The sequence below is a fragment of the Streptomyces malaysiensis subsp. malaysiensis genome (genome assembly GCF_040653035.1).
Classification (GTDB): domain Bacteria; phylum Actinomycetota; class Actinomycetes; order Streptomycetales; family Streptomycetaceae; genus Streptomyces; species Streptomyces malaysiensis.
This window is the reverse complement of the sequence record NZ_JBEZNG010000030.1, coordinates 57672-112806: the sequence shown is the minus strand read 5'-3', so window position 1 is coordinate 112806 and position 55135 is coordinate 57672. Positions and strand designations below refer to the sequence as shown.

Here is a 55135-nt window from a genome sequence, read left to right as displayed (position 1 = left end):
CCGCCCCGATCGGGCGCGCTGGCGGCGCCCCCGCTTCCGGCACACCGACGGGGCCGCGCGCCGTAAGGGCACCGCCACGCCGTAAGGGCACCGCCACGCCGTAAGGGCACCGCCACGCCGTAAGGGCACCGCCACGCCGTAAGGGCACCGCCACGCCCGTGGGCGCCGCCACGCCGTAAGGCCGCCGCGTTCCGGTGCCGGGCGCCGTAAGGGCGTCGTGTTACGGCGCCGCTCACCGTAAGGCCGACGCGTACCGTACGGGCATGGGATCCACCGACACCCCAGGTCCGGCCTCCCGGCTCACCTATCCGGAGGTGGGCGCCACCCGGCGGTGGCCGCTGCCCTCCGGCTATCGCCATCTGCGGGTACGGACCCATGTGGGCCATGGGCGGGCCACGTTCGAGGCGGCCGGGCGGGCGGTCCTGGACTGGCGGATGCACCGGGCGGTGGGGGTGTCGATCCGTGCCGCGGATCCGGTGGCCACTCCGGGCCGGCCCGTCGTGGTGGGCCTGGGGGTGGGGCGGCTGCGGCTGCGCGCGCCGTGCGAGGTGGTGTGGACGGTCGCGGAGGAGACGCGGACCGGCTTCGCGTACGGCACGCTGCCCGGCCATCCGGAGCGGGGCGAGGAGTCGTTCGTGGTGACCCTGGAGCCGGATGGCTCGGTGGTGCTCACGGTGACGGCGTTCAGCCGCCCGGCCTCCTGGTTCAGCCGGGCCGGAGGGCCGATGGTGCCGCTCTTCCAGCGGGCGTACGCACGACGGTGCGGGAGGGTACTACGCACATGGGCGGTAGGGTGAATGAAACCTCCGACTTCAACCTTTTGATTTCGGACAAAATGAGCTTCTGTTATCAGATGCGCTCTTAACTCATAGGTCACAGTCCGTTCGTGATCACGCAACACCTTTGCGCAAGGGTGTTTGCATGACATTTCGAGCGACCCCCGAGCCCCCTTCCCGGCACCGCCCCCGCCGGCGGCACGATCTGGTCGCATGGTGGTCACGGCGCCAGGGCCACGCACCGCCGGACACCTCACCCCCGCCCGCGGCCGACGCGCACACCGGCCCCGCCGCGGGCGCCCCGGAGACCACGGCCCCCGAGGCCACCACGCTGTGGCGGATGCGCACGACCGTACGGGACGAGCCGGGCGCCCTGGCCGCGCTGTGCGCGGCGCTGGCCGGGCACCGGGTCGACATCCTGGCCCTCCAGACCCATCCGCTGACGGACGGCACGGTGGACGAGTTCCTGCTGCGCGCGCCCGAGACCCTGCCGTCCGGCGGGCTGGCCGACGCCGTCGCCGCCGCGGGCGGCCGCGACACCTGGACCGAGCGGGCCGACACCCACGATCTGGTGGACGCGCCGACCCGGGCGCTGACCCTGGCCACCCGCACCGCCCTGGACACCGCGGAACTCCCGCTCGCCCTGCGCCAGCTGTTCGGCCGCTGCACCATCCACTCGGTTCCCGCCAAGTCCCTCAGCGGCCGCTCCCTGGACTCCACACCGCCCGCCGAGGGCATCCTGGAGGAGACGGTGATGCGGCTGCGCGACCCGTCCGGCGGCGCGATCGTCATCGAGCGGCCGTATCTGCCGTTCACCCCGACCGAGTTCGCCCGGGCCCGCGCGCTGGTGGAGCTGGACGCCCGGCTCGGCCCGCGGATCCCGCACGACGGCGATGTGCTGACGCTGCCCGAGGGCAACGCCATCACCGTGCGCCGCGCCGACACCGGCGATCTGGACGCGGCCCGCGAGATGCACGCCCGCTGCTCCGCCGCGACGCTCGGGCTGCGCTACCACGGGCCGGTCGGCGACGCCGACCGCTACCTCGCCCATCTGCTGAGCCCGCGCTTCGGCCGCACCCTGGCCGCGTACACCGCCTCCGGGCGGCTGGTCGCCCTCGGCCACCTGCTGTGGGACGGGGACGAGACCGAGGTCGCGCTGATCGTCGAGGACGAGTGGCAGCGGCGCGGCGTCGGCGGGGAGCTGCTGCGGCGGCTGGTCGCGATGGCCGCCGAGACCGGCTGCGAGAGCGTCTACGCCGTCACCCAGTCGGCCAACACCGGCATGGTCGCCGCGATGCGCGCCCTCGAACTGCCGCTTGACTACCAGATCGAGCAGGGCACGCTGGTGCTCAGCGCCCGCCTCGACCCGGCACCGGCGCCCGAGCCGGTCCTGCCGCTGCCGCTGCCGGCCCCGCCGCATTCGCGCTGAGGCCGGCCGGGACCTCCTGCCCCGTCCGGCGGACCTCCCACCCCGTCCGGCGGTCCTCCTGCCCCGCCGGACGGCCGTCGAGTGCCCGGTCCAGATCGCGCCACAGATCCTCGACGTCCTCCAGCCCGACCGACATCCGCAGCAGCCGGTCGTCGATCCCGGCGGAGCGGCGGTCCCCCTCGGCCACGATGCGGTGGCTGATGGAGGCCGGGTGCTGGATCAGGGTGTCCACGCTGCCCAGGCTCACCGCCGGGGTGATCAGCCGCACTCCGCCGATCACCGCATGCGGATCGCCGCGGGTCTCGAAGGCCACCATCGCCCCGCCGATCCGCGGATAGTGGACGCGGGCCACCCGGGGATCGGCGGCCAGCCGCCGGGCCAGCTCGCCCGCGGTGGCCGAGGCGGCCCGCATCCGCACCGGCAGCGTGGACAGTCCGCGCAGCAGCAGATATCCGGCGAGCGGGTGCAGCACTCCGCCGGTGGCGAACCGCACCCGGCGCAGCATCCGGGCGAACTCCTCGTCACAGGCCACCACCCCGCCCATCACATCGCCGTGTCCGCCGAGGTACTTGGTGGCGCTGTGCAGGACGAGGCCCGCGCCCCGCTCGGCCGGGCGCTGGAGCACCGGTGTGGCGAAGGTGTTGTCCACGAGCAGCGGGACCGTGCCACAGGAGTGGGCGACGGCCCGCAGATCGAGTTCGGCGAGGGTCGGATTGGCCGGGGTCTCCACCATGACGAGGCCGGTGTCGGGGCGGATCGCGTCCGCGATCCCGGCGGGGTCCACCCAGGTGACCTCGGTGCCCAGCAGCCCGGTGTCCAGCAGATGGTCGCTGCACCCGTACAGCGGGCGGACCGCCACCACATGGCGCAGCCCTTGGCCCCCTCGCGCCAGCAGACACGCGCTGAGCGCCGCCATGCCGCTGGCGAACGCGACCGCGCTCTCGGTGCCCTCCAGCCGGGCCAGGGCGGTCTCGAACCGGGCCACGGTGGGGTTGTCCAGGCGGGCGTAGACCGGCGGGCCGTCCGGCCGGGCGCCGGTGGCGGCGAACGCGTCGATCCTGGCGGCCTCCTGGCGGCTGTCGTACGAGGGATAGGTCGTCGACAGATCCAGGGGTACGGCGTGCAGGCCCATGGCCGGAAGGTCCTCCCGCCCGGCGTGGACGGCCTCGGTGGCGAACGCCTGCCGTCCGGCTTCACCGCGAGGATTGGGCGTACTCGGTGTGGTCCGCGTGCTCGGTGTGGTCCGCGTACACCCTGTGCTTCCCGTGCTCTCCCTGATGTTCATGAGGTGAAGGGTGAACAACGACCGGGCTCACCGGGCCGATGTCCGTGCTACGTTCGGCCGATGCCCGAAACCGTCGCTCTCGATCCGGTGGACCTCCAGATACTGCGGCTGCTCCAGAACGACGCCCGGACCACCTACCGCGATCTGGCCGCCCAGGTCGGCGTGGCGCCCTCGACCTGTCTGGACCGGGTGGCCCGGCTGCGCCGCTCCGGGGTGATCCTCGGCCATGAACTCCGCCTGGACCCCACCAAGCTGGGGCGCGGTCTCGAGGCCCTGCTCTCGGTGCAGCTGCGGCCCCACCGGCGGGAGCTGGTCGGCCCGTTCGTGGAGCGGATCCGGGCGCTGCCCGAGTCCCGGGCGCTGTTCCACCTGGCCGGTCCTGACGACTATCTGGTGCATGTCGCGGTGGCCGACACCGCCGATCTCCAGCGGCTGGTGCTGGACGAGTTCACCTCGCGCCGCGAGGTGGCCCGGGTCGAGACCCGGCTGATCTTCCAGCAGTGGAGCTGCGGCCCGCTGCTGCCGCCCGCGCGAGACGGCTCAGCAGCCCCGTAGCACACTCCTGTTCCCATGCGTCACATCCCCTTGGTGCTGACGCCGCACCCCGGAACGTACGAGGATGGGCCGCATGTCCGATACCAAGAACGCTCCGCTGCCCCGTCAGGTCGCCGACAGCTATGTCGACGCCCTCATCGAACTCGACCCGATCACCGGCACCTACCTGGGCGTTCCCGAGAGCTCCCGGCGCCTTCCGGACTACTCCCCCGAGGGGGCCAAGGCCGGCGCCGACCTGGCCCGCGCCACCCTGGACCGGCTGGCCGAGGCCGAGGCGCGCCCGGGCGCGGACAGCGACGCAGAGCGCCGCTGCGCACGGCTGCTGCGGGAGCGGCTGACCGCCGAACTCGCCGTACACGACGCCGACGAAGGGCTGCGCGCGGTCAGCAACCTGAGCTCCCCGCTGCACTCGGTGCGCGGCATCTTCACCGTGATGCCCGCCGAGACCGAGGAGGACTGGTCGGCGGTCGCGGCCCGGCTGCGCGCCGTACCGGCCGCGCTCGACGGATATCGCGCCTCGCTCGCCGAGGGGCTGCGGCGGGGGCTGCCGGGCGGCCCCCGGCAGGTGGCCACGGTCCTGGAGCAGCTGTCGGAGTGGATCGGCACGGACGGCGGCTGGTTCGCCGACTTCACCGCCGAGGGCCCGGACGCGCTGCGCGGTGAGCTGGACGAGGCGGCCGCGGCGGCGACGGGCGCGCTGGTCGCGCTCCGCGACTGGCTGCGCGACACCTACGCCCCGGGGATCGAGGGCGCCCCCGATGTGGTGGGGCGTGAGCGCTACCGCCGCTGGGCCCGGATGTGGAACGGCACCGATCTCGACCTGGACGAGGCGTATGCGTACGGCTGGTCGGAATTCCACCGCATCCACGCCGAGATGCGCACCGAGGCAGAGAAGATCCTGCCCGGCGCCGACCCGTGGGAGGCGCTGCGCCACCTCGACGCGCACGGTGCGCATATCGAGGGCGTCGAGGAGACCCGGGTGTGGCTCCAGGAGCTGATGGACGAGGCCATCGAGAAGCTGAACGGCACCCACTTCGATCTGGCCGACCGGGTCAAGCGGGTGGAGTCGATGATCGCCCCGCCGGGCAGCGCGGCGGCGCCGTACTACACCCAGCCGTCGGTGGACTTCTCCCGCCCCGGCCGGACCTGGCTGCCCACGATGGGCGAGACCCGCTTCCCCGTCTACGACCTGGTCTCCACCTGGTACCACGAGGGCGTCCCCGGTCACCATCTCCAGCTCGCCCAGTGGGCGCACGTCTCCGACCAGCTCTCCCGCTACCAGGCCACGGTCGGCATGGTCAGCGCCAACGCCGAGGGCTGGGCACTGTACGCGGAGCGGCTCATGGACGAGCTGGGCTATCTGTCGGACCCGGAGCGGCGACTGGGCTATCTGGACGCGCAGATGATGCGGGCGCTGCGGGTGATCGTCGACATCGGGATGCACCTGGAGCTGGAGATCCCCGCGGATTCGCCCTTCCACCCCGGTGAGCGGTGGACCCCGGAGCTGGCGCGCGAGTTCTTCGGGCTGCACTGCGGGCGTCCGGCGGACTTCCTCGACAGCGAGCTGGTGCGCTATCTCGGCATGCCGGGCCAGGCCATCGGCTACAAGCTCGGCGAGCGGGCCTGGCTGACCGGGCGCGAGGCCGCCCGTAAGGCGCACGGCGACGCCTTCGACGCCAAGAAGTGGCATATGACGGCGCTGTCGCAGGGTTCGCTGGGGCTTGACGACCTGGTGGAGGAGCTGTCGGCGCTCTGAGCTCGGTGAGCTCCTGGTGAGGGCGTGGGCGGGCGGCATCCGTGCGGCCCGCCCACGCCAAGCGGATCGGCGGAATGCGGCTGCGGTTCGGTGGCGCCCCGCAGGGGCGCGGGGCCGTGTCGATGTGCGGCTCCGCCGCCGCGCATAGTGCAAGGACCCCTTAGAGGTCATCTCATTTGGTAAGTCTGCGGTAGCAGATGAGGGTGCAGGCGATGCTGGTGAAGGCCAGGAAGTGGACAGCTTTCCGTTCGTAACGGCGGTGGAGTCGTCGGCATCCGGCGAGCCAGGACATCGTGCGTTCGATGGTCCAGCGGTGCCGTCCCAGCCGCTTGGAGGACTCGATGCCTTTGCGGGCGATGCGGTGTCGGATACCGCGCTGCCGTAGCCATCGGCGCAGGTGGCCGTAGTCGTAACCCTTGTCGCCGTGGAGCTTGGCCGGCCTTCGGCGGCGAGGCCCGCGGCGGGAACGGATGGGCGGGATGCCGCGCACGAGCGGTTCGAGCGCCTGGCTGTCGTGAAGGTTGGCGCCCGAGATCCCGATGGAGACGGGCAATCCGGTCCGCTCGGTGATCAAGTGGATCTTCGAGCCCTTCTTGCCCCGATCCACGGGATTCGGACCCGTCAGGTCCCCCCTTTGAGGGCCCTCATGTTCACCGAGTCGATCGCGCACCGCGACCAGTCCAGCTCGCCGCGCGACCCGAGCTCATCCAGGACCAGGCGGTGCAGCTTCGCCCACACCCGCGCCTGGGACCATTCCGTGAAACGGCGGTGAGCGGTGGCACCGGACGGGCCGAACACGGACGGGACCTGCGCCCACGTGCAGCCAGTGGTCGCCACGAAGATGATCGCGGCCAGCACCTCACGATCTCCGTACCGGCGTCGGCCACCGCCCTGCGGACGGGTCGGCACCTCCGGAACCACCCGCTGAAACAACTCCCACAACCCGTCCGGCACCAGACGTTCAACCATCAACACACAACCAGGCTACCGGCGAGCCCAAATGAGATGACGTCTTAGTGCGCGGCGGCCGTCCGGTGCCGTACGGCCGAGCCCTCGCGGCCCTTGACGACCTCCAGCTGGGCGGGGATCCGCCGGCGCAGATCGGCGACATGGCTGACGATGCCGACCGTACGGTCCCGTTCGCGCAGCGCGTCCAGCACGTCCATGACCTCGTCCAGGGTCTGCTCGTCGAGGCTGCCGAACCCCTCGTCGATGAAGAGGGTGTCCAGGCGGACCCCGCCCGCCTCGTCGGTGACCACATCGGCCAGGCCCAGCGCGAGGGCGAGCGAGGCGGAGAAGGTCTCGCCGCCGGAGAGGGTGGCGGTGTCGCGCTCGCTGCCGGTCCAGGCGTCGATGACATGCAGTCCGAGACCGGAGCGGCCGCGCCCGCCGGAGCGGGCGTCGGAGTGCACCAGGGTGTAGCGCCCGGAGGACATGTGGCGCAGCCGTGCGCTCGCCGCCGCCGCGACCTGCTCCAGCCGGGCCGCCAGGACGTACGCCTCCAGCCGCATCCTGCGCTCGTTGTCCGCGGAGGTGCCCGCCGCGAGCGCGGCGAGGCGGGCGATCCGGTCGTGGTCCGCGCGCAGCGGGGCCAGCCGGCGGGCGTCGGCGACCGCCCGCGCGGAGAGCGCGTCGAGCTCCTCGCAGCGGGTGCGGGCCGCGGCGTCCGCGGCCGAGACCTCGCGCAGCGCGCGGGTGGCCGCGTCGGCGGCCGTCCGCGCCGCCGTGGGGTCGGCGGGCGGCGCCTGCGCGGCGGCGAGCACCCTGGGGTCGGACAGCTCGGCCGCGACCGCCGCCGACTCCGTCTGCCATGCGTCGAGACGGCGGCGCGCCTCGCGTTGCCGGTCCGGGGGCAGGACGGCCCCGGCGGCCTGCTCCGGGGTCTCGAACCCGGCCCGGTAGGCGGCGTCGGCGAGCCGGGCGTCCGCCTCCTTCAGGCGGCTCGCGGCCGCCTCGGCGCCCCGCGCCGCCTCGGCGGCGTGGGCCAGCAGCCCCGCCTGCCGCTCCAGCCGCGCCGCCCGCTGCCCGACGGTGGCGTCCGCGCCGCGCGCCCGCTCCAGCTCCGCCAGCAGGTCGGCCCGCTCCCGGGCCAGGGTTTCGCGGCGCGAGGTGCGGGCGGCCGCCCGGCGCTCGGCCTCCTGCCGCTGGGCCGTACGGCGTGTGTGCTCGCCCTCGGCCCGGTCCAGGGCCGCGCGGGCGGCGTGCCCGTCGGCCGCCGCGTCACGGGCCTCGGCGTACGCGGCCCGCAACTCGGCCAGGGCCCGGTCGAGTTCGGCCGCGTCCTCGCCCTCCGCAGTGGCCTCCGCGGCCGCGCGGGCCTCCCGCAGCGCGTTCCGCGTACGCTCGGCCTCCTCGCGGACCTCCTCGGCGCGCTGGTGGTCCGCCAGCGCGGCCTCCTCCGCCGCACGGTCCACATGCCCGGCCCCGGGCCGGGCCGGGCTCGGATGCCCGGTCGCGCCGCACACCGCGCAGGGCTCGCCCGCGCGCAGCCCGGCCGCCAGCTCGGCGGCGATGCCGCGCAGCCGGGCCTCCTTGAGGTCGAGCCAGCTCTGCCGCGCGGCGGCGGCACCCTCCCGCGCCCGCAACAGCTCCTCGCGCGCCCGCCCCTCCTGCCCGGCGAGCCGGTCCCGCCGCCGGGCGGCCTCGAGACGCCGCTCGGCGGGCTCGATCCGCCCGCCGAACTGCTCGGCCCGGGTGGCGGCCTCCTGCGCGGCCTCGACCCGCCGCTGATGCGCCCGGTGGGTCTCCTCCCATCCGGCGAGCCACTCGGCGGCTTCCTCGATCGCCTCGTCGTCGGCGCGGGCCTCCCGGTCGAGCGCGGCGATCTCGGCCACGACGGCCGCCGCCCGCGCCTCCCCCCGCCGAGCGGCCCCCAACGCCCCGAGCTCCTCCCGCACCCGCCGCTCGACCCGCCCCAGCCACTCGGCATCGGCCTCGGCGAGCACCACGGCCACACCCGCACCTTGCGGACCGGCACCCCGCCCGCCATCACCGGCCACACTCGCCGCCGCCTGGGGCGTCGCGGGGTACGACGCACCCGCATTCCGCACCCGCGTGGCGGCGGCTCCGCCGCCGGAAGGTCCGGCCTGTGACACACCAGGCCCGCCCGAAACGACGGCATCACCGCCCGAAGATCGTGCCCGTGACACGCCGGGCGCGCCCGAGGCGGCGGCATCACCGCCCAAAGGTCCGGCCTGCGACACACCAGACCCGCCCGAAACAACGCCATCACCACCCGAAGAACCCGCCTGGGACACACCAAGCCCACCCGACACGACGGCATCGCCGCCCGGTTCCCGGGCCGACACGCCCGCCCCGGAACCAGCCCGCCCACCTGCCGCCTCGTTGTCGGCGGGAGTGACCCGGTCGGTGGCACGCACACCCGACCCGTCCGCACCCGCGGACGAGACGGCCCCCTGCGCTGCTTGGTCCGGCGCCCGGCCGGGCGCGCCCTGGCCCGGCGGGCCCGTTCCGGTACGGCCGTCCCTGACCGTCTGTCCCATGAGGCGCCCTTGCGGGCCGGGTTCCTCGGAGGCCGACGGCCCCGTTCCGGGAGCCGCCCCGGCCCAGGAGCCGTCCGCGTCCGCGTGCGGGGCGGTGTCCTCCGGGGGTGCGGTGGCCTGTGCGGGCAGGGGCGCTTCGGGCGAAGCGGCCGGGGCGGCGGGGGTGCGTTGGTCGGGGATGTCCGGGGCCGGGGCGAGGGGCATGGCCGCCAGGCCGGGTTCGGCGGACAGGCGGGCGCGGGCCTGGCGTTCGGTGGTTTCGGCGGTGTGGTGGTCACGGGCCGCGGCGGTGCGGAGCTCGAGGGCGGGGACCACCGCGTCGGCCGCGTGGGCGCGTTCCAGCAGCTCACGCAGCCGGTCATGGTCGGGCCGCTGCCGTTCGAGGTCATCCGCCCGGCGCCGCGCCTCGGCGTGGCGGCGCTGAAGTTCGGCCCGTTCATGTGTCGCGTCGGCGGCCCGCTGGGCGGCGTGGTGGGCCTCCTCGGCGGCCCGTACGGCGGAGAGCGCGATGTCCCGCCGTTCACGCGCGCCCGTGCGGGCGACCGCGGCCCACTCCAGGACGGCGTCGGCCAGCCCCGGCTCACCGGGGGTCAGCTCGGGCAGCGGATGCCCGTCGAGCTCCGCCGTGCGGCCCGCCGCCTGCGCCATCCGGTGGGCGAGCGCGAGGAGCCGCTCGTCCCCGGCCGCGACCCGCTTCTCCGCCACGCGCCGCAGCTCCGCCAGCCGTTCCTCGACGGCGGCGAAGCGACCGGTGTCGAACAGCTTGCCCAGCAGCTTGCCGCGCGCCAGCTCGTCCGCGCGCAGAAAGCGGGCGAAGTCTCCCTGCGGCAACAGCACCACCTGGCAGAACTGCTCCCGGCTCATGCCGACCAGCTGCGCGATCTCCTCGCCGATCTCCTGATGCGAGCGGCTGAGGGCCTTCCACTCCCCCGCCCCCGCGCTGGTCGAGGATGTCGCCGGGGCGTACTCGCGCAGCAGGGTCTGCGCCTTCTCCCGTGTCATCCCCGTGCCCCGCTTCTTGGGGCGCGGCTGCTCGGGGCGCCGGGTGATCTCCAGGCGCCGCTCCCCAACGGTGAATTCGAGTACGACCTCGGTCGGGGTCAGCGGTTCGGCATGGTCGCTGCGCAGCGAGAGTCCACTGCCCTGGCGGGCGCCGGGCACCTGCCCGTACAGCGCGTAGCAGACCGCGTCCAGGACGGACGTCTTACCGGCGCCGGTCGGCCCGTGCAGCAGGAACAGCCCGGCGGCGGACAGCTCATCGAAGTCGATCTCCTGTGTGGCGCCGAACGGGCCGAAGGCCGTGACAACGAGCCGGTGCAGCCTCATCGCGCCGCCTCCCCCGCCGTCGCCGCCGCCACGCCGTCCTCCTCGCTCGGCACGACGCCCTCGTGCGCCGCGCTCCGTACCGTCTCCAGCGCGTCGCCGAGCAGCACCCGCTCCGCCTCGTCCGGGCCGCGGCCGCCGCGCACATGCGCCACGAAGTCCTCGGCGATCTGCCGGTCCGAGCGGCCGCGCAGCCGCTGTGCGTACGAGGCGAGCGGGTCCTCGGGGGGCCGCTCGGGGTCGAAGACCAGGGTGAGCACATGAGGGAAGCGCCGCGCCATCCGGGCCATCGGCTCATGCGGCCGCACCGCGTCGGTCAGCGTGGCCTCGACCCACGCCTCCTCGTGGCGGTCGAGGTCCGGGTCGGCCAGCAGCTCCTCGATCCGGCCGCGGATCCGGGCCAGCGGCCGCGGCACCGGGCACTCCACCCGTTCGTACGACGGCGCCTCGCCCGCCGCCCCCAGCTCCACCACCCACATGGACTTGCGGTGTGCCGTCTCGGAGAAGGAGTACGCGAGTGGGGAGCCCGAGTAGCGGATGCGCTCGGTGATGGCCTGGCAGCCGTGCAGATGGCCGAGCGCCGCGTAGTCGACGCCGTCGAAGACCTCGGCGGGTACGGAGGCGACTCCGCCGACGGTGATGTCCCGCTCGCTGTCGCTGACCGCGCCACCGGTGACGAACGCGTGCGCGAGGACGACGGACCGGGTGCCGGACGGGCGGGTGGCGAGGTCGGCGCGCACCCGGTCCATGGCGGCGCCCAGCACCGCCGTATGACCGGCCGCCGAGGCCCCCAACTCCTCCCGCACCAGGCCGGGTTCGAGATACGGCAGCCCGTAGAAGGCCACCTCGCCATGGTCGTCGGAGAGGACGACGGGGGTGGCGCATCCGGCGGGGTCGGTACGCAGATGGATCCCGGCCCGGTCGATCAGCCCGGCGCCGACGCCGAGACGGCGGGCCGAGTCGTGGTTGCCGGAAATCATGACCGTCGGCACACCGAGGTCCGCGAGCCGGTGCAGGGCGTCGTCGAAGAGTTCGACGGCGGCGAGCGGCGGCACGGCACGGTCGTAGATGTCGCCCGCGACGACCACCGCGTCGATGTGTCGTTCGCGCACGGTGGTGACGAGGTGGTCGATGAACTCCCGTTGCGCGGCAAGGAGGCTGACCCGGTGAAAGGACCGGCCGAGATGCCAGTCGGAGGTGTGCAGAATTCTCACAAGCGGTCTCCGACCTGCACTTCTGTCCTTCCTCCACCCCACTGGCCAGCATCACGCCCGCGGCGTCGGGACGACGCGGGCACCGACCACGTTAGCCGCGGTCGGTGCCTCGTCTCTCACGGACCTCGTATTTCCCGCCCGTGTCGGGGTCCCGGACGTCGTGGCCCCGGATGCCGGGGTCTTGGATGCCGGGGTCCCGGACGTCGTGGTCCTGAATGTCGGAGTCCTGGACGTCGTGGTCCCTGACATCGGGGTCCCGGAGGCCGCCCGGCCTCATGCGTCCTGGTACGCCTCGCCGCCGAGCTCCAGCGTGGCGGTACCGGCGGTGGTGTCCGCCAGCCAGTCGCGGAAGGCGTCCACATCCGCGTCGGGCAGCCCCAGTTCGATCGTCACGGCCTCGGCGTAGCGCACCTCCCGGACCGCCCGGCCCGTCGCCCGCAGATCGTTCTCCAGCTTTCCGGCGCGCTGGTGGTCGACGGTGACGGTCACCAGCCGGAACCGCTGCCGGGTGACGGTGCCCAGCGCGTCGAGCGCCTCGCCGACCGCGCCGCCGTAGGCCCGGATCAGACCGCCCGCGCCGAGCTTCACGCCCCCGAAGTAGCGGGTGACGACGGCCACGGTGTACCGCACCTCGCGCCGCAGCAGCATTTGCAGCATCGGCACCCCGGCGGTGCCGCCCGGCTCCCCGTCGTCGCTCGCCTTCTGCACACCGCCGTCCGCGCCGATGACATAGGCGAAGCAGTTGTGGGTCGCGGTGGGGTGCTCCTTCCTGACGCGCTGGATGACGTCCTGGGCCTCCTGCTCGCTCGCGGCGGGCGCGAGCGTGCAGAGGAAGCGCGATCTGTTGATCTCGATCTCGTGCACGCCCTCGCGCGCGACCGTCCGATACCGCTCCTGCATCAGGCCACCCTATGTCCCGGCTCCCGTGCCGTGGTCACCGCTATCAGCGGGTACGGCACGGGAGCCGGGCGGCGGCTACGAGCGGGCACGACCGCGAGCGGGCGGCGTCCCGTGGGAGGGCGGCGGCGTCCGGGTCAGCGGCCCAGGGCCTTGGCCAGTTGGTCCTTGGTCATGTTCGAGCGGCCCTCGATGCCGCGCTGCTTGGCCTCGTTGTAGAGCTGGTCGCGTGTCGGGCCCTTGGGGCCCGTCCGGCTGCCCGAGCGCTGGCCGCCACGCTGCGGTGCGGACTTCGGGTCCTGGGTCGAGGTCCTGCTGGCGGACCTGGACTCCCCGGTCCGGGCACGCTCCTTGTTGACCGTACGGGCGGCCATCTCCTTCGCCCGGCCGGCGGAGGCACCGCGCTGCTCCGCGCTTTCCTTGATGTGCTCGTACTGCCGCTCGCGCTTACGGCTGGATCCTGCGGGCATGGTCTCTTCCTCTCCTTCCGCCCCCTCGTTCGGTCACGGCCGACGGATCAGGATCGCCGACCGCAGAAGTCGGGTTCCCCCCGCTTCCTCCCCTATAACCAGCATGCGTCTCCTGGGCGTCGGCCGGATGCCGCGGGGCGCGCATCGCGCGGGATTGGTCTTTCGGCAGTGTCCGCCGGTCCCCCGCTTTCATAGGGTCACCTCCACGAGTCGCGCTGATCACGCAGGTGGGGGACATGACGACAACACACGGAACCGGGTCCGCCAGCCGCCCATGAACCGGCCGGGCCGCCACGTGGGCCGCCGCGGCCTGGGCCGCCCCTGGGCCGGATACCTCCCGCTGGCGGCCACCATCGCCGCCGCCGGGTTGAGCGTGGTCCGCCCGCATCCCGCACCCCGCACCAAGATAGGCAGGCTCCCTGCTATATTTTGTCAGGCAGCCTGCACAAAATGCCGACCGCCGCACCTCCCGCGGCGGCCCCCACGACAGCGGAAGCGGGAAGGCAGGAGCAGCGTCTTGGGAAGCACCGCAAACGCCACCTCCGCACAGCGGGACCGGGCTCCGGCCGGAAAGCCCTTCGGGCCGACGTTCGTGACCCCGCTGTACATGGGCGCCATACTCAACCCGGTCAACAGCTCCGTGATCGCGCCCGCCCTGGTGGCGATCGCCGCCGCGATGCACACATCCGTCGGCAGCACCGCGATCCTGATCTCGAGCCTGTATCTGACCAGCGCGATAGCGCAGCCCGCGGCCGGACGGCTCGCGGAGGAGTTCGGGCCCCGACGGGTGTTCTTCACCGGGATCCTCCTCGTCCTGGCAGGAGGCGTCCTCGGCGCGTTCGCCCGTGATATGCCGACCCTGGTCACGGCCCGCGTTCTCATCGGGGCCGGCACCTCCACCGGATACCCGTCCGCGATGCTGCTGATCCGCCGCCGGGCCCAGGCCACCGGCCTCCAGGAGCCGCCCGGAAGCGTTCTGGGCGGCCTGGCGATCGCGGGAGCCGCCACCGTCGCCATCGGCCCCGCCATCGGCGGATTGCTCATCGGATGGCTCGGCTGGCAGACGGCCTTCTGGATCAACGTCCCCGTCGCGGTCACCGCCTTCGCCATGGCGGCGGCCTGGATCCCCAAGGACACCGACCGGGTGCGCGACCGCTCCCCGCGCGCCCTGGTCTCCCGTGTCGACCTGCTCGGCATCGTGGCATTCGGCGGGGCGCTCACCGCGCTGCTGGTCTTCCTGTCCTCACTGCCGAACCCCGACTGGACGGCGCTGGTCATATCCGCCGTGATCGCCACCGGCCTCGTGGCGTGGGAGCTGCGCGCCGCCAACCCCTTTCTGAACGTCCGGCTGCTCGCCTCGAACCTGGCCCTCACCAGCACCTATCTACGCAACGGCCTCACCCTGCTCGGCACGTATGTGATCCTCTACGGGCTCACCCAGTGGCTGGAAGCCTCCCGCGGCCTGTCCACCTATCAGGCGGGCCTGACCCTGATCCCCATGGGCGTCCTGTCGGCGGTCTCCGCCCGTGTCGTATCGCGGCGCACCCGCGTCCGGGCGCCGCTGATCGTCTCGGCGCTGCTTCTGCTCGTGGGGGCGGCCGCCACCCTGTTCCTGGACAGCGGCACACCCCTGATCGTGGTGGTCGCGATCACGGCGGTCTTCGGCCTCACCTCCGGGGCCGGCAACGTGGCGAACCAGACGGTCCTCTACAGGGAAGCGCCCCCCGAAAGTGTCGGCACCGCCTCGGGATTGCTGCGCACCTTCGGCTATATCGGCTCCATCGCCTCGGCGGCCATCACCGGCACCGCCTTCCACAGCCATGTCGATGACACCGGTCTCCGGCACATCTCCTGGGCCCTGGTCGGTATCGCCGCCCTCGTACTCGTCATGACGGTCTGCGACCGGAGCCTGGCGAAGGCCGACCGACGACCGGCTCACTGACACCCCGACCAGTCCCGACCCCCGCCCCGAGGTCCATCGCGTCCTGGCCGAGAAGGTCTTCCCGCACCAGGCGTACGTCATCGACACCGACGAACCGTGGGTGCCGGGCACGACGGCCTGCGACCGTCCCGTCAGATGTCGATGTCCGCGATGCGGTTCATGATGGCCGCGGCCTTCAGCAGGGTCTCGCGCTCGTCCGCCCGCAGCTGAGCTTCGATCGCCCCGCCGAGCCAGGCCACCCGCGCGGCCGGGATGGTTTCGATCAGTGCCCGCCCCTCCGAAGTGGCGTGGATGAGCGTCTTACGGCCGTCGCTGGGGTCCTTGGTGGTGCTGACCAGACCCGCGGTGCGAAGGGCCACGAGCGTCTCGGCCATCGACTGGCGGCGCACATGCTCGGCCTGCGCCAACTCGCTTGCCGTGGCGGGGCCCTCCTTGACGATCCGGCTCAGCGTGGTCAGCTGCGACCAGGCCCACTGCCTGTCGTCCGGCGCCGACTCGGTGCGCAGCCGCGCCCGCAGCCGGGTCATCGCCGTCATCAACTGGGCGGCGGCCTCGGCTGCGGGCCGCGGGTCACTCGTCATCCGTCCACCCTACCCGGTACGCAGGCTGCCTGCCGTTACGCGCCCGGGAGGGGTGGCACCCGGCCCCTGCCTCAGTCCTGGCGGTGGACCTCGATGAGGAGCGCCTGGCCGGGGTTGAGGGTGGGCATGGGCAGACCGGCGGTGGCCAGGACGGCGCCGGGCAGGGTGAGCCAGCCCTCCACCGCGGCCGTCAGCCACGGCGGCGGTGCGGCCTGCTGGAAGGAGGGCAGGCCGAGGTCGGTGCGGACGCGGAGCCGGTAGCGGGCGTCCGGGCGCAGCCCGGGCAGAGGAGTGCGGCCGGATTGGCCTTCGGCGGAGGTGGACACCCGCGCCCAGCAGTACAGCGCCCGTGAGCCATCGTGGGCCACGACCCCGTGCAGCAGCCGGGCCTCGTCCTCGAGGTCGGCCCGGACGGTACGGCCGGTGTGGAGCAGCGGGCGCAGTTCGCGGTAGAGGGCGCTCCAGGCGGTCAGCCTGGCCAGTTCCGCCTCCGAGCACTCGGTGAGGTCCTGCTCGATGCCCGCGTGTCCGAACAGGGCGGTGATCGTGCGGAAGGTGTCGGAGGTGACGCGTCCGGTGGTGTGGTTGCGCTCGGCGCCCACATGGCTGCCGACGAGTTCGGGCGGGAGGAGCTGAACGGTCCAGCTCTGGATCGCCTGCCGTTCCACGGGGTCGTTGCAGTCCGAGGCCCACACCCGGTCGGTGCGCAGCAGTACGCCCAGGTCGACGCGGCCGCCGCCACTCGCACAGCTCTCGATCTCCAGCCCGGGGTGGCGCTGTTTGACCGCGTCCAGCAGCCGGTACAGCGCCTCGACCTGAGCGTGGGCCGCGGGCCGGTCACCCGGAGCGTGCACGGCTTCGTGGAGTTCGCGGTTGTGGTCCCACTTGAGGTAGGCGAGGTCGTAGCTTCCGACGAGCGCGTCCAGGGATTTGAGCAGATAGGCGAAGACGTCGGGGCGGGAGAGGTCCAGGACGTACTGATGGCGTGCGGTCGGGCCGAGGCCGGCGGCGGGGCCCAGAATCCAGTCGGGGTGGGTACGGGCCAGTCGGGAGTCGGGGTTGACCATCTCCGGCTCGACCCAGAGCCCGAAGTCCATGCCCAGCGCCCGGACGTGGTCGGCGAGCGGGCCGAGGCCGTCGGGCCAGACGGCCGGGTCCACGAGCCAGTCGCCGAGCCCGGCGGTGTCGGCGCGGCGGCCGCTGAACCAGCCGTCGTCGAGTACGAAACGCTCGACCCCCACCGCGGCGGCCCGGTCGGCCAGGGCCAGCAACCGGCCGAGGTCATGGTCGAAGTACACCGCCTCCCAGCTGTTGAGGACGAGGGGGCGGGGGCCGCGCGGGTGCTGGGGCCGCGCGCGAAGGTGGCCGTGGAAGCGGTCGGCGATGCCGTCCAGGCCATCGGCCGACCATGCGAAGTGGCAGCGCGGGGTGCGGTACGTGTCACCGGGCGCCAGGCGGATCTCGCCCGCCCGCAGCAGCTCACCGCCGCCGAGGGCGGAGGCGTGCACCCCCGCCCCCTCCGGGAGTTGCTCGACGAGATAGCGCTGATCGCCGCTCCACGCCACATGCGTGGCCCACACCTCACCGGTGCGGTATCCGAATCCCGGTACGCCCACCGCCAGCAGATAGGGGGAGTCGGCCCCGGGTTTACCGCGGCGCACATCGCGGGAGTGGACGCCGTGGCTCAGCGGGCGACGCTGGGGCGAGCGCTCCCGGCTCCACTTTCCGGTGAAGTCCAGGACCTCGGTGGCCCGCCGTGGCAGGGGCAGCAGCGTCAGGGCCCCGGCCAGGTCGTACGGCGTCGGATCGGCGCTCTCCCCGCGGGAGATGACGGCGTCGGCGGTGAGTATCCCCTGGGCGTCCAGGGCGTAGGTGAGCGTGATGTCCAGCCCGGACGCCGGTTCGGCCAGCCGCACCCGCAGTTCGCCACCGCCGGCGGGGTCCGCCCGGTGGGTGGCCTCCGTCATGGCCGGACGCGGCGCGGTGGCGGTGCCGCCCAGGTGGCCGTGGTGGGCCGGGGTGCCGGACCAGCCGTCCGCCTCGGTGGGCCAGAGGGTGAAACGGCGCGGGACGTCAAGGGAGTTGTTGAGTGTCGCGGCTTCGGCGGTCAGGCTCAGTGCCGTCAGGTCCACGGGGCTCAGTTCGCCCAGGTCGGCTCCCCAGTGCAGGACCCTGGGGACGGGTTCGGTGAGTTCCACGGCGAAGCAGGTGCCGGCCGCGCGCAGGCTGACGATCCGCGCGGGGGTTGCGGGCATACGGCCTCATTTCGGGGAGGGCGGCTGGACGCGCCGGTACGGACCGCGCCCATGGGCCTGGCGTAAACGGTCCTCCCCCATGGCGGCCGCGAGGAATCCCCGCGAGCCGGGACATGAAGGCCCCGGGCCCGCGGCCGCCTCCGCGGGGCCCTTGCTCAGCGGTGGCTCCGAGCGGGGGACGTGGGCCGGTCCAGGACCGCTTTCGACTCGTCGACCAGTTCCGTCAGGCGCGCCACCTCGGTGCCGGTCAGTCGTCCGGCGACCTCGGAGGCTGCGACGTTGGACCGGAGGTGATCGGTGCTGCTCGTGCCCGGGATGACGACTATGGCGGGCGAGCGGCACAGCAGCCAGGCCAGTGCGATCTGGGCCGGTGTGGCACCCAGGCGCTCTGCGGGGCCGGTCAGCTCGTGGTAGTCGCTCAGCCGCCCGGCGGCCAGCGGGAAGTAGGGGATGAAGAGGATGCCCTGGGCCTCGCAGTCGGCGAGGAGCTGGACACCACTGCGGTCAAGCAGGTTGAAACGGTTCTGTACCGCCGCGATGGGAGTCATCCGCCGGGCGCGGGCCAGTATCCGCGGGGACGCGCCCGACAGGCCGATGCGGCGGATCAGCCCCTGGTCGCGCAGCTCGATGAGGGCGCCGAGCGACTCCTCCAGCGGGACGTCCTGGTACGCGCCGGGGGTGTCGCCGACGAGCCGGAGGTAGGTCAGCTCGCTCGTTTCCGTCCCCATGTCGGCCAGGGCCTCGTGGACCTGCCGCCGGACCGTCTCGGGGCGGCCGTCGACGATCCAGGACATGCGCCGCGGATGGGACATGCACGTCGACTTCGGCCTGAAGCACCCCGCGTTCTATCTGCTGATGTACGGCACCGACCGCCCCGGCCGCCGCCCGCCCGCCGCGCGGGCGGCCCGGGAACTCCTCATGACGTTCCTGGACCGCGCCGCCGCCGACGGCCGCCTACGGGTGCCGCCCGCCCTCGCCGCCCACCTCACCCTGGCGGCGGTCACCGGGGTCACGCTCCCCCTGATCGGCGCCCCAGAGAGCGACCGCGACCCGGAGGTCTCAACACGTATGCGGGAAGCGCTCATCGACACTCTGACCACCGATGCCGGCCCGGCCCCGGACGCCACCCTCGCCACTCGCGCCCTCGCGCTCGATGCCACCCTCGGCGACGCGGATCCGGCCACGGTCCCGCTCCGCCCCGTTGAAACGGCACTCCTGCGCGACTGGCTCCGGCAGCTCGCCCACTAGGGCCTGTCCGACGATCGCTCTCGCGGCGAGCCGGGATGAGCGTTTCAGTCTCCCTGTGACCACGCGGCTGACGGGAGTGACAGGTAAATCCCGAAGTCGCGGAGTCCGGTTACGGTCCTGATGTCCTCGTGAAGCCTGTCCACGCGTTGCTGGCGGTTGGCGGCCCTGCTCTCGAACCACTTGGACTTCACCTCGATCACCACGTCCAAGCCGCCGCGGTCCAAGGGACCCAGCCTCCGGAAGCGGATCTCCACATCCCCCGGCCGCAAGGCCCCGTCATACGGTTCCTCGGGGCACTCCACCGCCTTGGACACCAAGTGCGGCAGCACCGAACCCAGTTCGCGGAGCTGCGATTCGGCGACACCCGGAGCGTAGGTCACTTCCACAAGCGGCATCGGGCCACTGTAGGACGTCCAGGTTCCATCCGGCGGATCACGAGGCCCTCAGCAGAGACGGTCGGGGCGAGCACGGCGCCTGTTTGGCTCGTCCGGGCCTCCCGACGCCCTGGTCGCCCGGCGGTTGCCGGGCCGGGAGGGCATGGGCAGCCTGCTCGTGGGGTTCCTCCTTCACCTCACCCGCAGCAGCGACTCCTTCCGGAGCTCGGACGCCTCGCGCCTGGAGACGGTCCTGCTCGATCTGGTCGCGGCATTGTTCGCCCACGAGATCGACGCCGAGGACGCACTGCCGTCCGAAACCGGTCGACAGGTACTCGCGTTGCGGGTCCGGGCCTTCATCGACTCGCACTTACACGATCCGGAGCTGACCCCGACCGCCATCGCCGCCGCCCATCACATCTCCGTGAGCTATCTGCACCGGATCTTCCAGGAAGAGGCCCCGACGTACGGAGGGCCGACGACGGTCATGGGCCACGTCCGCGAACGGCGCCTGGAGCGCGCCCGCCGTGATCTCGCCGATCCGGCGCTGCGGACCCGGCCGATCCACGAGATCGCACACCGCTGGGGCTTCACCCACCAGACCAGCTTCACCCGTGCCTTCCGCGCCAGGTATCACATGCCACCGGCCGAATACCGGCGTACCCGTGATGCCGCAAGGTCCGCCCCCAGGCTCATGCACTCGCCACCGACGGCGGCATGATCGGCCACGACGCGCGGCGGCCCGCTGCCGCGCCTCCGCTGGTGCACCGCGACCCGGGCCGGGCGGAGCAGGAGCTGCGCGAGATCTACTCGCTTGTCAGCGACACCATCACCCAGACCAAGGAGCTCGTCTACGCACAGCGCCGACTCAACCTCCCCGCTGAGCTGGAGAATGCGAAGAACCTGTTCGAGGCCGCCGGCATCAAGGTACATATCCGCCGCGTCGCGTGCACGGACAGTCGCGCGGGCGAGCTGCTCGGCCAGGTCCTGCGCGAGACAACGACCAACATCCTGCGGCACGCCCAGGCCCGGGAAGTCCGGATCACGTTGTCCGAGTCAGGCATCAGCATCGTCAACGACGGCGTACCGGACAAGCCGCTCTCAGAACTCAGCGGTCTCGCCGTTCTCGAACAACGCGATCGCGGGTCAGCCCCAACTCGCCGAGGACACCGTCCGCAACTACCTGTCCAATGCGATGCGGAAGACCCAGACCCAGACCCGGCACGAAGCGGCGCGGTACGCCCGCGAACACGACTGGCTGTGACCGCACTCGGCTGAGCCAGGCGCATGGCCGGACGCACTGCGCCACTCAGATGACTTTCGCAGCGATCATGGCCAATCCCGCCCAACAAGTTGATTCATCAACTGGAATGCGCTTCAGTTGATGCGTCAATAATCTCTCCTTGGGCAGGAGTAATGGCATGAGTGAGAAGAAGGTCATCGCGGTCGCCGGAGCCACCTGTGCGCGGGGACGCGCGACGAGCGTGGTGACCCTCAAACGGGTCCGGGCGGGGAGAGGGCGCGCATGCGATGTGCGCCCCACACATATGTGGTGAACCCTCAACTAGGTTGCAATTGCCTCATGGAGCCGACGGTGTGGTGGTTGACGACAGAGGAACAGCATGCGTGGCAGAGCTTCGTCCGCATGCATGACAGGCTCATGGACCGATTGTCTCGCTTGTTGCAGACGGACTGCAATGTGTCGCCTGCGGACTTCGCCGTACTGGTCGAGCTGACGGACGCACCGGACGGGCGGCGGCGGTTTCTGGACATTGCCAGGGCGTTGAGGTGGGAAAAGAGCCGGTTGTCCCATCACATCGCCCGGATGGTGAAGCGTGGGCAGGTGGTGCGGGACGAGTGTCCCGAGGACGGCCGTGGCGCGTTCGTGGTGATCACAGACAAGGGGCGAGCGATGATCGAAGCCGCCACTCCGCGCCATGTGGAGGCGGTGCGTGAGCTCTTCCTTGACAACGTCACGCCGTCGGAGCTGCGGTTGCTGGCTCGGATCTCCGAGCGCGTGGAGGAGAAGCTGGACGAGGAACCATCCTGACCGCAGTGGCCGCAGAGGGTACTCGACTCGTCAACCGAGTCTCCGCTGCGGCTACGCCGAAGGCCGGCGGTGTGGCGGGCCGACCGCCTCTACTTGTCGTGAAGCGGCGGTACCGGATGCTTGCTCATGACCGACACGCGATTGAACGCGTTGATGGTGACCGCCACCCAGATCGCGGCCGAGATCTGGTCCTCGGAGAGAACCTGCCGGGCGGCCTCGTAGGCGGATGTCTGGAGCGCGGCGTTCACCGGATCGGTTGTGGCCTCGGCCAGCGCCAAGGCGGCGCGCTCCGAGGGAGTGAACAGGCCGGTGTCCCGCCATGCGCTCAGGGTTCCGAGTCTCTGCGGTGATTCACCGGCACGCAGGGCCGCTCTGGTATGCACGTCGAGGCAGTAGGCGCAGCCGTTGAGTTGCGATACGCGGAGGTTGATCAGTTCCACGGTGGTGCGGTCGAGCCCGGCCTCGGAGGCTGTTGCTCGGACCGTCTCCGAGACCTGCACCAGGGCATGGAACGCCTTGGGGCTCTGTTTGTCGATGAAGATCCTGCGGGACGGGGAGCTGTGGGTGCGGTCGCTCACGTCGGGGGCTCCTTCGGGCCACGCTCACGGTGGCCTGTGTTCGTACGGGTGCTGTGGCCATCGGCCTGTCTCCGTGACATCGTAGTTGATGCGACAACCAGATTGTGCGGGAGGTGCCCCCGGTGAGCGACGAGTCCCCTACCCACCGGTGACGATCCGGACGGCCTCACACCGTCGCGCGCATAGACGGCGCGGTCGGCTTCGACCCCGTCATGGCCGGCCCCCCGGCGGAGGGGATACGCCCGCACCGAGTGCCTGTGCGGTACGTCCGGCTCGCCTCAGGGGCGGGGAACGTTACGCAGGTTGGCACGGGCAAGGTCGAGCATCTTGCCGACGCCCCCGTCGAGCACTGTCCGGCCCGCGGCGAAGGCGAATCCCTTGATCTGGGCGGCCGAGATGTGCGGCGGGATCGACAGCGCGTTGGGGTCGGTCACCAGGTCGACCAGGAACGGTCCGTCGTGGGCGAGCGCCCGCTTGAGTCCCTCGACGACATCCCCGGGGCGCTCGATGCGGATCGCCTCGATGCCCGCGCCGCGGGCGATCGCCGCGTAGTCCACCGGCTCGTGGTCGGTCTCGTGCTCGGGCAGCCCCTCGACCAGCATCTCCAACTTCACCATGCCCAGGGAGGAGTTGTTGAAGACGATCGTCTTCACCGGCAGATCGTGCAGCTTCACCGTGAGCAACTCGCCCATCAGCATGCCCAGTCCACCGTCACCCGACATCGATATCACCTGGCGGCCGGCGTAAGCGAACTGCGCGCCGATGGCGTGCGGCAGCGCGTTGGCCATCGTGCCGTGCAGGAACGAACCGATCACCCGGCGCCGCCCATTGGGGGTCAGATAACGCGCCGCCCACACGTTGGACATACCGGTGTCCACGGTGAACACAGCGTCGTCGGCCGCGAGTTCGTCCAGAACCGAGGCCGCGTACTCAGGGTGGATCGGGATGTGCCGCTCGACGTCGTGGGTGTAGGCGGAGACCACCGTCTCCAGCGACTTGGCATGCTTGTGCAGCATCCGGTCCAGATAGGTACGGCCCCGCTTCGCCTCGACCAACGGCAGCACGGCCCGCAGCGTCTCCCGGACGTCGCCGTGCACCCCGAGTTCCAGCACAGTACGACGGCCGAGGCGGCCCGCGTCGTGGTCGATCTGCACGGTCCGTGCCTGCGGCAGGAAGTCGTTGTACGGGAAGTCGGTGCCGAGCAGGACGACCAGGTCGGCCTCGTGCATTGCGTCGAAGCAGGCGCCGTAGCCCAGTAGACCGCTCATGCCCACGTCGTACGGGTTGTCGAACTGGATCCACTCCTTGCCCCGCAGGGTGTGCCCGATGGGAGCGGCAGCCTTCTCGGCGAGCGCCATGACCTCGGCGTGCGCGTCCCGCACTCCCGCACCGCAGAACAGCATCACCTTCCGTGCCGCGTTCACCTTCTCGGCCAGCGCGCGAACCTGCGTGTCCGGCGCGACGACCCGGCCGCGCTCAGTGACCAGGTCGCTGCTTCCCGTCGGGTGAGTCGCCTCGTCGTGCGCGACATCGCCCGGTATCACCAGGACTGACACCGCGCCGTTGCCAAGAGCCCGCTGCATGGCGATCCGCAGAACCCGGGGCATCTGCCCGGGGGTGCTGATCATCTCGCAGTAGTCGCTGCACTCCGTGAACAGCCTCTCCGGGTGGGTCTCCTGGAAGAAGCCGGTGCCGATCTGGTGGGACGGGATGTGCGAGGCGAGTGCCAGCACGGGCGCACCGGAGCGGTGCGCGTCGTACAACCCCTGGATCAGATGCGTGTTTCCGGGGCCACAGCTTCCGGCGCACACCGCGAGCTTGCCGGTCAGCTGTGCCTCCGCTGCCGCGGCGAAGGCGGCGGCCTCCTCGTTCCGTACATGCACCCACTCGATGCCGTCGGTACGGCGCACCGCGTCGACCACCGAGTTCAGGCTGTCACCCACCACGCCATAGATCCGCTCCACGCCCGCCTGGCGCAGGATGTCCACCATCTGCTGGGCCACGGTCAGATTCCGCATCGCCGGACTTCTCCCCTCGGGCCGCACACCCGCCCCATGTCTCAGGCGATTCTCGACAGCCTCGATATAGTTGATACGTCTACCATAAGGGCATGGGCGCCAGGGCTCGCCACCCACACACGGGGCGGTAGGCACTCCATCGGCTGCCGTCCCTACGCGCGGGTTACGGGACCGGTGAACGGTCAGAGCCCGGTCCGCGCGGCCGCGGACGTCAGCGAGTACGGCCGCGAGGCTTGAGCGGGGTCACCGGCAAGGCGGGCGCGGGCAGCGGCGCGCCGTCGTAGCCGTTCACCGTTCCGAAGCGGTCACCGGACGTCCACGCCTCGCGTCCCTGGGCGATCTCCTCCTGCGTTCGTCCGATGAGGTTCCACCACATGATGATCTTCTCCTCGAACGGCTCTCCGCCAAGCAGCAGCAGCCCCGAGTCGCTCAGGGCGCGCAGCGGCAGCTCGGAACGTCCGGAGCCCAGATAGAGCATGGAGCCGGGGTCGAGAGGCACCCCGTCGACCTCGGTGGCCCCGGACATCGTCAGCACGGCGTACTCGAAGTCCGGCTCCAGGGGCAGCCGTACGTTTGCGCCTTCGGCGAGTGCGAGGTCGGCGCCGACGAGAGGTGTGTACGTCGTGCCCGGCGAGACCGCGCCGTCCAGTCCGCCCAGGACGACGGTGGCCTTCAGGCCCGGGGCCGTGACGACGGGCAGGTCGGTGTGGTGCTCGAAGGCGGGCGCGGTGTGCCGGTGAGCCTCGGGCAACGCGACCCACAGCTGGGCGCCGTGGAGCAGGCGGGGGTGCGACACGGTGCTCTGCTCGGCGTGCGCGATGCCCCGTCCCGACGTCATCAGGCCGAGCTGGCGAGGGCGCAGGGTCTGCACGCATCCAACGCTGTCCCGGTGCAGAACCTCGCCCTCGTGCAGCCAGCTCACCGTTTGCAGGCCCATGTGCGGGTGCGGTGGCACCTGCATGCCCGGCTCGTCGGCGATGTCATCGGGGCCGTAGTGGTCGACGAAGCACCAGGCGCCCACCATCCGCCGCCCCAGATTCGGCAGCAGTCTACGGACGACCGTGGCGCCCAGGCTCGCCTCGCGCGGGTTCAGCAGTTCCCTGACGGGCCGCCCGGACACGTCGGCCCGGCCCCCGCACTCACGGAGACCGGGCTGGAGGTCGAGGTCACTCATGACGACTGCATCCTTTCTGTGGCGGCGGGCCGCGGTAAGGGTTGTGCCGCGCCGAGCGTTCGGGCGCGGGCGGGATGGGCGTTTCACCGTGTGCCACCCGCGTTACAGGGGTCCGGTCGGCGATCTCCAACAGGGCCATTGCTTGCGCTGGGCATCGGACATCTCGATCCGCTCCGTCTCCGGCACGGCCCGCCTCACAGCCCGAACCGCGCCCGCTGCCCCTGCGGCACCAGGTCGGTGTACTCCGGGTGCTTGCCGATCCAGCCACGGATGAAGGGGCAGAAGGGAAGCACTCCGAGCCCTTGTTCCCTGGCCGCATCGAGGGCCGCACGGGCGAGTACGCCACCGAGACCTCGGCCCTCGAACCGCGGGTCGATCTCCGTATGAATGAAGGCGATCTCGTCCCGGTACCGGTGATATTCGGCAAAGCCGGCGAGCTCGTCGTCGTCGAAGACCTCGAAACGCGATCGTCCGGGGTAGTCCGCCACACGAGGTTCCATCGCTCCTCCTCGGGATGGTCGCTGCGTCGTAGTTCCTCCGCACGAGGAGGAGACTTCCACGGCAAGCCAACCACCGACTTGGTTGACCAGTCAACTGACGCCGACCGCGTCGGAGCTCTTCAGTCACTGACCTTGCTGCGGGACTGGTACAGCAGGTCCTGGTACTCGGGGTGCCGGCTGATCCAGCCCGCGAAGAAGGGACAGGTGGCCAGCACTCGCAGATTCGCGGCGCGTGCCTCGTCAAGGGCGGTGCGGGCCAGCGCGGACCCGACTCCCGCGCCCTCGTACTCCGCCTCGACCTCGGTGTGCACGAACGCGACGAGTTCCGTCGTGCGGATGTATTCCGCGACGCCCGCCACCTTGGACTCTCCATCGACGCGGGCCTCGTAGCGCTTCGCCTCGGGCACGTCGATCACTTCGACCGTCATATGTCCTCCTCCTGGGCCTGATCCCGCTCAACTCGGCAGAATCCCGTCAGCCAGGGCATCAGCCTAACCCCATCAGGTTGACGCATCAACTTAACCTTCGGCAAGCAGGCGACTCGTACCACTCGCCCTTGATTCCGAACCGGACGGCTTCGGCACGTTCTTCACCCGTCCGACGGACACCGATCCCGGCGTCTTCCGGCTCGCACACCAGGGCGGCGGGCCCTGAACCGAGGCGCCCCGGGCACGATGGACGCGGCCTCGCCGAGGGTGCATCGCCGCCACCGCGAGTAGATGAGCTGTCAACGATTTCGTTAGACTGACCCCATGGACGCACCGCCACGCTGGCTCAACCGGGAAGAGAAGGCCGCCTGGGACAGCTTCATCCGTATGCAGGAGACGCTCATCGGACGGCTGTCCCGCCGCATACAGGCCGACTCCGGAATGTCCGCCTCCGACTACATCGTACTCGTCAGCCTCACCGAAAGAGGCGGCGGGCGGATGCGCTTCTTGGATCTGGCCAAACTCGTGGAGTGGGAGAAGAGCCGAATGTCCCACCAGGTCACGCGGATGGCGAAACGCGGGCTCGTGGCCAGGGAGGAATGCCCCGACGACGGACGCGGAGCATTCATCGTCGCCACCCCGGCCGGCTACAAGGCGATCGAAGAGGCCGCACCCCCGCACGTCGAGCACGTCCGCCGCCTCTTCATCGATGCCCTGACCCCGAACCAGCTCAGCACACTCGGCCGGCTCTCCAAGCGTGTCCTGGACCACATGGAGAAGCAGCCGGACTGACCGGGCGAAGAACGCGACTGCCTGGATCACGAGAGGTCAGCCCTGCGCCGGCCCGAAGGGACGCCCTGGCGCGCGGGGCCGCCAACAACGAGGGCTTCCCTCCCCTCCCACGCCAGGGCTGAAAGGGCGCAGGGCTGGCTGAGCTTTCATCCTTCAGAGCCACCGTTTCGGCGTGACCGTCAGGGGCGAGCCCCGCACCATGCACAATGTTTGCGCAAGTCTTCTGAGACGTGGAACACACTCAAGTGCTCCGCGAATCAGAGGCCAGAACGCCCGAGGCCGGGTCGGGCCGCTGAGGCCGCTCGCCGAGGACCCGCGCGAAGAGCGCCTCCCGCAGGGCCACTTCACGAGGATCGTCCCAAAGCCGGAAGCCAGTGCGGTTCATCGCGTACGCGAAGCCCGTACCGGTATCCGGGTCTGCGAAGGCGAATGACCCGCCCAGGCCCATCGTCCCGAAGGCCCGGTCCGACTCGGAGCCGAACCTGAACGCCGGGAACGGCTTGACGTACCCCAGGGAGAACCTCGTCTCGACGCGCAGCACCTCGTCGAACAGCCCGTTCGTCGGAGGCGGGGCAGCGACGCGCAACGCGTCCATCGTGGCATCGGTGAGACCCAGGGCGGCGCCGCCGGTCGCCACCTCGCCGTAGAGCTTGGCGATCGACCGCACCTGGCCGACGCCGTTGGCCGCCGGAACCTCCGCGGCCTGCACATCCGGCCGGTTGAAGTTCTCCACGGTGCCCAGCACCCGCGGATTGCCGAACGCTCTGGCGGTCAGGCTCCGCGGATTCACGTATGCCCGGACGAATGATGCCGGCATCGCGCTCAGGTGCAGCATCATCTCCCAGGAGCGAAATCCGTGGATACGGGCGACCCGATCGCGGTCAGTGTCCTGCGGCAGGCCGAAGTGGAAGTCGAGGCCGAGCGGCGCCGCGACCTCGTCGGCGAAAAACCGGCCGATACGACGTTTCCCAGGGTCGATCCGGCTGATGAGCTCGCTCTCGTACCAGCCCAACGACTGGCCGTGGTAGCCGTGCCGGGTGCCCGGCTCCCATGCCGGACGCTGCTCGGCAAGAGCCGTGGCGAGGGTGCGGGAGCCAGTCAGGTCGCCGAGCCGGAGTGGCCGGTCGATCACCGCCAGCCCTGCCTGATGGGCGAGCAGCTGACGGACGGTCACATCACCCTTACCGACGGCGGCGAACTCGGGCCAATAGGCCGCCACACGTTCATCGTGGTCGAGCAGACCACGTGCGTGCAGCACCGCGAGCGCCACTGCTGCCACACCCTTGGACGTCGAGAACACCGGCACCATCGTTTCCGCCTCCCAGGGGAGACGGTTTCGGCCGTCCCGGTAGCCGCCCCAGAGGTCCACGACCTTCCGCCCGCCGCGGTAGACGACGCAGGCAGCGCCGATCTCGTTACGTACGGCGAAGTTCTCGCGAAAGGCGTCGGCCACTGCGCCATAGCCTTCATCCACGTCACCGCGAACCATGCGGCCTGGTACATCGAGCTTGAAGACCACCGCTTTCCCTTCATTTCGCGGCTCCCACCCTGGTGCCTGGGGTGACCTACTGGTGTGGATTGCAGGCGTCGCAGCCGCATGCCCAGGACTGAGCTTGGAGTTGGCCACGCAGGCGTTGTTGGTGACCCGGCCGGCCGTCTCGGAAATCGCCGCGCACCGAGTAGGCCCGGTAGAGCACCTGATCAGAGGCGGACTGCCGTCAAACGTGCAGCTGGACCCGCCACGCCACCATCTAGTTGACATGTAAACCATAGGACTGTCATGGTTTACATGTCAACTAGATCGGCGGAGGTGGTGTGGCGCGGGACCTGACCGGCGGGGAACTCGCGCAGGTCGCCCGGGACGGACGTCCCGCCCGGTCGTCACGAACCATGCACCGCCACACCCCGACGCAACGAAAGCGTTGAGCAAAGTGAACACGATGGATGTTTCGCAAATCGAGTTCGGTATCGACAGCTTCGGAGACCGGCCCCGAAACGACCAGGGCGTGATCGTCTCGCATGCGCAGGCGATCCGCGCCGCGGTGACCGAAGCGGTCCTTGCCGACCAGGTCGGTATCGACGTTGTTGCGTTGGGCGAGCACCACCGGCCCGAGTACGCGATCTCCAGCCCTGAGACAGTACTGGCGGGCATCGCGACAGCCACGAAGCGCATCCGGCTCGCCTCGGGCGTGACAGTGCTGTCCTCGGACGACCCGGTGCGAGTGTTCCAGCGGTTCGCCACGGTCGATGCGCTCTCCAACGGCCGCGCCGAGGTGATCCTCGGACGCGGTTCCTTCACCGAGTCGTTCCCCCTGTTCGGGTACGACCTCAAGGACTACGAGGTGCTGTTCGAGGAGAAGATCGACCTTTTCCATCGGCTCCTGGACGAGAGGCCGGTCACCTGGGAAGGCACCACTCGCGCCGCCCTGCACCATGCGGACGTGTACCCGAAGACGGATTCGGGACGTCTCAACACCTGGGTAGGGGTTGGCGGAACACCGCAGTCCGTGCTCCGCACCGCTCAATATGGCTTCCGGCTCATGCTGGCAATCATCGGCGGCGCCCCCGACCGGTTCGCTCCCTACGTGGATCTGTACCGGCGCGCCAGCCAGGAGTTCGGCACGACCGCACAGCCGGTCGGGACGCATTCGCCCGGCTTCGTCGCCTCCACTGACGAAGAGGCCAAGGAGCTCTTCTACCCCGGGTACAAGGAGATCCGCGACCGGATCGGGGGGCAGCGCGGCTGGCCGCCGCTCCGCCGGGAGGAGTTCAACGCCGAAGTGGATCGCGGGTCCCTGTATGTCGGCTCGGTGGAGACGGTCGCGACCAAGATCGCCCACGCCATCCGGGTGCTGAACGCGGGCCGGTTCGACTTGATCTACTCCGCCGCCGGCACCGTTTCCGCCTCCGCACGTCTACGCTCGGTCGAGCTGTACGGCACCCAAGTCATCCCTCGGGTCCGCGAGCTTCTGGCCGAGCAGCCCGCGGCCACGGCGGGAGCGACGCGATGACCAACCCTGTCACCACTATCGGGATCCTGGGAGCCGGGAAAGTCGGCACCGTCCTGGCGCGCCTGGCGGTCGCCGCCGGCTATCGAGTCCTGATCTCCGGGTCCGGTGACCCATCCAAGATCGCGCTTACCGCCACAATCCTCACCCCCGGAGCGACCGCCGTGTGGCCTGCCCAGGCCGCGGATGCCGCCGACGTGGTGGTCCTGGCGCTCCCGCTCGGCAAATACCGCGACCTCCCCGTTCCGAAGCTGGAAGGAAAGCTGGTCATCGACGCGATGAACCACTGGTGGGAGGTCGATGGTCCCCGCGACGCGATCCTCCCGCCCGACGCCTCTTCGAGCGAAGTCGTTCAGCGGTTCCTGACGGGCGCGCGTGTCGTGAAAGCCCTCAACCACATGGGCTACCACGACCTCGAAGACGGGGCTCGTCCAGCCGGCGGCCTCGGACGCAAGGCCATCGCGATCGCCGGTGACTCGCCCGAGGATCTCGTCGTCGTGTCTGCGCTGATCGACGCTCTCGGATTCGACCCACTCACCATCGGCGACCTCGCAGCGGGCGTCCGGCTCGAGCCCGGCACTCCCGCCTTCGGAGCCAATGTCGAAGCCGACCGGCTTCGCGTGCTTACCGCCGCCCGTGCTCCGACAAGACCTTTTGAGCACTCGTAGCGGACAAAGTCTCGGCAACCCGAAGATTGCAATTGCGCATGGAGGACGAATGCGGCCGATCATTCCCGACTATCTGGCCGAGGTACTGAGAGATGTGGAGTCGGACACGTCCGGGGAGCTGGCGGGATACATCCCTGAACTCGCAGCAGCGGACCCCGAGCGCCTTGGTGCGGCCTTTGCCATGATTGACGGAGAGGTCTATGGTGCCGGTGACATCGATATCGAGTTCACAATCCAATCGATCTCCAAGCCGTTCATATATGCGTTGGCGCTGTCTGATCGCGGGTTCGACCCTGTGCTCGCCAAAGTCGGTGTCGAGCCGTCCGGAGAGGCGTTCAACGAGATCTCTCTCGAAAGCGATACGGGGCGCCCTCTCAATCCCATGATCAACGCTGGCGCGATCACCGTACACTCACTGGCCGGCACGGAGGACCTGAACCCGACAGAGCGTGTGGAACGCGTACTCCACGGCCTCTCGGCGTTTGCCGGTCGTCGACTGAAGATGGATGAGGCGGTATGTGCGTCAGAGATGGAGCACGCGCACCGCAACCTCGTCATCGCACACATGCTCCGCAGTCACAACGTCCTCACCAAGGACCCTAGGGCCATCGTGGACGGCTACACCCGCCAGTGTTCCGTGCTCGTCACCACGCGAGATCTGGCCATGATGGCCGCCACGTTGGCCAACCGTGGGACAAACCCTCTCTCGGGTGAGCAGGTGGTGCCGGAACCGGTGGTGCGTCAGGTGCTGAGCGTCATGTTCAGCTGTGGAATGTATGACGCCGCTGGTGACTGGGCGACCCAAGTCGGTATTCCGGCAAAGAGCGGGGTGGCCGGAGGTCTGATCGGGGCGCTCCCCGGACAGATCGGCATTGCCACGTTCTCACCACGACTGGATGGTCACGGGAACAGCGTTCGCGGGGTGTCACTGTTCGAACGATTCTCTTCAGACATGGGTCTGCATGTGATGGAGGTTCCCGCGGCGGCGCGTGCCGTCGTGCGGTCCCACCATGTCGTTGGCAGCGGACCGAACGCGCTCCGGGTCCTGCAACTGCAAGGTGGCATCGGCTTCGCCGGAGCCGAGAGAGTTGTTCAGGAAGCCATGGACATTTCGCCTTCGGAAGTCAGGGTGGCTTTGGACCTGACAAGGGTCTATTCGATCGACGACGTGGCACGGCGCGTGCTGCTGGAGGTCGCACGCCGACTGACGCTGAATGGCCACGAGGTCTACCTCGTCGACCCAGAATCGATCATGCCCGATCCCGATCCCGGCGATGGTGGCCGAGTCACAGTCGTGGACAACGTGGACCACGCCGACCTACACGCCGCGATCGCGGGAGGAGGTCGGGACGGTTGAACGCGCATGGTGGAATTCGCGCCCCACCACAGGCCGATGCGGAACGGCGAGACCTCTGACCCGCCTCCGACAACACACAGTTTCCACATACAGATATGGGCCGATGTCCGTTTCGTCAGCCAGAAGGGAAAGAAATCATGGGTTACATCACCGTCGGCACGGAGAACAGTACGCCGGTCGAGCTCTACTACGAGGATCAGGGTTCCGGGCAGCCGGTCGTCCTGATCCACGGCTACCCACTGAACGGGCACAGCTGGGAACGTCAGACGCGCGAGCTGTTGGCCCAGGGCTATCGGGTCATCACCTATGACCGTCGTGGCTTCGGCCAGTCGTCGAAGGTGAACTCCGGTTACGACTACGACACCTTCGCCGCTGACCTGAACACGGTCCTTGAGACCCTCGACCTCCAGGATGTCGTTCTTGTCGGTTTCTCGATGGGCACCGGGGAACTCGCCCGCTACGTGAGTCGCTACGGTCATGAGCGTGTCGCGAAGCTCGCCTTCCTCGCCTCGCTCGAGCCGTTTCTCGTCGCCCGCGACGACAACCCCGACGGGGTGCCGCAGGAGGTCTTCGACGGCATCGCCGCGACCGCGAAGGCGGATCGGTACGCCTGGTACAAGCAGTTCTACGCGGACTTCTACAACCTCGACGAGAACCTCGGCACCCGTATCAGCGAAGAGGTCGTGACCGGTAGCTGGAACGTCGCGATCCGCAGCGCTCCGGTTGCTGCGTACGCTGTGGTACCGGCATGGATCGAGGACTTCCGCGCCGACGTCGAGGCGGTCCGCGCGAGCGGCAAGCCCGCACTGATCCTGCACGGAACGAAGGACAACATCCTCCCCATCGACGCCACTGGGCGCCGATTCCACAAGGCACTCCCCGAGGCCGACTACGTCGAGGTCGAAGGAGCGCCGCACGGCCTGCTCTGGACCCACGCCGACGAGGTCAACACCGCGCTGCGCGACTTCCTCTCGAAGTGACGATGGATGACCGGCGGTTCCCCTGACGGCTTCTCATGACGCGGAACCGCGTCTTCGCCGCCGACGAGGGGCGTATGTGGCGCCGAACTGATGTTGAGGCCGACGAACGGGCCGCCGGAATCTCCGGCGGCCCGTTCTCGAAAGGCTGTTATTGACCTCCGTCACTCGGTGGTGAGAGCTTCCGCGTAAGGGAAGATGAGCTTGCCGGAAGAAGATTCCGGTGGGGACACGACGATCCGCCTCGACCCGTTCCGGAATTGACCGACCTCATGGCCGGACACTCCCTGGAACTGGACCTGCAACACACGAGAAGGCCGCCCCGGCCGTTGACGTCCTGACGCCAGATTTCATGGGCCAGACGGGCCGACCGGCCGTTGTCCCCGAGGGAACCGGTTAACGACAGGCAGTACCCGATACGAATCGGTGCCGGGGCGGCGGCGATGTCAGACCTCGTTCCCGGTGGGCGTGGCCAGGAGCTGCGTCTCCCAGGCGTAGGCCACACCGCTGGCACCGCCGTGCTGCGCCAGGACCTCGACGATGCCCGGCACGGTCTTCTCACGGGCCCAGTCGCGCTGCCACTCGGACATCACGGCGAGCCAGGTGATCGGGGTCACGCCCGCCTGGACCATGCGCCGCACCGCCATGTCATGGGCCTCCTTCGAGGCACCGCCCGACGCGTCGGTGACGACGAAGACTTCGAAGCCCTCGCCCGCCGCCTGTATCGCCGGCATGGCCACACAGACCTCCGTCCAGAGGCCGGCGATGATCAGTTTCTTGCGTCCTGTCGCCTTGACGGCATCCACGACGCGCTCGTCCTGCCAGGTGTTGACGAAGGTCCTGTTGATCGGCTTCTGCTCCGGGAACACATCCTGGAGACCCTGGAGAAGAAGGCCACCGCGCTCCTCCAGAACGGTGGTCAGAATGGTCGGAACGTCGAACACCTTGGCGGCCTTGGCGAGCCCGACGGCGTTGTTGATGACCATCGTCGGCTCGTGGCTGTGCAGGTTGGCGACCTGGAACGGCTGGTGGTCGATGAGGGCGAGCACGCTCTCCTCGGGCGTCAGCAGCGCGCCGAGTCCGGCCTTGTTCTCAGTACTCACGAGATTCCCCTTCAGGAACTTTGCGTCCGCGGGTCTCCGGCAGTGCACCGACATCTCGATGCCCCGCAGTGAGGCAGATACGGGATGGCCGGCCTGGCGACCCCAAACCATTTGGTTGACGCGTCACCTACGTTAGATGCCCGGTGATTGACGCGTCAACTAGCGTCGTTCTTGGGGGTTCAGGCGAGCTGGTCAGGCGTGACCATCGGCGTCCGTGAGACGCAACTGGGCTGCGAGGTCGGGGCACTTCGGACCATCAGCCATCCTGCTCAGATCTGGTTCGTGCCACCGTCGACGTAGATGTTCGCGCCGACGACGTAGCTGCTCTGTTCCGAGGCCAGGAAGGCCACGACCGCGGCGGCCTCCTCGGGCTGACCCATGCGGCCCTTGGCCACGGTCGCGGCGACATTCTCCTTGACGGCCCGGGCAGTCTCCTCGTCACCGAAAGCGGCGGTGCCCCCGGGAGTCTCGATCCATGCCGGCGAGACCACGTTGACCCGGATGCCACGGCCCTTGAGCTCGTTGGACCACGTCCGCGCGAAGGACCGGACGGCCGCCTTCGACGCCGCGTACGCGCCGAACGCCTCTACTCCACGGTCACCGGCCGTCGAACCAACCAGGACGACCGAGGCTCCGTCGTTGAGCAGCGGCAACGCCTTCTGCACGGTGAACAGCGTGCCTCGGACGTTGACCGCGAAGGTCTGGTCGAAGTGCTCCTCGGTGGTCTGTTCCAGCGTCACGAACGCACCGACCGCCGCGTTCGCCACGAGCACGTCCAAACCCCTGCCTCGCGCCCGGACCGCCTCGTAGAGCCGGTCCAGGTCCTCCGGCTTCGCGATGTCGCCGACGACCGCGGTGGCCCGGTCCGCTCCGATGGTCTTGACGGCGGCCTCCAGTTCGGCCTCGCGTCGGCCGGTGACGAACACGTACGCGCCCTCGTCCGCCAGCCGTACGGCGGTGGCCAGACCGATACCGGTGCTGCCCCCGGTGACCACCGACGTCTTGCCTTCCAGCTGTCCCATGTGGGTGTCTCCATCATTTTCTCGATGCCGATCCGTTCGACGTCGAGAGTGCGACAGCTCGGGGACACTATCCACAATAGATAGTCCGGCATCCTTTACGTATCGTCCAGGAGGTGTCGTCGGTGCTCGGCTTTCGGGATCCAGTGGCTGACGCGATCGGCCTGCTCAGGCCCCGCACGGTGATCGGGCCCAGTCTCCGGGCCGCGGGAGAGTGGGCTTTGCGCTTCGACGCGTTCTTGCACGTGCGGATCGGGGGCCTCGTGCGCGGCACATGCTGGTTGATCCTCGATGGGCATGAGCCGGTGCTTCTGCGGGAGGGTGACACCTTCATGCTGGGCAACCCCCCTCCTTACGTGCTGGCCAGCACGCTCGACGCAAGCCCGCGCCCCGCGGCGCCGGTGTGGGCCGGTGCCCAGGACGAGCTCGTGCGGATCGGCTCGGAGTCCGAGGAAGACCTCTACCTCTGCGTCGGGCACATCGCGTTCGACGACCAGAACGCGGCCCTCCTGACCGATCTTCTGCCGCCGCTCGTGACCGTCCGCGTGGACGATCCTCATGGCAGGCGGCTCGCGCAGCTGATCGATCTCCTGGCCACCGAGGTCGGGATCGCCGCCGCCGGCGGCCCGCTGGTGCAGAACCACCTCGCACAGATCCTGCTCGTGCACATGCTGCGTGCTCACGCCAGTCAGACAGACCGGCCCACCGGCTGGCTGGGCGCCCTGAACGAGGACGGCATCGGTGCCGCCCTGCGTGCGGTGCACGCGGACGTGGCCCACCCCTGGAACCTCAAGGAGCTCGCCGAGATCAGCCATATGTCGCGTTCGGCGTTCGCCCACTCCTTCAAGAACCACGTCGGGGTCCCGCCGTTGGAGTACCTGATCCAATGGCGCATGAGTCTCGCCCGCGACGCCCTCGCCCGCGACACTCTGTCGATCTCCGAGCTCGCACGGGCCACGGGCTACCTGTCCGAGAGCGCGTTCAGCACCGCGTTCCGCCGCGTGGTCGGCTCATCGCCCGCACAGTTCCGGAACCAGGCACGGCTGCCACCACGCTCGGCCGCGAACGGAAGCTGAAGAAGGCGTTCTGTGCTCAGCCGCGCCGCTCACCCTGGCGGCGAAGTGTCGCCGTCGACGCGGACCGCGCCTCGATGGGAATCCCTGGAATCTGATGCTCGTTGTGGCGGACAGGTTGTCTGTCGCACCCGCAGGAGGCAAGCATGTACGGCGACGCGGAGACGGTCCGCAAGATCCTCACCGAGGTGGGCGACACCTGGGCCGTCGTGGGCCTGTCGTCCAACCAGCAGCGCGCGGCATACGGCGTCGCCGACGTCCTCCAGCACTTCGGCAAGCGCATCGTGCCCGTGCACCCGAAGGCCGAGACGGTGCACGGCGAGCGGGGGTACGGCTCGCTCGCCGAGATCCCCTTCCCGATCGATGTGGTCGATGTCTTCGTCAACAGCGACCTGGCGGGCCCGGTCGCGGACGAGGCCGTGGCCATCGGCGCCAAGGCCGTCTGGTTCCAGCTCGGCGTCATCGACCCGGCCGCCTACGAGCGCACCCGCGCCGCCGGACTCGCCATGGTGATGGACCGCTGCCCGGCGATCGAGATCCCCCGGCTGGGCTGAGCCACCGCCGGGACCGGGAGCGCGGCCGGTTCAGGCGCCGAGGCCCTCCAGGACGGCCGCGCCCGGCAGTCCGGCGAGCAGCTTGCCCGGGACGATGAGCTTGCCGCGCCGGCCGCCGCTGCCGATGAGCGCGTAGGGGATGTCGGCCACGGCGGCGTCCACCAGGAGCGGCCAGGCGGCGGGCAGGCCGATCGGGGTGATACCGCCGAATTCCATGCCGCTCTCGCCCGTGGCCATGTCCATCGGGGCGAACGACGCCTTGCGCGCGCCGAGATGGCGGCGGACCACGCCGTTGACGTCCACGCGGGTGTGGGCCAGGACCAGACAGGCGGCCAGGGTGGTCTCACCGCCCCGTTTGCCCGCGACCACCACACAGTTGGCGGACTGCTCCAGCAGCCAGGAGCCGTAGTTCTCGACGAGTACGGCGGTGTCGGCCTTGTCCGGGTCCGTGTCCACGAACAGCACCCGCTCCACCGGCTCCGAGCCACGCCAGGCGCGCAGGGCGTCGGCGACGGGGGCGGTCAGCAGGTCAAGGCACTCGACGGCGGGGCGGACCTCGTCGAAGGCATCCATCGGCGTACTCATGCCGCCAAACTAGCAGTCGGGCGGGGTGCGAGGGGCCGAGCCGGGTCCGGCGGACTCAGCGCGCGGGCGGTACCGAGACCGCCATGGTCATCTCCACCGGCACCGTCCCGTCGTTGCGGTAGGAGTGCGGGGTGTTCGCCTCGAACCCCGCGGAGGTACCGGCCGGGACGGGGTGTGTCTCACCGCCGATGACCAGGGTGAGCTCACCCGTCGTCACATGGATCAGCTCGACCGTGCCGGACGGATGCGGATCGGAAACGCTCTCGTCGCCGGGCATCAGCCGCCACTCCCACAGCTCCAGCGGACCGTCCGCCTCGGTGCCGACGAGCAGTGCGGTGTAGCTGCCCGCCTCGGTGGACCACATCCGCACCGCCTGGTCGGGAGGGACGATGGTCACCCGCGGCCCCTGCTCGTAGTCGAGCAGGGTGGTGATGCTCACGCCGAGCGCGTCGGCGAGCTTGACCGTGGTGCCGACGCTCGGATTCGTACGGGCCTGCTCAATCTGGATGATCATGCCCCGGCTGACCCCGGAGCGGGCCGCGAGGGCGTCGAGGGTGAAGCCGCGTTCATTGCGCCACCGTTTGAGGTTGCGGCCGAGCGACTGCGTGAGCTGATCGAGGTCCGTCACGATCCGTTCCGTTCAAAATATTGAATGGCGTAGTCGAGTGCACTGAACTACTGTGGGCTGCACTCCCACGTTCACCACACTGTACGGCGAGGTTTCCCCATGTCCGCACTCTTCGCTCTCGCCACCAGCCTGCTCTGGGGGCTGGCCGACTTCGGCGGAGGGTTGCTCACCCGGCGCACGCCCGCGCTCACCGTGGTCGTCGTCTCCCAGCTCATCGCGGTGACCGTCCTCGGCGCCATCGTGGTGGCCACCGGCGGATGGTCCGAGGCGGGCCCGCAGCTGTGGTTCGCCGCGGCGGCCGGTGTGGTCGGACCGGCCGCGATGCTGTGCTTCTACCGCGCCCTCGCGCTCGGCCCGATGGGCGTCGTCTCCCCGCTCGGCGCGCTCGGCGGGGTCACCGTGCCGCTCTGTGTGGCGCTGGTGCTCGGCGAGCGGCCCGGGCTGCTCCAGGTCTCGGGGGTCGTGGTGGCGGTGGCGGGCGTGGTCCTGGCCAGCGGTCCGCAGACCGGCGGTGCGCCCGTCCAGCGGCAGACGCTGCTGCTCACCCTGGTGGCCGCGCTGGGCTTCGGCTCGGTGATGGCGCTGATCGCCGAGGCGTCGAACACCCTGACCGGGCTCTTCCTCGCGCTGTTCGTGCAGCGGGTGTGCAATGTGGTGGTCGGCGGTGGCGCGCTCCTGGCCTCCGTACGGCGCGGCAATCCGGGGCTGCCCGAGGGCGGGATGGGCGTGGTGTGGGCGTCGCTGCCCGCGCTCGCCTTCGTGGGCCTCGCCGATGTGGCCGCGAACGGTACGTACAACCTCGCCGCCCACCACGGGCCGGTCACCGTCGCCGCGGTGCTCGCCTCCCTCTACCCGGTGGTGACCGCCCTCGCGGCCCGCGCCCTGCTCGGCGAGCGGCTGCGCGTGGTCCAGGCCACGGGCGCCGGGCTCGCCCTGGTGGGGACACTGCTGCTGGCCACGGGCTGAACGGGCCCCGGTCCGACGGCTCCGGCCCGGTGTCCGGCCTCACGGTCTCCCACCGGCTGCTGCAAGCGGCGCTGGGGGCCGCGATCGGTATCGCGGTCAACGCGCTGGTCCTGCCGCCGGTCCATCTGCGGGACGTACGGGAGAACCTCGGTGGTCTGGCGCGCGGTGCGCGGGAGGCCCTCGCCCACATGGCCGAGGGGCTGGTCCATGAAGACTGGTCGGAGGAGACGGCCGCCGACTGGCGGCGGCTGTCCGACCGTCTCCAACAGCGGCTGGAGAGCCTGCGATCCGCCCGGCTGTGGAGCCATGAGAGCCTCCGGCTCAATCCCGGGCTGCCGCGGAGGTCGCGCGGGAAACCGCTGCCGCTTCCCGCCGAGAGCGAGGACCAGCGGTGAGGAGCGATCGTCGCTCAGATCGGCGGGGTCACCACCACCATGACCGATATCGCCGACGAACGCGCGCGGCGTCTCCACCGCCACCACCGCCGTTCTCGGCACCCTGCTGATCCAGGCTCAGAACATCTGGCATCACCTCGCACCGGACACCTGGCCGCGGCACGGACCCATGAGCGGGGCGGCACCGCAGGCGTCGGCCCGCTCCCGTTCAGTCCGGGCCATCAGGCGATTCTGCGCGACCCCGACGGCGGGCTGTCCACCGTCACCACCGTCTGACGGACGGCCCGCCCCGGCCGGGGCTCGGCGAGATGGCACGCATGCCCACTTCCCCGCCAGGGCCTCCGGGAGCCCGCACGGGCACGGGTACGCTCGGTGCTACACCCGCGGTGGCTGAGGGAGGGGATCCGGTGACGGCGGACCATGCGGACCGTGACGGTGTGGTGGTGTACTGGCGGCCGATGTGCCCGTTCTGCATCCGGCTGCGGCTGCGACTGCGCTTCACCCGGCTGCGATACACCGAGGTGAACATCTGGCGGGATCCGGAGGCGGCCGCGCTCGTCCGGCTGATCGCGGACGGGAACGAGACCGTGCCGACCGTGACGGTGGCGGGCCGGGGCATGGTGAATCCGTCGATCGGAGAGCTGATGGAGGCGGTCAGGGCCCACGCCCCGCACGCTCTGCCCAAGCCCCGATGACCACGTGATGAACCGGGCATCGCTGGGTACCCGCCCCGCACGCCATCGGCGCGAGCCCCCGGGGGACCACGGTGGCCAGGCCCTTCCGGTCCAGACCGCGGGCCGGAAGAGCCGCTCCGGCTGACGCGTCGGCTCCGGCCGGCGCGTCAGGCGTCGGGTCGGCGCGTCAGGCGTCGGCTGGAGTGTCAGACGTCGGCGGGCTGGAGTGTCAGCCGCCCGTCGGCCGACGTGGCAGGCATCAATGGGCCGACGTATCGGGCGTCCATGGGCCGATGTGCCGACTGCCCATGGACCGGCGGGTCAGCCGTCGATGCCGCCGCTCTCGCAGATCTGCCGGGCGATGTCCCGCAGCTTGACGTTCCGCTCCTGGGACACCCGCCGCATCAGCGCGAAGGCGTCATCCTCGGTGATCTTCAGGCGTTCCATGAGGATGCCCATGGCCTCCCCGATGGTGTGCCGGGTCTCCACCGCCTGCTGGAGCTGATCGGCGGTACGGGCGCTGGAGAAGGCGACCGCGGCATGCGAGGCGAGCAGCCAGCCGGCCGTCTCGCTGGCCTTGGTGAAGGCGGCGGGGCGCCGCGAGTAGACGTTCAGGGCGCCGAGGTTCTCGTGCTCGGTGTAGAGCAGGAACCCCATCATGCTGCCGATGCCGAGGTCGCGGGCCTGGCCGACGTAGTCCGGCCAGTACTCCTCGGGCTGGGAGAAGTCCTTGATCCGGAACACCCGCTCACCGCCCAGCCGACGGGCGGCGTCGAAGCAGGGCCCCTCGCCGAGCCGCTCCTGGAGCCGGTCGGACCGGACGACCAGCCCGTCCGTGGGGGCGAGGGTCTCCACCCGCCTGCCGTGGAGCACCAGAATGCCGGCCGCGTCACAGCCCTCCACGAGGTCCATCGCGGATTCGGTGATCCGCTCCAGGGTGGCCTCCACGGATTCCTGTGCCAGCAGGTCCCGCGCCATCGTGGCCATGCGCTCGGCGAAGCCTTCCCAGTCCATGACCACCATCCGATCACATCGGGCTACTCGCCGTCTCCGAGTGCTTCCCGGTACTGCTTCGCCCGCTCCGCGTACACCTGGGCGTTGAGCCTGATGCCTTCCCGCTCCTCCTCGGTGAGGGGGCGCTTCACCCTCGCCGGCACCCCGGCCACCAGCGAACCGGGCGGTATCTGCATCCCCTGCGGCACCAGGGCCTGGGCGGCGACCAGCGATCCCGTGCCGACCCGGGCGCCGTTGAGGACGGTGGCCCCCATGCCGATCAGCACATCGTCCTCGACCGTGCAGCCGTGCACGACCGCGTTGTGCCCGACGGAGACGCGCTCGCCGATCGAGACCGGGAATCCGGGGTCGACATGCACGGTGCAGTTGTCCTGGATGTTGCTGTCGGCGCCGAGGACGATGGGGCCGCCGTCGCCCCGCAGCACCGTCTGGTACCAGATGCTCGATCCGGCCGCGAGCACCACGTCGCCGATCACCACCGACGTGGGGGCCACGAACGCCTCGGGGGCGATCCTCGGCTCCTTCCCGCCGATTCCGAAGATCAAGGCGCGCACCGTCTCTCCCACCTGGTCGTCCCCTTCACATTCCCCGCCCCGACCGGTGAGACCGGTAAGACCGGTAAGACCCGTCCGGCCGCTCCCGGCCGCCTCAGTCACCGGCCGGGACCGGCTCCGGCTCGGCCGTCTCGGCATCGGCCGTCGCGCCCGCGGCGGGCCCGGCCTTCTTGGAACGCCACTTCATGACCAGCATCGACCCGAGACCGAAGAGCAGGGCCAGCACGAGGCCCAGCCAGGAGAAGCGCTTGAGCCAGTCCTCCGCGACCTTGCCCACGGAGTAGATGACCGCGGTGGTGCCACCGGCCCAGACGATGCCGCCGAGCACATTGGCGATGAGGAACTTCCAGTACGGCATGCGCAGCACACCCGCGAGCGGCCCCGCGAAGATCCGCAGCAGCGCTATGAAACGGCCGACGAAGACCGCCCACATACCCCACTTCTGGAAGGAGCGCTCGGCGGTGGCCACGTGTTCGGCGCTGAAGTGCTTGGGGAATTTCCGGCCCAGCCAGTTGAGGAGTGGCTGTCCGCCCTTACGGCCGATGAGATAGCCGATGGAGTCGCCGATCACCGCGCCCGCGACGGCGCACGTCCCCAGGATGTAGGGGTTGATGTGGTCCTGGGAGGCCGCCAACAGCGTCGCGCTGACCAGGACGATCTCACCGGGAAGCGGGATGCCGAGGCTCTCCAGACCGATGACGACGCCCACGAGCAGATACACACTGATCGCGGGCACGTTCTCGAGCCACTCTTGGATATGCAACGCCGGTTCCTCCCCATGTGGCGACCGCTTCCCGGCGTGCGCCGGACGGGACGCGGCACACGCCGGGAAGCCTACTCAATCGGCGCGCGGTCGCCATCATCCCCAGGTCGTGCTCCCGCCCGCGTCGAGTCCGGCGAAAGGAGGAGCTGATCAGCTCTGGGGGCGCAGGGTCCACACGATGGACATCTCGCCGGTGACCGCGCCGTCCTCGCGGGTGATCGCCACGTTCACGGGGAATTCGGGGCGCTCCCCCGCGTCCAGTTCCGCGACCACATCGGCGGCGGGGCGGCCGAGGGTGGCGGTCGCGGTGACGGGCCCCTTGGCGAGCTTCTTGTAGCCGATCTCGGCGCGCACGGCCAGCGGTACGGCACGGCCGAGCTGATCGCCGAACGCCGCCAGCACGACGGCGCCGCTCGCGGACTCGGCCAGGGTGAACATGGCGCCCGCGTGGGGGCCGCCGACGTGGTTGTGGAAGTCGGACTGGTCCGGCAGGCTCAGCACCGCGCGCTCGGGCGACGTCTCGCGGAACTCCAGGTTCAGGGTGCGCACCATGGGCACCGTGGCGGCGAGCATCTCGCCGACGGAGGGCAGGGTTTCTGACATGCCCCGGAAGTTACCACTCGGTAGGAACGCGGGAAAGGGCCGGTTCAAGGGGCAGCCGTAGCAGCTGTCGTCAACCCCCTCTATCGTTACTGGCCATGTGGCCAGGACAGCAGCCGCCCGGGGGCGAGCAGAACAACCCGCAAGGTCAGAACCCCTATCAGCAGCCGGGGTACCAGCAGCCGGGATACAACCAGCCCAACCCGTACCAGCAGCCGGGGTATCAGCAGCCGAATCCCTATCAGCAGCCACCCCAGCAGCAACCGCCCCAGCAGCAGCCGGGGCAGCCGCAACAGCCGGGCTACGGCCCGCCGCAGGGTCCGCCCGGCCCGCCGCAGGGCCCACCTCCCGGCCCGCCGCAGGGTCCGCCCGGTCAGCAGTGGGGCGCTCCGTCCGGTCCACCCGGCGCACCGCAGCCGCCGCGCGACAACAAGAAGCGCACGGCCACCATCGCCATCGTCGCGGCGATCGCGGTCGTCGCGGCCGCCGCCATCACCGGTGCGCTGGTCCTGGGCAAGGACGACAGCGACGGCGGCGACGAGTCGAAGGGCAAGGACAAGACGCCCGCCGTCACCTCGTCCGCCCCGAAGTCCGAGGAACCGACCGAGGACCCGGCCGGCGGCGGTGCGGACAACCCGCGCGCCGGCGGTGACGCCGGCGACGTCAAACCGGTCATACCCGGCTGGAAGCCGGTGGTCAGCGCCAAGCGGCACAACGCCTTCGACGTCCCCCCGGACTGGACGGTCGAATCGCCGGGGCTGAGCACCGGGTTCGAGGACGACAAGGGCAAGCCGCTCGTCGTGATGTCCGCTCCGGCAAGGTTCAAGAAGGACTACTGCTCGGTCAAGGACAAGGACGGCTACACCAACAAGAGCCACGCCGCCGGGGCGGGTTCGAAGGGCGCCCAGGGCGCCAAGAGCGAGGCGTCGGCCGCCAAGATCGAGGCCGAGAACTGGGTCTTCGCCGCCTTCGACCAGCACCAGACCGGGACCCGCAAGGTCACCGAGGCCAAGAAGTTCACCAGCGCCCATGGCCTCAAGGGCTACACCTCGACGGCCACCGTCACCGGAGTGAAGAAGACCGACAAGTGCACCACCGACGGCAAGTCGGTCACCGTGACCTACACGGACACCAACGGCGACTTCGCCACCTGGGTCCTGTACTCCGTCAAGGGCACCAAGGAAGAGGTCCCGGAGTCCACCATCAAGAAGATCATGAGTTCGCTGCGGCCGATGAAGTCGGAGGTCTCCTGACCGCCTGACCGCCTGACCGCCTGATCACGGCGGCCGGAATTCGGTTGGACGCCGGGGCCCGCCCCCAGGGATAGTCCGAATGTGACGACTCCTCCGGCCCCGCGCCTCCGATCGCATCGCCCCGCGTGGGCCGGCCGCAACTACACACTGCTGACCGCCGCCGCCGTGGTGACGGGCCTCGGAAACGCCGGAGCCCTCATCGCGGCGGCGTTCGCGGTTCTGGAGGCGGGCGGGGACGGCGGCGACGTGGGGCTGGTGGCGGCGGCCCGCACCCTTCCGCTGGTCGTCTTCCTGCTGATCGGCGGCGCGTTGGCGGACCGGCTGCCCCGCCACCGGGTGATGGTCGCCGCCAACAGCCTCAACTGCGTCTCCCAGGCCGCCTTCGCCGTGCTCGTCCTGTCCGGCGAGGGACGGCTGTGGCAGATGGCGGTGCTCTCCGCGCTCGGCGGCACCGGGCAGGCGTTCTTCTCCCCCGCCGCCGAGGGCATGCTGCTCTCCAGCGTCACCCGCCAGCAGGCCGCCCGCGCCTTCGCGCTGTTCCGGATGGGTATGAACGGTGCGCAGATCGGCGGGGCCGCGCTCGGCGGCGCGCTGATCGCGGTGGTCGGCCCCGGCTGGGTGCTGGCCGTCGACGCCGCCGCGTTCGCGGTCGCGGGCGCCCTGCGCTCCCTGCTCGACGTCAGTGCCGTCCCGCGGCGGGAACCCGGCGGCGGAATGGTGCGGGATCTGCGCGAAGGCTGGCGCGAAGTCGTCGGCCGGCCCTGGCTGTGGTCGATCGTCGTGCAGTTCGCCGTCGTCAACGCCGTGGTGGGGGCGGCCGAGTCGGTGTTCGGCCCGCTGGTGGCCGAGGACCATCTGGGCGGGGCGCGCCCCTGGGGGTTCGCGCTCGCGGCGTTCGGCGCGGGCACCGTCCTGGGCGGTCTGCTGATGGTCCGCTGGCGGCCGCGCCGGCTGCTGCTCGCGGGCTCCCTGAGCGTGCTGCCGCTCTCCCTGCCGTCGGCCGCGCTCGCCGTGCCGGTGCCGGTTCCGGCGCTGGTCACGGTGATGTTCCTGGTGGGGGTGTCGATCGAGGTGTTCGGGGTGTCCTGGATGACCGCGCTGCACCAGGAGATCCCCGAGGACAAGCTGTCGCGGGTCTCGGCGTACGACTGGTTCGGCTCGGTCGCCATGGTGCCGCTCGCCACGGCGCTCACCGGCCCGGCCGAGGAGGCGTTCGGCCGGACGGCCTCGCTGTGGGGCTGCTCGGCGCTGATCCTGGCGCTGACGCTGGCGGTGCTGACGGTCCCGGACGTACGGCGGCTGCGCCGGAGCGAGACCACGCCCGTCGCCGAGGGCGGGCCGGCCGCCGAGGACACCGCCCCGAAGCCGGTCAGCCCACGCTGAACGCCCCACCCGGCGGCTCGGGCGACGGTACGGCGTCCTCGTCCCACACCGGCGCCGCGCGGCCCATGAAGCGCTCCAGCTCCGCCCCGTACTCGACCCTGGCCGGGAAGGCGTCGGCGGCGGTGCGGCGGGCCAGCGCGGCGACCGGCGGTTCGGTCTGTGCGGCCACCAGCACCGCGTTGCCGAACCGGCGGCCGCGCAGTACGGACGGCTCCGCGATCAGCGCGAGATGGGCGAACGCCGTGCGGTAGGTGGCCAGTTGGGAGCGGAGGAAGGTGAACGGCGCACTGTCGGCCAGATTCGCCGTGTACCACCCGCCCGGCCGCAGCGCCCGGGCCGCGGCGCGGGCGTACTCCACGGAGGTCAGATGCGCGGGCACCCGTGAACCGCCGAAGACATCGGCCACGATGACATCGGCGGACCCCTCGGGCGCGGCCTCCAGCGCGGTCCTGGCGTCCCGCGCGGACACCGTGATGCCCGTCCCGGACGGCAGCGGAAGATGCTCGGCGACCAGCTCCAGCAGCCCCCGGTCGGCCTCGACCACCACCTGGTGCGAACCGGGGCGGGTGGCGGCCAGATAGCGAGGCAGCGTCAGCGCCCCGCCGCCCAGGTGCAGTACGTCGAGCGGGGCGCCGGGAGTGGCGGCCACGTCCAGGACATGGGCGATCCGCCGCGCGTACTCGAATTCGAGATGGCCCGGATCGTCCAGGTCGACATACGACTGCGGGGCGCCGTCCACCGTGAGCAGCCAGGCGTGCGGGCGGTCCAGGTCCGGCATCAGCTTGGCGGTGCCACCGTCCACGGCCCGGCTCACGGGTATCGGCTCGTTCACCCCCTCATTGTGCCGTCACACGCGGATGGCGGCCTCGCCCGTCCGCCTCTCGCCCGGGAGAGGCGGACGGGCGGGGCCGGTGGCGGTCACGGCCGCACGGTGGTCACCGTCCCCGCGCCCACCGTGCGGCCGCCCTCGCGGATCGCGAAGCCGAGGCCCGGCTCCAGGGGTACGGCGCGGCCGAGCTCGACCGTCATGGTGACGGTGTCACCGGGGCGCGCCACCGCGGTGGCCCCGAGGTCCACGGCGCCGACCACATCGGCCGTACGGAGGTAGAACTGCGGGCGGTAGCCGGTGGACACCGGTGTCCGCCGGCCGCCCTCGGCCGCCGACAGGACGTACACCCGCGCCGTGAAGCGCCGCCTCGGTACGACGCTGCCGGGCGCGGCCACCACATGACCGCGGCGCACCGCGTCCCGCGCCACCCCGCGCAGCAGCAGCGCCACGTTGTCGCCCGCCTCGGCCGACTCCATGGATTTGCCGAAGGTCTCCACTCCGGTGACCACCGTGGCCACATCGGTGCCGGGCACCTCGATCCGGTCGCCGACCCGTACCGTGCCGCGCTCGATGGCTCCGGTGACCACCGTGCCGCGTCCGGTGATGGTCAGCACGTTCTCCACCGGTAGCAGGAACGGCGCCCGGGTGTGGCGCACGGGCGTCGGCACATAGATGTCCACGGCGTCCAGCAGCGCCTCGATCGCCCCGGTCCAGCGCGGGTCGCCCTCCAGCGCCCGCAGCCCGGAGACCCGGACGACGGGCGTGGTGTCGCCGGGGTAGCCGTGCGCGGAGAGCAGCTCGCGCACCTCGAGCTCGACGAGGTCGGTGAGCTCGGGGTCGCCCGCGTCGGCCTTGTTGAGGGCCACCACGATGTGGTCGACGCCGACCTGGCGGGCCAGCAGCACATGCTCGGCGGTCTGCGGCATCACGCCGTCGAGCGCGGAGACGACGAGGATCGCCCCGTCGAGCTGGGCGGCGCCGGTCACCATGTTCTTGATGAAGTCGGCGTGGCCCGGCATGTCCACATGCGCGTAGTGGCGGGTCTCGGTCTCGTACTCGACATGCGCGATGTTGATGGTGATGCCGCGCGCGGCCTCCTCCGGCGCCCGGTCGATACGGTCCGCCGGGACGAAGGCGCCGGTGCCGCGCTCGCTCAGCACCTTGGTGAGGGCGGCGGTCAGCGTGGTCTTGCCGTGGTCGACATGGCCCATGGTGCCGATGTTCAGATGCGGCTTGGTACGCACATAGGTCTGCTTGGACATGCGACGGTCTCTCCTCGTCAGCGGGGGTGGGAAGCGCGGACCCCAGAACCTCGCCGACCCTCCCCCTGGGGGATCCGTCGGAGTTGTCCGAGGAGGGTCAGCTTCGGGCGCCGTGGAGGCAGATGGCGGGGAGGGCGGCGGGCGGGTCCGTGGTGAGGGCGGCGACCGCGGCCGGAGCGGGAGAGAGGACGGCAGCCTTCGGCGCGTCCGCGACCGCGGACGTCGGCGTGAGGAAGGCGAGCCGGAACATGCTGTGATCTTCGCGCACCGTACGGTCCGCGTCGAATGGTTTTCGGTGCGTACGGGGTCGGTGGGGCCGGTGGTCCGGGAGCGGACGACCGGGGGCACTGAGGCGGTTGGCCGGGCGTCCGGCCTGCGCGTATGAGGTGTGCGGCCCGCGGCGTTCGGGGTGTCCCGCGACGGCCCGCGGGCCGGTTTCCGGCGGTCCGCGGACCGGTTTCCGGCGGTCCGCGGGCCGGTTCGCAACGGTCCACCGACGCTATGTCGACGGTATTCCGACAATCGGACGACAACGCGACGACATCGCGGTGCCCGCCGGGCCCGGTCGGTTACGCTCCAGCGGTGCTCGATGTCGCCGCACCGCCCGCGAAACCGGCCACCCGCCGGGCCCGCGCCGTGCTCCTCTCACCGTGGTCACGGCTGGGGCTGCTCGCCGCGCTGCTCACGGGTTCCGCGATCGCGGTCTGGCTGTGGGAGCCGCAGCGGCTGCTGACCCAGGGCTGGCCGCCACAGCTGTCGGGCGCGACGGCCGTGGTGCTGTTCACGGCCGCGTACGGGGTGGGCACCGCCGCGCTGGTGCCCCGGCCGCTGCTGAACCTGGCGGCCGGTGCGCTCTTCGGCATCCGGATCGGGCTGATCACGGCCGTCGCCGGCACGGTGATCGGCGCCGGGATCGCCTTCGGTCTCGGCCGACTGCTGGGCCAGGACGCGCTGCGTCCGCTGCTGCGGGGCCGCTGGCTCACGGCGGCGGACCGCCAGCTGAGCCACCACGGGTTCCGGTCCATGCTGGCGATCCGGCTGTTCCCCGGCGTGCCGTTCGCCGCCGCCAACTACTGCGCGGCCGTCTCGCGGATGGGCTGGCTGTCGTTTCTGCTGGCCACGGGGTTGGGCAGCGTGCCGAACACCGCCGCGTACGTGGTCGCGGGCAGCCGCGCCACCACCCCCACCTCACCCGTCTTCCTCCTCGCGCTGGCGTTCATCGCGGTGCCCGCCGTCGCCGGGGCGCTGGTGGCCTGGCGCAAACGCGGCCGTCTGCGGCCCGCGCGGCTCGGGGAGCGCCCCAGGGAGGACGCGGCCGCGGGCGGGACGCCTGGCGAGACGCTGCCGCGGGTCTGACGGCCGGGCCGCGTGCCGGGCGTCAGCCGCCCGCCCGTCCGGGGGCGGAGGTGGCCGCGGCGCGGGCGGACAGCGGTTCGGCGATGTCCTCGAGCGGGCGGCGTTCCGCCGGGACGGCGAGGAAGGCGGCGACGAGCCCGGCGGCGACCATGAGCGCCGCCCCGATGGAGAACGCCAGCACGGTGTCGGCGACGACGCCGCTCCGGGTCAGCTCCGAGAAGATCAGCGGACCGCTGATGCCTCCGGCCGCCGTGCCGACGGCGTAGAAGAAGGCGATGGCCAGGGCGCGCGTCTCCATCGGGAAGACCTCGCTGACCGTCAGATACGCGGAGCTCGCACCGGCCGAGGCGAAGAAGAGGACCACGCACCAGCAGGCGGTCATCGTGGCCGCGCCGAGCCAGCCGTTGCCGAACATCCAGGCAGTGATGAACAGCAGCACACCGGAGAGGATGTAGGTCCCCGAGATCATCGGACGGCGGCCGACCGTGTCGAAGAGCCTGCTCAGCAGGAGCGGCCCGAGGAAGTTGCCGAAGGCGATGACCACGAAGTAGTAGCCGGTGTCACCGCTGGGCACGGCGAAGAACCGCACCAGGATCGAGCCGAAGCCGAAGGTGATGGCGTTGTAGAGGAACGCCTGCCCGATGAAGAGGGCGAGCCCGAGGACCGCGCGCCGGGGATACGCCCGGAGGACGGTCCGGGCGATCTCGATGAAGCCGGTGCTCTTCCGCGTTCTGATGGTGATGGCCCTGTCCGGTTCGGGGAGGCGCCGCCCGGTCTCGTCCTCGATCCGCCGTTCGGCCGCCGCGACCAGTTCGTCGGCGCCCTCCGCCCGGCCGTGGATGAACATCCAGCGCGGGCTCTCCGGGACGTTCCGGCGGACCAGCAGGATGACCAGGCCCAGGACGACGCCGAGGGCGAAGGTGAGCCGCCAGCCCACGTTCAGCGCGAAGAAGCTGGTGTTGAGCATCAGCACGGAGAGCAGCGAGCCGCCCATCGCACCGAGCCAGAAGCTCCCGTTGATGACCAGATCGACACGGCCCCGGTATCTGCTGGGGATCAGCTCGTCGATCGCGGAGTTGATGGCCGCGTACTCCCCGCCGATGCCGAAGCCGGTGAGGAAGCGGAACAGGAAGAACCACCAGGCCGAGAAGGAGATGGCGGTGAGCGCGGTGGCGGCCAGATAGACCCCGAGCGTGATGAGGAAGAGCTTCTTGCGGCCGTAGCGGTCGGTGAGCCAGCCGAAGACCAGCGCCCCGGTGCAGGCCCCGGCCACATACAGGGCCGCCGCCATCCCGGTGACCTGCGCGTCGGTGATGGTCAGCCCGCTGCCGGGCTCGGAGAGGCGGCTGGCGATATTGCCGACGACGGTCACCTCGAGACCGTCCAGGATCCATACGGTGCCGAGGCCGACCACGATCATCCAGTGCCAGCGCGACCAGGGCAGCCGGTCCAGCCGCGCCGGGACCTCGGTGGTGATCGTCCCGCCGGGGCCGGTCCTGGCTCCGGCTCCGTCTCCGGGTCCCTCCCCTCGATCTCCCTGTCCTCCGTGGTGCCCGCTCGCGGTCATACGGTTCGGCTCCTCGGCTGTCCTCGGCTGTCCATAGCTGTCTGCGGCTGTTCAGGCGCTGTTCAGGGCCGATCCTCGGCAGGGCGCCCGCGGCCGGGCGGCCGAGCGCCGAGTACCCGAGGTCAAAGCGATGAACCTATGGTCTGACCAGGCCCTTGATGGGCCGCGCAGCCGGGGACGCTACGCTGCCCCCCAACCGGCTGTTGATCCTCGACCGCCGGCTTCCCGCCGACCATCCCGCCCTGAATCGGTCACGCCTGGTTATCCATGGCTATGAACTGATCAGCGCACGATCAGCCTTGGATAGCGAAGACTCAATGTCGTGGTTCGAATCATTCATCCTCGGGCTGGTCCAGGGGCTGACTGAGTTTCTTCCGATCTCCTCCAGCGCCCATCTGCGGCTCACGGCCGCGTTCGCCGGCTGGAACGACCCTGGGCCCGCCTTCACCGCGATCACCCAGATCGGCACGGAGCTCGCGGTACTCATCTACTTCCGCAAGGACATCGTCAATATCGTCTCGGCCTGGTTCCGCTCGCTCTTCAGCAAGGAGTGGCGCGGCAACCACGACGCCCAGATGGGCTGGCTGGTGATCGTCGGCTCGCTGCCCATCGGCGTGCTCGGGCTCACTCTTCAGGACGCGATCGATGGTCCGTTCCGCGATCTGCGGCTCATAGCCACGACCCTCGTGGTCCTGGGTCTCGTGCTGGGCTTCGCGGACCGCCGTGCGGCGCGCGATGAGAGCGGCGGCCGGCATCGCGTCGCCAACCAGCGCAAGACACTGCAAGAACTGAACATCCGCGACGGCCTGATATTCGGCGTCTGCCAGGCGATGGCGCTGGTGCCGGGCGTGTCCCGGTCGGGCGCGACGATCAGCGGCGGACTGCTGATGGGCTACACCCGTGAGGCGGCGGCCCGCTACTCCTTCCTTCTCGCCGTGCCGGCGGTGCTGGCCTCCGGTGCGTTCGAGCTGAAGGACGCGTCCGATGGCCATACGGAGTGGGGCCCGACGATCTTCGCGACGGTTATCGCCTTCGTGGTCGGATATGTGGTCATCGCGTGGTTCATGAAGTTTATTTCAAGCAAGAGCTTCATGCCGTTCGTGATCTACCGGATCCTGCTGGGCATCGCACTCTTCGCGCTGGTCGGCTTGGGTGTGCTGAGCGCCCACGCGGCCGAGTCGGCGGGCTGACGCACCCATAAGGGCAGGGGGTGGGCCGCCGGCCGAGGAGGGAGGAGTCCGGCGGCCCCTTCGCTCAGGTCTGGCGCCCCCTGAGCGGCATGGGACGAGTCAATCGCCATGCGGGGCATCAGGGAAGGGTGTGCGGTAGATATATGCAGGCATTCGCGTCACACCGGGTGTGAATTCCTCACCCAGCACGCACCTCTCCCCAGGGCTGCCACACCATCCGAGCTGCCACGCCATGGGTCCGATCACACCGGCGGTTCGGTGACCCGGTCACATCCGCGGTTCCGTGACGGTCACATCCGGGGTTCGGTGACGATCTCCACCAGCCGGTCCAACGAGTCGATCCGCCAGTCCGCCATCGCCGCGTCGTCCGTATCGGCCCACAGATACGCCCACGGCCCCCGGCGGATATGCGCGGCCCGCAGCCCGGCGGCCTTCGCGGGGCGGATGTCGAAGGCCGGGTAGTCACCCACGTAGACCGTGTCCCCGGGCGCGGCACCACCGAGCTGCGCCACCCGCCGGAAGAACTCCGGATCGGGCTTGGCGACCCCCCACTCACTGGATGTCGCCACGGCGTCGACCGGCAGCCCCAGGCCGCGCAGCAGCTCACCCGCCCGCAGCGACTGATTTCCGGCCAGGACCACCCGCAGCCCCGACGCCCGCAGCGCGCCGAGCGCGGACCGCACATCCGGGTACAGATCGGACTCGTCCAGCCACTCCCCACGGCCCGCCGCCTCCCGCGCCCGCCGCTCGGCCTCGATGTCCACGCCCGGTCGCACCAGCCGGATCGCGTCCCCGTCGTCCCGCCCCTGCGCGACCACGGCTCCCACCAGCGCGGACAGGGTATGCCGCGGCACCCCGAGCCAGTCGGCCCAGGCACCCCAGTAGCGGTCCTCACGGACGAGGGTCGAGCCGATGTCGAACACCACGCTCTCCATCACCCCGGCCCCTTCCTCCGCTTGCTCCGGCCGGTGCGCCTCACGCCTGCTCCAGCCCCCGGCCCTCCCAGTCCTCGTAACGGATCCGGGCGAGGTCGCGCACATCGCCGACCGTGCCCCATTCGTTCTTGCCCAGCCGGGACAGCGGCCGCAGCCTGGAGATCTCCGCATGCCCGTCGACCATCACCTCGTCGTCGACCACGGCATGCACCACCCGCCCGAGAACCACCGTCGAATTTCCGAGCCCCAGCGTGCCGTGCACCACACACTCCAGCGCCACCGGCGACCCCGCCACCCGGGGTGGCTTCACCCGCGCACTCGGCTCCTGCGCCACCCCCACCGCCTCGAACTCGCTCACCCCGTGCGGAAAGTTTGTCGCGGTCGCGTTGACCTGCTCGAACAGTGCCTCGGGGGCGAGGTTCACCACAAACTCCCCGGTGTCCTCGACATTCCGCAGCGAGTCCTTGCGCCCCACGGAGGTGAACTGCACGATCGGCGGATCCACGGCCGCGACGGTGAAGAACGAGTGCGGGGCGAGGTTGGCGGCACCATCCCCGCTGACCGTGGACACCCAGGCGATCGGCCGGGGCACGATGGTCGAGGTCAGCAGCTTGTAGAACGGGACGGGGCCCATGGTCTCGGGGTCGAAATCGATACGCATGGGCCCCAGTATCCGCGCCGGTGACGGCGCACCCCAACGGGGTCAGCGGCCAGGTGCGGCCCCACCAGCTGCTCGGCTCCTCCGCGGATGTCGGTGGCGGCGTGCTCAGGCGGCCAGGCCGTTGATCCGGTACTGCATCACCCGGTAGTTCTGGTCGTCGTACCACTGGCTCACGGCGAGGTGGAAGTCGCCGAAGGTCGAGCCCGGGACGATGAAACCGCCGTAGGGGTTGGCCACCGCGTTGCCGGACTCGTTGCCGGGAGTGGTGGGGACGATGAGGGGCTGTTCCGGGGTGGCGAACAGGTCGCTTGTCGGCAGGGCGAAAACCTGGGCGCGGATGTCAAGGGGCTCCATGTTCAGCCAGGTCAGGGCGTACTTGCCGCCCATCGCACGGAAACAGATCTCCCCGAACCGGCGCCGGGCGGTGATCGTGGTGGGGTAGTTGCCCCAGCCCCAGGAGCCGTTCGCATAGCCCCACGGCTGGTACGCCGCCGGGTCGCCCAGTTGGTCCTGCCGGACGCGGTGGAGCAGGAGGTCGGATGCCACGTCCCGGTTGAACACGCTCGACAGGACATAGCAATAGCCGTCGTCCGCGACCGCGTAGGTCTTCTGCTGGAACTGGCCTCCGTACTGGTCCCCGGGCCACTGGCACAGGTACTGCCACGTCTGGCCGTTGTCCGTCGAGCGCCAGAAGTCGGAGTGGTGGGTCCGGTACAGGACACCGCGCATCAGATGCATGTACATCGTGTCGCCGACGGTGAAGACGTCCGACGGTATGGCGGTCGTGTTGTTCTCGTGGCTCTCCGGGACCAGGCCCACGGCGTGTGAACCGCCCACGCTGTCGTCGATGACGAGGGCGTTCAGATCGGGGTGGCGGGCCCGCAGGCCCACCGGGGCCCGCCAGTCGGGGCCGCCCACCCCGCCTCCGTCGAAGGTGTCGCCGCAGATGAACAGCATCGTGCCGTCGGGGCAGCGGACGGGGATGCCCAGGTCGGTCCACGGTGCGGCGAACCGGCCCGTCTCGGCCGGGCCCGTGAGGTTTCTGACCTTCGTGCCGGTGATGGCGGCGGCCGCGGCGACGGCCCGTGGCGCCCCCGCCGTCAGTCCGGCCGCCGTCGCCGCCAGGCCCAGACCGGCGGTGAGCACCAGACGGCGGCCGGGGCCACCGGCGGTTGCGGCGTGGTCCCCACCGGCCGTACTGGCGCTGAGGGGATGTGATGAAGCTGCCATGTGCGACTCCTCGGAATCGTGCGCTTCTACGGCTATGGCTACGGCATGGCTACGGCTGGATGGCCACGTCTCCGCACAGGTGCACCTCGACGCCCAGCTCGGCGAAGAGCGCGGCCTTGGCGCGCAGCGCCTTGTCGGCGGTCGCCGCGTCGGGGGCGTAGGCCACGTTGAGGTGGTTGGCGCGGTGGCGGGCCATGAACTGGTCGCGGGTGACGCCGTGCAGGACCGCGTGCATGATCGGCCACTGGTGGTTGGTGGCGTCGAGCCGGCGGCGGGTCTCCTCCTCGGGCAGCTCGACCGAGGTGGCGCGGCCGAGGTCGACGTGCAGCCCGCCGTCCATCAGGAACACCCGCGACCAGACGATCTCGCCGGGCTTGGAGACG

Annotated in this window: 56 protein-coding genes (1 of these 56 running past the window's edge); 24 read left to right on the top strand and 32 right to left on the bottom strand. The window is 70.7% G+C overall.

The genetic code is table 11. The annotated features are described in order from the left end of the window. Positions 1 to 263: 263 nt before the first annotated feature. On the top strand, positions 264 to 797 hold the full coding sequence (locus AB0E24_RS38920) for a DUF1990 domain-containing protein (protein WP_359384326.1): 534 nt from the start codon (positions 264 to 266) through the stop codon (positions 795 to 797). Positions 798 to 921: 124 nt separating this feature from the next. Next, positions 922 to 2205 (top strand): GNAT family N-acetyltransferase, encoded by a 1284-nt coding sequence (locus tag AB0E24_RS38915; RefSeq protein WP_147968401.1) that lies wholly within the window; start codon positions 922 to 924, stop codon positions 2203 to 2205. Here the strand turns inward: AB0E24_RS38915 and AB0E24_RS38910 are convergent. Continuing rightward, on the bottom strand, positions 2126 to 3490 hold the full coding sequence (locus tag AB0E24_RS38910) for a trans-sulfuration enzyme family protein (RefSeq protein WP_359384324.1): 1365 nt from the start codon (positions 3488 to 3490) through the stop codon (positions 2126 to 2128). The genes AB0E24_RS38915 and AB0E24_RS38910 overlap by 80 nt on opposite strands. A 60-nt stretch (positions 3491 to 3550) precedes the next feature. Between AB0E24_RS38910 and AB0E24_RS38905 the strand changes: the two genes are divergently transcribed. Together AB0E24_RS38905 and AB0E24_RS38900 are read left to right on the top strand one after the other, a co-directional pair. Beyond that, on the top strand, positions 3551 to 4045 hold the full coding sequence (locus AB0E24_RS38905; RefSeq protein ID WP_069867357.1) for an Lrp/AsnC family transcriptional regulator: 495 nt from the start codon (positions 3551 to 3553) through the stop codon (positions 4043 to 4045). Between the two features lie 73 nt (positions 4046 to 4118). Next, a complete protein-coding gene (locus tag AB0E24_RS38900) occupies positions 4119 to 5801 on the top strand; it encodes a DUF885 domain-containing protein (RefSeq protein ID WP_359384322.1) in 1683 nt (560 codons plus the stop codon). 172 nt (positions 5802 to 5973) lie between these two features. On the opposite strand, the gene AB0E24_RS38895 is transcribed toward AB0E24_RS38900, so the two are convergent. From AB0E24_RS38895 to AB0E24_RS38875, 5 genes are all read right to left on the bottom strand, one after another. Continuing rightward, positions 5974 to 6770 (bottom strand): IS5 family transposase gene (locus AB0E24_RS38895; RefSeq protein WP_359384333.1). Its coding sequence is split into 2 segments (ribosomal slippage): positions 5974 to 6432 and positions 6435 to 6770, totalling 795 coding nucleotides; the frame shifts between segments, so codons are not numbered across the junction. 44 nt (positions 6771 to 6814) lie between these two features. Beyond that, positions 6815 to 10630 (bottom strand): AAA family ATPase, encoded by a 3816-nt coding sequence (locus tag AB0E24_RS38890; protein WP_359384320.1) that lies wholly within the window; start codon positions 10628 to 10630, stop codon positions 6815 to 6817. Next, positions 10627 to 11841 (bottom strand): exonuclease SbcCD subunit D, encoded by a 1215-nt coding sequence (locus tag AB0E24_RS38885; protein WP_359384318.1) that lies wholly within the window; start codon positions 11839 to 11841, stop codon positions 10627 to 10629. Before AB0E24_RS38885 ends, AB0E24_RS38890 begins: the two co-directional genes overlap by 4 nt. A 273-nt stretch (positions 11842 to 12114) precedes the next feature. Next, positions 12115 to 12741 (bottom strand): YigZ family protein, encoded by a 627-nt coding sequence (locus tag AB0E24_RS38880; RefSeq protein ID WP_069867361.1) that lies wholly within the window; start codon positions 12739 to 12741, stop codon positions 12115 to 12117. A gap of 134 nt (positions 12742 to 12875) precedes the next feature. After that, on the bottom strand, positions 12876 to 13208 hold the full coding sequence (locus AB0E24_RS38875) for a plasmid stabilization protein (RefSeq protein ID WP_079259803.1): 333 nt from the start codon (positions 13206 to 13208) through the stop codon (positions 12876 to 12878). A gap of 517 nt (positions 13209 to 13725) precedes the next feature. On the opposite strand from AB0E24_RS38875, the gene AB0E24_RS38870 reads away from it, so the two are divergent. Further along, the gene (locus AB0E24_RS38870) at positions 13726 to 15150 is read left to right on the top strand and encodes an MFS transporter (RefSeq protein WP_359384315.1); all 1425 of its coding nucleotides are present in this window, start codon (positions 13726 to 13728) and stop codon (positions 15148 to 15150) included. 131 nt (positions 15151 to 15281) lie between these two features. On the opposite strand, the gene AB0E24_RS38865 is transcribed toward AB0E24_RS38870, so the two are convergent. The 3 genes from AB0E24_RS38865 to AB0E24_RS38855 all read right to left on the bottom strand — a co-directional run bounded on the left by AB0E24_RS38865 (position 15282) and on the right by AB0E24_RS38855 (position 18780). Next, positions 15282 to 15731, bottom strand: a complete 450-nt coding sequence (locus AB0E24_RS38865) for a MarR family winged helix-turn-helix transcriptional regulator (protein WP_069867363.1) — start codon at positions 15729 to 15731, stop codon at positions 15282 to 15284. A 71-nt stretch (positions 15732 to 15802) separates the two neighbouring features. Beyond that, on the bottom strand, positions 15803 to 17986 hold the full coding sequence (locus tag AB0E24_RS38860; RefSeq protein WP_359384314.1) for an alpha-galactosidase: 2184 nt from the start codon (positions 17984 to 17986) through the stop codon (positions 15803 to 15805). Positions 17987 to 18141: 155 nt separating this feature from the next. Then, on the bottom strand, positions 18142 to 18780 hold the full coding sequence (locus AB0E24_RS38855; RefSeq protein ID WP_359384312.1) for an aldo/keto reductase: 639 nt from the start codon (positions 18778 to 18780) through the stop codon (positions 18142 to 18144). Here AB0E24_RS38855 and AB0E24_RS38850 point away from each other — a divergent pair. Continuing rightward, positions 18779 to 19234 carry a TetR/AcrR family transcriptional regulator gene (locus AB0E24_RS38850; RefSeq protein ID WP_359384310.1) on the top strand — a complete coding sequence of 152 codons (456 nt, stop codon included), beginning with the start codon at positions 18779 to 18781 and terminating at the stop codon, positions 19232 to 19234. The genes AB0E24_RS38855 and AB0E24_RS38850 overlap by 2 nt on opposite strands. 44 nt (positions 19235 to 19278) lie before the next feature. Here the strand turns inward: AB0E24_RS38850 and AB0E24_RS38845 are convergent, their stop codons facing one another. Continuing rightward, on the bottom strand, positions 19279 to 19629 hold the full coding sequence (locus tag AB0E24_RS38845; protein WP_359384308.1) for a hypothetical protein: 351 nt from the start codon (positions 19627 to 19629) through the stop codon (positions 19279 to 19281). A gap of 142 nt (positions 19630 to 19771) precedes the next feature. On the opposite strand from AB0E24_RS38845, the gene AB0E24_RS38840 reads away from it, so the two are divergent. From AB0E24_RS38840 to AB0E24_RS38825, 4 genes are all read left to right on the top strand, one after another. Next, complete coding sequence (locus AB0E24_RS38840) at positions 19772 to 20329, top strand: helix-turn-helix transcriptional regulator (protein WP_359384306.1); 558 nt, start codon at positions 19772 to 19774, stop codon at positions 20327 to 20329. Positions 20330 to 20500: 171 nt separating this feature from the next. Continuing rightward, complete coding sequence (locus AB0E24_RS46090; RefSeq protein ID WP_435865371.1) at positions 20501 to 20872, top strand: response regulator transcription factor; 372 nt, start codon at positions 20501 to 20503, stop codon at positions 20870 to 20872. A gap of 157 nt (positions 20873 to 21029) precedes the next feature. Continuing rightward, a complete protein-coding gene (locus tag AB0E24_RS38830) occupies positions 21030 to 21164 on the top strand; it encodes a hypothetical protein (RefSeq protein WP_359384304.1) in 135 nt (44 codons plus the stop codon). 26 nt (positions 21165 to 21190) lie between these two features. Then, complete coding sequence (locus AB0E24_RS38825; protein WP_283882768.1) at positions 21191 to 21658, top strand: MarR family winged helix-turn-helix transcriptional regulator; 468 nt, start codon at positions 21191 to 21193, stop codon at positions 21656 to 21658. Between the two features lie 89 nt (positions 21659 to 21747). On the opposite strand, the gene AB0E24_RS38820 is transcribed toward AB0E24_RS38825, so the two are convergent. From AB0E24_RS38820 to AB0E24_RS38800, 5 genes are all read right to left on the bottom strand, one after another. Next, the gene (locus tag AB0E24_RS38820) at positions 21748 to 22236 is read right to left on the bottom strand and encodes a carboxymuconolactone decarboxylase family protein (protein WP_359384302.1); all 489 of its coding nucleotides are present in this window, start codon (positions 22234 to 22236) and stop codon (positions 21748 to 21750) included. Positions 22237 to 22514: 278 nt separating this feature from the next. Beyond that, complete coding sequence (locus AB0E24_RS38815) at positions 22515 to 24254, bottom strand: pyruvate dehydrogenase (protein ID WP_347234334.1); 1740 nt, start codon at positions 24252 to 24254, stop codon at positions 22515 to 22517. A 211-nt stretch (positions 24255 to 24465) separates the two neighbouring features. After that, on the bottom strand, positions 24466 to 25428 hold the full coding sequence (locus tag AB0E24_RS38810; RefSeq protein ID WP_359384300.1) for a pirin family protein: 963 nt from the start codon (positions 25426 to 25428) through the stop codon (positions 24466 to 24468). A gap of 194 nt (positions 25429 to 25622) precedes the next feature. Further along, the gene (locus AB0E24_RS38805; RefSeq protein WP_359384298.1) at positions 25623 to 25928 is read right to left on the bottom strand and encodes a GNAT family N-acetyltransferase; all 306 of its coding nucleotides are present in this window, start codon (positions 25926 to 25928) and stop codon (positions 25623 to 25625) included. Positions 25929 to 26047: 119 nt separating this feature from the next. Then, positions 26048 to 26356 (bottom strand): GNAT family N-acetyltransferase, encoded by a 309-nt coding sequence (locus tag AB0E24_RS38800; RefSeq protein WP_079259795.1) that lies wholly within the window; start codon positions 26354 to 26356, stop codon positions 26048 to 26050. A gap of 324 nt (positions 26357 to 26680) precedes the next feature. On the opposite strand from AB0E24_RS38800, the gene AB0E24_RS38795 reads away from it, so the two are divergent. Beyond that, positions 26681 to 27148, top strand: a complete 468-nt coding sequence (locus AB0E24_RS38795) for a MarR family winged helix-turn-helix transcriptional regulator (protein WP_069867373.1) — start codon at positions 26681 to 26683, stop codon at positions 27146 to 27148. Positions 27149 to 27389: 241 nt separating this feature from the next. On the opposite strand, the gene AB0E24_RS38790 is transcribed toward AB0E24_RS38795, so the two are convergent. Further along, positions 27390 to 28667, bottom strand: coding sequence for a serine hydrolase domain-containing protein (locus AB0E24_RS38790; protein ID WP_359384296.1), 1278 nt, complete (start codon positions 28665 to 28667; stop codon positions 27390 to 27392). A gap of 421 nt (positions 28668 to 29088) precedes the next feature. Between AB0E24_RS38790 and AB0E24_RS38785 the strand changes: the two genes are divergently transcribed. From AB0E24_RS38785 to AB0E24_RS38770, 4 genes are all read left to right on the top strand, one after another. Continuing rightward, complete coding sequence (locus tag AB0E24_RS38785; protein WP_359384331.1) at positions 29089 to 30159, top strand: LLM class flavin-dependent oxidoreductase; 1071 nt, start codon at positions 29089 to 29091, stop codon at positions 30157 to 30159. Then, positions 30156 to 30824 (top strand): NADPH-dependent F420 reductase, encoded by a 669-nt coding sequence (locus tag AB0E24_RS38780; RefSeq protein WP_359150395.1) that lies wholly within the window; start codon positions 30156 to 30158, stop codon positions 30822 to 30824. Before AB0E24_RS38785 ends, AB0E24_RS38780 begins: the two co-directional genes overlap by 4 nt. Positions 30825 to 30873: 49 nt before the next feature. Then, complete coding sequence (locus AB0E24_RS38775) at positions 30874 to 32181, top strand: glutaminase (protein ID WP_102936700.1); 1308 nt, start codon at positions 30874 to 30876, stop codon at positions 32179 to 32181. Positions 32182 to 32318: 137 nt separating this feature from the next. Next, positions 32319 to 33161 (top strand): alpha/beta fold hydrolase, encoded by an 843-nt coding sequence (locus tag AB0E24_RS38770; protein ID WP_174885422.1) that lies wholly within the window; start codon positions 32319 to 32321, stop codon positions 33159 to 33161. 443 nt (positions 33162 to 33604) lie between these two features. Here the strand turns inward: AB0E24_RS38770 and AB0E24_RS38765 are convergent, their stop codons facing one another. Next, complete coding sequence (locus AB0E24_RS38765) at positions 33605 to 34261, bottom strand: hydrolase (RefSeq protein WP_079259790.1); 657 nt, start codon at positions 34259 to 34261, stop codon at positions 33605 to 33607. Positions 34262 to 34530: 269 nt separating this feature from the next. After that, entirely contained in the window at positions 34531 to 35283 is a 753-nt protein-coding gene (locus AB0E24_RS38760) for an SDR family NAD(P)-dependent oxidoreductase (RefSeq protein ID WP_100805515.1), read from the bottom strand. 113 nt (positions 35284 to 35396) lie between these two features. On the opposite strand from AB0E24_RS38760, the gene AB0E24_RS38755 reads away from it, so the two are divergent. Then, a complete protein-coding gene (locus tag AB0E24_RS38755; RefSeq protein ID WP_359384294.1) occupies positions 35397 to 36356 on the top strand; it encodes an AraC family transcriptional regulator in 960 nt (319 codons plus the stop codon). A 143-nt stretch (positions 36357 to 36499) separates the two neighbouring features. Further along, complete coding sequence (locus AB0E24_RS38750) at positions 36500 to 36907, top strand: CoA-binding protein (protein WP_359384292.1); 408 nt, start codon at positions 36500 to 36502, stop codon at positions 36905 to 36907. Positions 36908 to 36937: 30 nt separating this feature from the next. On the opposite strand, the gene AB0E24_RS38745 is transcribed toward AB0E24_RS38750, so the two are convergent. Beyond that, the gene (locus tag AB0E24_RS38745) at positions 36938 to 37492 is read right to left on the bottom strand and encodes a YbaK/EbsC family protein (RefSeq protein WP_167459962.1); all 555 of its coding nucleotides are present in this window, start codon (positions 37490 to 37492) and stop codon (positions 36938 to 36940) included. Positions 37493 to 37547: 55 nt separating this feature from the next. Then, positions 37548 to 38120, bottom strand: a complete 573-nt coding sequence (locus AB0E24_RS38740; RefSeq protein ID WP_069867383.1) for a helix-turn-helix domain-containing protein — start codon at positions 38118 to 38120, stop codon at positions 37548 to 37550. Between the two features lie 99 nt (positions 38121 to 38219). Here AB0E24_RS38740 and AB0E24_RS38735 point away from each other — a divergent pair, with 99 nt between their 5' ends. The 3 genes from AB0E24_RS38735 (at position 38220) to AB0E24_RS38725 (ending at position 40176) form a co-directional block, all read left to right on the top strand. Beyond that, positions 38220 to 39086, top strand: a complete 867-nt coding sequence (locus AB0E24_RS38735) for a DMT family transporter (protein WP_093701589.1) — start codon at positions 38220 to 38222, stop codon at positions 39084 to 39086. Between the two features lie 29 nt (positions 39087 to 39115). Beyond that, entirely contained in the window at positions 39116 to 39481 is a 366-nt protein-coding gene (locus AB0E24_RS38730; protein WP_359384289.1) for an aromatic acid exporter family protein, read from the top strand. Positions 39482 to 39888: 407 nt separating this feature from the next. After that, complete coding sequence (locus tag AB0E24_RS38725) at positions 39889 to 40176, top strand: glutaredoxin domain-containing protein (protein WP_308403557.1); 288 nt, start codon at positions 39889 to 39891, stop codon at positions 40174 to 40176. 300 nt (positions 40177 to 40476) lie between these two features. Here the strand turns inward: AB0E24_RS38725 and AB0E24_RS38720 are convergent, their stop codons facing one another. The 4 genes from AB0E24_RS38720 to AB0E24_RS38705 form a co-directional block, all read right to left on the bottom strand. After that, positions 40477 to 41169, bottom strand: coding sequence for a GAF and ANTAR domain-containing protein (locus tag AB0E24_RS38720; protein WP_069867558.1), 693 nt, complete (start codon positions 41167 to 41169; stop codon positions 40477 to 40479). Between the two features lie 23 nt (positions 41170 to 41192). Next, positions 41193 to 41735, bottom strand: coding sequence for a gamma carbonic anhydrase family protein (locus tag AB0E24_RS38715; RefSeq protein ID WP_099015691.1), 543 nt, complete (start codon positions 41733 to 41735; stop codon positions 41193 to 41195). Positions 41736 to 41817: 82 nt separating this feature from the next. Further along, the gene (locus AB0E24_RS38710; protein WP_069867387.1) at positions 41818 to 42486 is read right to left on the bottom strand and encodes a DedA family protein; all 669 of its coding nucleotides are present in this window, start codon (positions 42484 to 42486) and stop codon (positions 41818 to 41820) included. Between the two features lie 150 nt (positions 42487 to 42636). Continuing rightward, positions 42637 to 43089, bottom strand: coding sequence for a DUF4442 domain-containing protein (locus tag AB0E24_RS38705; protein WP_069867388.1), 453 nt, complete (start codon positions 43087 to 43089; stop codon positions 42637 to 42639). Positions 43090 to 43184: 95 nt separating this feature from the next. Here AB0E24_RS38705 and AB0E24_RS38700 point away from each other — a divergent pair, with 95 nt between their 5' ends. After that, positions 43185 to 44339 carry a DUF8017 domain-containing protein gene (locus AB0E24_RS38700; protein ID WP_099015689.1) on the top strand — a complete coding sequence of 385 codons (1155 nt, stop codon included), beginning with the start codon at positions 43185 to 43187 and terminating at the stop codon, positions 44337 to 44339. 81 nt (positions 44340 to 44420) lie between these two features. Next, a complete protein-coding gene (locus AB0E24_RS38695; protein WP_359384286.1) occupies positions 44421 to 45722 on the top strand; it encodes an MFS transporter in 1302 nt (433 codons plus the stop codon). Here AB0E24_RS38695 and AB0E24_RS38690 read toward each other — a convergent pair. From AB0E24_RS38690 to AB0E24_RS38680, 3 genes are all read right to left on the bottom strand, one after another. Further along, positions 45709 to 46554: a spermidine synthase gene (locus AB0E24_RS38690; protein WP_359384284.1), complete on the bottom strand. Its 846-nt coding sequence runs from the start codon at positions 46552 to 46554 to the stop codon at positions 45709 to 45711. The two genes, AB0E24_RS38695 and AB0E24_RS38690, sit on opposite strands and share 14 nt — an antisense overlap. A gap of 86 nt (positions 46555 to 46640) precedes the next feature. Beyond that, positions 46641 to 47813: an elongation factor Tu gene (gene tuf / locus AB0E24_RS38685; RefSeq protein ID WP_359384282.1), complete on the bottom strand. Its 1173-nt coding sequence runs from the start codon at positions 47811 to 47813 to the stop codon at positions 46641 to 46643. A gap of 97 nt (positions 47814 to 47910) precedes the next feature. Then, on the bottom strand, positions 47911 to 48063 hold the full coding sequence (locus AB0E24_RS38680; RefSeq protein WP_167459961.1) for a hypothetical protein: 153 nt from the start codon (positions 48061 to 48063) through the stop codon (positions 47911 to 47913). Between the two features lie 332 nt (positions 48064 to 48395). Between AB0E24_RS38680 and AB0E24_RS38675 the strand changes: the two genes are divergently transcribed. Next, positions 48396 to 49169 carry a TVP38/TMEM64 family protein gene (locus tag AB0E24_RS38675; RefSeq protein WP_359384280.1) on the top strand — a complete coding sequence of 258 codons (774 nt, stop codon included), beginning with the start codon at positions 48396 to 48398 and terminating at the stop codon, positions 49167 to 49169. A 22-nt stretch (positions 49170 to 49191) separates the two neighbouring features. On the opposite strand, the gene AB0E24_RS38670 is transcribed toward AB0E24_RS38675, so the two are convergent. Continuing rightward, complete coding sequence (locus AB0E24_RS38670) at positions 49192 to 50736, bottom strand: MFS transporter (RefSeq protein ID WP_359384278.1); 1545 nt, start codon at positions 50734 to 50736, stop codon at positions 49192 to 49194. A 317-nt stretch (positions 50737 to 51053) separates the two neighbouring features. Here AB0E24_RS38670 and AB0E24_RS38665 point away from each other — a divergent pair, with 317 nt between their 5' ends. Then, the gene (locus AB0E24_RS38665) at positions 51054 to 51926 is read left to right on the top strand and encodes an undecaprenyl-diphosphate phosphatase (protein WP_359150621.1); all 873 of its coding nucleotides are present in this window, start codon (positions 51054 to 51056) and stop codon (positions 51924 to 51926) included. 290 nt (positions 51927 to 52216) lie between these two features. Here the strand turns inward: AB0E24_RS38665 and AB0E24_RS38660 are convergent, their stop codons facing one another. From AB0E24_RS38660 to AB0E24_RS38645, 4 genes are all read right to left on the bottom strand, one after another. Then, positions 52217 to 52861, bottom strand: coding sequence for an HAD family hydrolase (locus AB0E24_RS38660; protein WP_359384276.1), 645 nt, complete (start codon positions 52859 to 52861; stop codon positions 52217 to 52219). 40 nt (positions 52862 to 52901) lie between these two features. Next, positions 52902 to 53522 carry a flavin reductase family protein gene (locus AB0E24_RS38655; RefSeq protein ID WP_069867396.1) on the bottom strand — a complete coding sequence of 207 codons (621 nt, stop codon included), beginning with the start codon at positions 53520 to 53522 and terminating at the stop codon, positions 52902 to 52904. Positions 53523 to 53627: 105 nt separating this feature from the next. After that, on the bottom strand, positions 53628 to 54752 hold the full coding sequence (locus AB0E24_RS38650; protein WP_079153207.1) for a DUF4185 domain-containing protein: 1125 nt from the start codon (positions 54750 to 54752) through the stop codon (positions 53628 to 53630). A 49-nt stretch (positions 54753 to 54801) separates the two neighbouring features. Next, positions 54802 to 55135, bottom strand: partial view of a fucose isomerase gene (locus AB0E24_RS38645; RefSeq protein ID WP_359384274.1) — the 3' end only. 1310 nt of this gene lie beyond the right edge of the window; only the last 334 of its 1644 coding nucleotides appear in the window; the start codon falls outside the window, past its right edge — the gene reads right to left on this strand; its stop codon occupies positions 54802 to 54804.

Coding starts and splice junctions, on each gene's coding strand:
- AB0E24_RS38920 (WP_359384326.1), top strand. CDS start 264: ATGGGATCCACCGACACCCCAGGTCCGGCCTCCCGGCTCACCTATCCG.
- AB0E24_RS38915 (WP_147968401.1), top strand. CDS start 922: ATGACATTTCGAGCGACCCCCGAGCCCCCTTCCCGGCACCGCCCCCGC.
- AB0E24_RS38910 (WP_359384324.1), bottom strand. CDS start 3,490: ATGAACATCAGGGAGAGCACGGGAAGCACAGGGTGTACGCGGACCACA.
- AB0E24_RS38905 (WP_069867357.1), top strand. CDS start 3,551: ATGCCCGAAACCGTCGCTCTCGATCCGGTGGACCTCCAGATACTGCGG.
- AB0E24_RS38900 (WP_359384322.1), top strand. CDS start 4,119: ATGTCCGATACCAAGAACGCTCCGCTGCCCCGTCAGGTCGCCGACAGC.
- AB0E24_RS38890 (WP_359384320.1), bottom strand. CDS start 10,630: ATGAGGCTGCACCGGCTCGTTGTCACGGCCTTCGGCCCGTTCGGCGCC.
- AB0E24_RS38880 (WP_069867361.1), bottom strand. CDS start 12,741: ATGCAGGAGCGGTATCGGACGGTCGCGCGCGAGGGCGTGCACGAGATC.
- AB0E24_RS38875 (WP_079259803.1), bottom strand. CDS start 13,208: ATGCCCGCAGGATCCAGCCGTAAGCGCGAGCGGCAGTACGAGCACATC.
- AB0E24_RS38865 (WP_069867363.1), bottom strand. CDS start 15,731: ATGACGAGTGACCCGCGGCCCGCAGCCGAGGCCGCCGCCCAGTTGATG.
- AB0E24_RS38860 (WP_359384314.1), bottom strand. CDS start 17,986: ATGCCCGCAACCCCCGCGCGGATCGTCAGCCTGCGCGCGGCCGGCACC.
- AB0E24_RS38850 (WP_359384310.1), top strand. CDS start 18,779: ATGCGCCGCGGATGGGACATGCACGTCGACTTCGGCCTGAAGCACCCC.
- AB0E24_RS38855 (WP_359384312.1), bottom strand. CDS start 18,780: ATGTCCTGGATCGTCGACGGCCGCCCCGAGACGGTCCGGCGGCAGGTC.
- AB0E24_RS38845 (WP_359384308.1), bottom strand. CDS start 19,629: ATGCCGCTTGTGGAAGTGACCTACGCTCCGGGTGTCGCCGAATCGCAG.
- AB0E24_RS38840 (WP_359384306.1), top strand. CDS start 19,772: ATGGGCAGCCTGCTCGTGGGGTTCCTCCTTCACCTCACCCGCAGCAGC.
- AB0E24_RS46090 (WP_435865371.1), top strand. CDS start 20,501: ATGCGAAGAACCTGTTCGAGGCCGCCGGCATCAAGGTACATATCCGCC.
- AB0E24_RS38830 (WP_359384304.1), top strand. CDS start 21,030: ATGAGTGAGAAGAAGGTCATCGCGGTCGCCGGAGCCACCTGTGCGCGG.
- AB0E24_RS38825 (WP_283882768.1), top strand. CDS start 21,191: ATGGAGCCGACGGTGTGGTGGTTGACGACAGAGGAACAGCATGCGTGG.
- AB0E24_RS38815 (WP_347234334.1), bottom strand. CDS start 24,254: ATGCGGAATCTGACCGTGGCCCAGCAGATGGTGGACATCCTGCGCCAG.
- AB0E24_RS38810 (WP_359384300.1), bottom strand. CDS start 25,428: ATGAGTGACCTCGACCTCCAGCCCGGTCTCCGTGAGTGCGGGGGCCGG.
- AB0E24_RS38805 (WP_359384298.1), bottom strand. CDS start 25,928: ATGGAACCTCGTGTGGCGGACTACCCCGGACGATCGCGTTTCGAGGTC.
- AB0E24_RS38800 (WP_079259795.1), bottom strand. CDS start 26,356: ATGACGGTCGAAGTGATCGACGTGCCCGAGGCGAAGCGCTACGAGGCC.
- AB0E24_RS38795 (WP_069867373.1), top strand. CDS start 26,681: ATGGACGCACCGCCACGCTGGCTCAACCGGGAAGAGAAGGCCGCCTGG.
- AB0E24_RS38785 (WP_359384331.1), top strand. CDS start 29,089: ATGGATGTTTCGCAAATCGAGTTCGGTATCGACAGCTTCGGAGACCGG.
- AB0E24_RS38780 (WP_359150395.1), top strand. CDS start 30,156: ATGACCAACCCTGTCACCACTATCGGGATCCTGGGAGCCGGGAAAGTC.
- AB0E24_RS38775 (WP_102936700.1), top strand. CDS start 30,874: ATGCGGCCGATCATTCCCGACTATCTGGCCGAGGTACTGAGAGATGTG.
- AB0E24_RS38770 (WP_174885422.1), top strand. CDS start 32,319: ATGGGTTACATCACCGTCGGCACGGAGAACAGTACGCCGGTCGAGCTC.
- AB0E24_RS38760 (WP_100805515.1), bottom strand. CDS start 35,283: ATGGGACAGCTGGAAGGCAAGACGTCGGTGGTCACCGGGGGCAGCACC.
- AB0E24_RS38750 (WP_359384292.1), top strand. CDS start 36,500: ATGTACGGCGACGCGGAGACGGTCCGCAAGATCCTCACCGAGGTGGGC.
- AB0E24_RS38745 (WP_167459962.1), bottom strand. CDS start 37,492: ATGAGTACGCCGATGGATGCCTTCGACGAGGTCCGCCCCGCCGTCGAG.
- AB0E24_RS38735 (WP_093701589.1), top strand. CDS start 38,220: ATGTCCGCACTCTTCGCTCTCGCCACCAGCCTGCTCTGGGGGCTGGCC.
- AB0E24_RS38720 (WP_069867558.1), bottom strand. CDS start 41,169: ATGGACTGGGAAGGCTTCGCCGAGCGCATGGCCACGATGGCGCGGGAC.
- AB0E24_RS38705 (WP_069867388.1), bottom strand. CDS start 43,089: ATGTCAGAAACCCTGCCCTCCGTCGGCGAGATGCTCGCCGCCACGGTG.
- AB0E24_RS38700 (WP_099015689.1), top strand. CDS start 43,185: ATGTGGCCAGGACAGCAGCCGCCCGGGGGCGAGCAGAACAACCCGCAA.
- tuf (WP_359384282.1), bottom strand. CDS start 47,813: ATGTCCAAGCAGACCTATGTGCGTACCAAGCCGCATCTGAACATCGGC.
- AB0E24_RS38680 (WP_167459961.1), bottom strand. CDS start 48,063: ATGTTCCGGCTCGCCTTCCTCACGCCGACGTCCGCGGTCGCGGACGCG.
- AB0E24_RS38670 (WP_359384278.1), bottom strand. CDS start 50,736: ATGACCGCGAGCGGGCACCACGGAGGACAGGGAGATCGAGGGGAGGGA.
- AB0E24_RS38665 (WP_359150621.1), top strand. CDS start 51,054: ATGTCGTGGTTCGAATCATTCATCCTCGGGCTGGTCCAGGGGCTGACT.
- AB0E24_RS38660 (WP_359384276.1), bottom strand. CDS start 52,861: ATGGAGAGCGTGGTGTTCGACATCGGCTCGACCCTCGTCCGTGAGGAC.
- AB0E24_RS38655 (WP_069867396.1), bottom strand. CDS start 53,522: ATGCGTATCGATTTCGACCCCGAGACCATGGGCCCCGTCCCGTTCTAC.
- AB0E24_RS38650 (WP_079153207.1), bottom strand. CDS start 54,752: ATGGCAGCTTCATCACATCCCCTCAGCGCCAGTACGGCCGGTGGGGAC.